This window comes from Kordia sp., from assembly GCF_022447245.1.
In the GTDB taxonomy this organism is placed as follows: Bacteria; Bacteroidota; Bacteroidia; order Flavobacteriales; family Flavobacteriaceae; genus Kordia.
In genome coordinates this window covers 173,014-230,684 of the sequence record NZ_JAKVBC010000004.1, presented here as the reverse complement: position 1 = coordinate 230,684, position 57,671 = coordinate 173,014, and the positions used below count along the sequence as shown (strand labels likewise).

General features: G+C 34.2%; 44 protein-coding genes and 1 pseudogene (2 of these 45 only partly in view). 23 read left to right on the top strand and 22 right to left on the bottom strand.

The window, feature by feature from the left end:
- The 18 genes and pseudogenes from MK119_RS05010 to MK119_RS04925 all read right to left on the bottom strand — a co-directional run.
- On the bottom strand, window positions 1-1,230 hold the 5' portion of the coding sequence (locus tag MK119_RS05010) for an ATP-binding protein (protein WP_290671469.1). 126 nt of this gene lie to the left of the window's left edge; the window shows 1,230 of its 1,356 coding nt (coding positions 1-1,230); its start codon is at window positions 1,228-1,230; the stop codon falls past the left edge of the window.
- The gene (locus MK119_RS05005) at window positions 1,220-2,146 is read right to left on the bottom strand and encodes a hypothetical protein (RefSeq protein WP_290671467.1); all 927 of its coding nucleotides are present in this window, start codon (window positions 2,144-2,146) and stop codon (window positions 1,220-1,222) included. Before MK119_RS05005 ends, MK119_RS05010 begins: the two co-directional genes overlap by 11 nt.
- 42 nt (window positions 2,147-2,188) lie before the next feature.
- Window positions 2,189-3,034 (bottom strand): hypothetical protein, encoded by an 846-nt coding sequence (locus MK119_RS05000; protein ID WP_290671466.1) that lies wholly within the window; start codon window positions 3,032-3,034, stop codon window positions 2,189-2,191.
- A 20-nt stretch (window positions 3,035-3,054) separates the two neighbouring features.
- A complete protein-coding gene (locus MK119_RS04995) occupies window positions 3,055-5,325 on the bottom strand; it encodes a hypothetical protein (RefSeq protein ID WP_290671465.1) in 2,271 nt (756 codons plus the stop codon).
- 134 nt (window positions 5,326-5,459) lie between these two features.
- Window positions 5,460-9,677 (bottom strand): annotated as a pseudogene (locus MK119_RS04990) (contractile injection system tape measure protein).
- Window positions 9,670-12,525, bottom strand: coding sequence for a hypothetical protein (locus tag MK119_RS04985; protein WP_290671464.1), 2,856 nt, complete (start codon window positions 12,523-12,525; stop codon window positions 9,670-9,672). The pseudogene MK119_RS04990 and the gene MK119_RS04985 overlap by 8 nt, the downstream one beginning before the upstream one ends.
- Complete coding sequence (locus MK119_RS04980; RefSeq protein ID WP_290671462.1) at window positions 12,522-16,757, bottom strand: hypothetical protein; 4,236 nt, start codon at window positions 16,755-16,757, stop codon at window positions 12,522-12,524. Before MK119_RS04980 ends, MK119_RS04985 begins: the two co-directional genes overlap by 4 nt.
- A 3-nt stretch (window positions 16,758-16,760) precedes the next feature.
- Complete coding sequence (locus tag MK119_RS04975) at window positions 16,761-17,189, bottom strand: GPW/gp25 family protein (protein WP_290671461.1); 429 nt, start codon at window positions 17,187-17,189, stop codon at window positions 16,761-16,763.
- Window positions 17,182-17,484, bottom strand: coding sequence for a PAAR domain-containing protein (locus MK119_RS04970; RefSeq protein WP_290671459.1), 303 nt, complete (start codon window positions 17,482-17,484; stop codon window positions 17,182-17,184). The genes MK119_RS04975 and MK119_RS04970 overlap by 8 nt, the downstream gene beginning before the upstream one ends.
- Before the next feature lie 129 nt (window positions 17,485-17,613).
- A complete protein-coding gene (gene vgrG / locus MK119_RS04965) occupies window positions 17,614-19,413 on the bottom strand; it encodes a type VI secretion system tip protein VgrG (protein ID WP_290671458.1) in 1,800 nt (599 codons plus the stop codon).
- A gap of 5 nt (window positions 19,414-19,418) precedes the next feature.
- Entirely contained in the window at window positions 19,419-20,090 is a 672-nt protein-coding gene (locus MK119_RS04960) for a hypothetical protein (RefSeq protein WP_290671457.1), read from the bottom strand.
- Between the two features lie 23 nt (window positions 20,091-20,113).
- Window positions 20,114-20,284 carry a DUF5908 family protein gene (locus MK119_RS04955; RefSeq protein ID WP_290671456.1) on the bottom strand — a complete coding sequence of 57 codons (171 nt, stop codon included), beginning with the start codon at window positions 20,282-20,284 and terminating at the stop codon, window positions 20,114-20,116.
- A gap of 19 nt (window positions 20,285-20,303) precedes the next feature.
- Window positions 20,304-20,750 (bottom strand): phage tail protein, encoded by a 447-nt coding sequence (locus tag MK119_RS04950; RefSeq protein WP_290671455.1) that lies wholly within the window; start codon window positions 20,748-20,750, stop codon window positions 20,304-20,306.
- A complete protein-coding gene (locus MK119_RS04945; protein WP_290671453.1) occupies window positions 20,743-21,204 on the bottom strand; it encodes a phage tail protein in 462 nt (153 codons plus the stop codon). Before MK119_RS04945 ends, MK119_RS04950 begins: the two co-directional genes overlap by 8 nt.
- A gap of 69 nt (window positions 21,205-21,273) precedes the next feature.
- Entirely contained in the window at window positions 21,274-22,854 is a 1,581-nt protein-coding gene (locus MK119_RS04940; protein ID WP_290671452.1) for a phage tail sheath C-terminal domain-containing protein, read from the bottom strand.
- Between the two features lie 51 nt (window positions 22,855-22,905).
- Entirely contained in the window at window positions 22,906-23,715 is an 810-nt protein-coding gene (locus MK119_RS04935; protein WP_290671450.1) for a hypothetical protein, read from the bottom strand.
- Between the two features lie 2 nt (window positions 23,716-23,717).
- Window positions 23,718-24,296, bottom strand: coding sequence for a DUF4255 domain-containing protein (locus MK119_RS04930; protein WP_290671448.1), 579 nt, complete (start codon window positions 24,294-24,296; stop codon window positions 23,718-23,720).
- 304 nt (window positions 24,297-24,600) lie between these two features.
- The gene (locus MK119_RS04925; protein ID WP_290671446.1) at window positions 24,601-27,081 is read right to left on the bottom strand and encodes an O-antigen ligase family protein; all 2,481 of its coding nucleotides are present in this window, start codon (window positions 27,079-27,081) and stop codon (window positions 24,601-24,603) included.
- Between the two features lie 263 nt (window positions 27,082-27,344).
- On the opposite strand from MK119_RS04925, the gene MK119_RS04920 reads away from it, so the two are divergent.
- From MK119_RS04920 to MK119_RS04885, 8 genes are all read left to right on the top strand, one after another.
- On the top strand, window positions 27,345-28,556 hold the full coding sequence (locus tag MK119_RS04920; RefSeq protein ID WP_290671444.1) for a cysteine desulfurase: 1,212 nt from the start codon (window positions 27,345-27,347) through the stop codon (window positions 28,554-28,556).
- 93 nt (window positions 28,557-28,649) lie between these two features.
- On the top strand, window positions 28,650-29,108 hold the full coding sequence (locus tag MK119_RS04915; protein ID WP_290671443.1) for a hypothetical protein: 459 nt from the start codon (window positions 28,650-28,652) through the stop codon (window positions 29,106-29,108).
- A 48-nt stretch (window positions 29,109-29,156) separates the two neighbouring features.
- Complete coding sequence (locus tag MK119_RS04910) at window positions 29,157-29,579, top strand: SufE family protein (protein ID WP_290671441.1); 423 nt, start codon at window positions 29,157-29,159, stop codon at window positions 29,577-29,579.
- 1 nt (window position 29,580) lies between these two features.
- Window positions 29,581-29,847, top strand: coding sequence for an iron-sulfur cluster assembly protein (locus MK119_RS04905; protein ID WP_290671439.1), 267 nt, complete (start codon window positions 29,581-29,583; stop codon window positions 29,845-29,847).
- 63 nt (window positions 29,848-29,910) lie between these two features.
- Window positions 29,911-30,426 carry a DUF2480 family protein gene (locus tag MK119_RS04900; protein WP_290671437.1) on the top strand — a complete coding sequence of 172 codons (516 nt, stop codon included), beginning with the start codon at window positions 29,911-29,913 and terminating at the stop codon, window positions 30,424-30,426.
- Window positions 30,427-30,619: 193 nt separating this feature from the next.
- Window positions 30,620-31,543: a DUF3078 domain-containing protein gene (locus MK119_RS04895; protein ID WP_290671435.1), complete on the top strand. Its 924-nt coding sequence runs from the start codon at window positions 30,620-30,622 to the stop codon at window positions 31,541-31,543.
- 112 nt (window positions 31,544-31,655) lie between these two features.
- Window positions 31,656-32,597: a DUF3078 domain-containing protein gene (locus MK119_RS04890; protein ID WP_290671433.1), complete on the top strand. Its 942-nt coding sequence runs from the start codon at window positions 31,656-31,658 to the stop codon at window positions 32,595-32,597.
- 202 nt (window positions 32,598-32,799) lie between these two features.
- Complete coding sequence (locus MK119_RS04885) at window positions 32,800-32,970, top strand: hypothetical protein (protein ID WP_290671432.1); 171 nt, start codon at window positions 32,800-32,802, stop codon at window positions 32,968-32,970.
- Between the two features lie 101 nt (window positions 32,971-33,071).
- Here MK119_RS04885 and MK119_RS04880 read toward each other — a convergent pair whose 3' ends face one another.
- The gene (locus MK119_RS04880; RefSeq protein WP_290671430.1) at window positions 33,072-35,471 is read right to left on the bottom strand and encodes a DUF5916 domain-containing protein; all 2,400 of its coding nucleotides are present in this window, start codon (window positions 35,469-35,471) and stop codon (window positions 33,072-33,074) included.
- A gap of 272 nt (window positions 35,472-35,743) precedes the next feature.
- Between MK119_RS04880 and MK119_RS04875 the strand changes: the two genes are divergently transcribed.
- Genes MK119_RS04875 through MK119_RS04865 form a run of 3 tightly spaced genes read left to right on the top strand, consistent with a single transcriptional unit; the run spans window position 35,744 to window position 39,219 of the window.
- Complete coding sequence (locus MK119_RS04875) at window positions 35,744-37,138, top strand: HAMP domain-containing sensor histidine kinase (protein ID WP_290671428.1); 1,395 nt, start codon at window positions 35,744-35,746, stop codon at window positions 37,136-37,138.
- A complete protein-coding gene (locus MK119_RS04870) occupies window positions 37,138-37,854 on the top strand; it encodes a response regulator transcription factor (protein ID WP_290671426.1) in 717 nt (238 codons plus the stop codon). Before MK119_RS04875 ends, MK119_RS04870 begins: the two co-directional genes overlap by 1 nt.
- Window positions 37,855-37,884: 30 nt before the next feature.
- Complete coding sequence (locus MK119_RS04865) at window positions 37,885-39,219, top strand: hypothetical protein (protein ID WP_290671424.1); 1,335 nt, start codon at window positions 37,885-37,887, stop codon at window positions 39,217-39,219.
- 41 nt (window positions 39,220-39,260) lie between these two features.
- On the opposite strand, the gene hflX is transcribed toward MK119_RS04865, so the two are convergent.
- Entirely contained in the window at window positions 39,261-40,472 is a 1,212-nt protein-coding gene (hflX, locus tag MK119_RS04860) for a GTPase HflX (protein ID WP_290671422.1), read from the bottom strand.
- Between the two features lie 83 nt (window positions 40,473-40,555).
- Between hflX and MK119_RS04855 the strand changes: the two genes are divergently transcribed.
- The 10 genes from MK119_RS04855 (at window position 40,556) to MK119_RS04810 (ending at window position 54,558) form a co-directional block, all read left to right on the top strand.
- On the top strand, window positions 40,556-41,518 hold the full coding sequence (locus MK119_RS04855) for an endonuclease (RefSeq protein WP_290671420.1): 963 nt from the start codon (window positions 40,556-40,558) through the stop codon (window positions 41,516-41,518).
- 91 nt (window positions 41,519-41,609) lie between these two features.
- Complete coding sequence (locus MK119_RS04850; protein WP_290671418.1) at window positions 41,610-45,881, top strand: gliding motility-associated C-terminal domain-containing protein; 4,272 nt, start codon at window positions 41,610-41,612, stop codon at window positions 45,879-45,881.
- 54 nt (window positions 45,882-45,935) lie between these two features.
- Window positions 45,936-46,853, top strand: a complete 918-nt coding sequence (locus tag MK119_RS04845; RefSeq protein ID WP_290671416.1) for a type IX secretion system membrane protein PorP/SprF — start codon at window positions 45,936-45,938, stop codon at window positions 46,851-46,853.
- 21 nt (window positions 46,854-46,874) lie between these two features.
- Window positions 46,875-48,755 carry an OmpA family protein gene (locus tag MK119_RS04840; RefSeq protein WP_290671414.1) on the top strand — a complete coding sequence of 627 codons (1,881 nt, stop codon included), beginning with the start codon at window positions 46,875-46,877 and terminating at the stop codon, window positions 48,753-48,755.
- Window positions 48,756-48,866: 111 nt separating this feature from the next.
- The gene (locus tag MK119_RS04835; RefSeq protein WP_290671412.1) at window positions 48,867-49,259 is read left to right on the top strand and encodes a hypothetical protein; all 393 of its coding nucleotides are present in this window, start codon (window positions 48,867-48,869) and stop codon (window positions 49,257-49,259) included.
- A gap of 9 nt (window positions 49,260-49,268) precedes the next feature.
- Entirely contained in the window at window positions 49,269-51,860 is a 2,592-nt protein-coding gene (locus tag MK119_RS04830; RefSeq protein ID WP_290671411.1) for a DUF4132 domain-containing protein, read from the top strand.
- A complete protein-coding gene (locus MK119_RS04825; RefSeq protein ID WP_290671409.1) occupies window positions 51,857-52,552 on the top strand; it encodes a ThiF family adenylyltransferase in 696 nt (231 codons plus the stop codon). The genes MK119_RS04830 and MK119_RS04825 overlap by 4 nt, the downstream gene beginning before the upstream one ends.
- A gap of 95 nt (window positions 52,553-52,647) precedes the next feature.
- Entirely contained in the window at window positions 52,648-52,830 is a 183-nt protein-coding gene (locus MK119_RS04820; RefSeq protein WP_290671408.1) for a hypothetical protein, read from the top strand.
- 120 nt (window positions 52,831-52,950) lie between these two features.
- Window positions 52,951-53,562, top strand: coding sequence for a hypothetical protein (locus MK119_RS04815; RefSeq protein ID WP_290671407.1), 612 nt, complete (start codon window positions 52,951-52,953; stop codon window positions 53,560-53,562).
- A 135-nt stretch (window positions 53,563-53,697) separates the two neighbouring features.
- A complete protein-coding gene (locus tag MK119_RS04810) occupies window positions 53,698-54,558 on the top strand; it encodes a hypothetical protein (RefSeq protein WP_290671406.1) in 861 nt (286 codons plus the stop codon).
- A 63-nt stretch (window positions 54,559-54,621) separates the two neighbouring features.
- Here the strand turns inward: MK119_RS04810 and MK119_RS04805 are convergent, their stop codons facing one another.
- Window positions 54,622-54,885, bottom strand: a complete 264-nt coding sequence (locus tag MK119_RS04805; protein WP_290671405.1) for a class I lanthipeptide — start codon at window positions 54,883-54,885, stop codon at window positions 54,622-54,624.
- An 18-nt stretch (window positions 54,886-54,903) separates the two neighbouring features.
- A complete protein-coding gene (locus tag MK119_RS04800) occupies window positions 54,904-55,194 on the bottom strand; it encodes a hypothetical protein (protein WP_290671404.1) in 291 nt (96 codons plus the stop codon).
- A gap of 238 nt (window positions 55,195-55,432) precedes the next feature.
- Here MK119_RS04800 and MK119_RS04795 point away from each other — a divergent pair, with 238 nt between their 5' ends.
- A complete protein-coding gene (locus MK119_RS04795) occupies window positions 55,433-56,776 on the top strand; it encodes a serine hydrolase (protein WP_290671403.1) in 1,344 nt (447 codons plus the stop codon).
- Window positions 56,777-57,149: 373 nt separating this feature from the next.
- On the top strand, window positions 57,150-57,671 hold the 5' portion of the coding sequence (locus tag MK119_RS04790) for a DUF2589 domain-containing protein (protein WP_290671402.1). The gene runs 15 nt beyond the window's last position; only the first 522 of its 537 coding nucleotides appear in the window; the start codon lies at window positions 57,150-57,152; its stop codon lies off the right edge, out of view.

Here is a 57,671-nt window from a genome sequence, read left to right as displayed (position 1 = left end):
GATAATAGCGCCACCTGCCAATTCATAATCTTCAGAGATTTTGTACAAATCAATATCATCAGCCAGTGTACAGGTGCCTGTAAATACATTTTGCCAAAGTTTAAAGCGTTCTTCTGCAGAAGGCATTTTGAAATGTATGATCGATTGAAATCTTCTGGAAAAAGCTTTGTCCATATTAGCTTTTAAATTGGAAGCCAGAATAATGAATCCAGGGAAATCTTCAATACGCTGTAACAAATATGCTGTTTGCTGATTGGCATGTCGGTCATTGGACGAATTTGCTTTGGTACGTTTTCCAAATAGAGCATCAGCTTCGTCAAAGAATAGAATCCAATTTTGATGTGCAGCAGTATCGAAGATACGCGAAAGATTTTTTTCTGTTTCCCCAATGTATTTGGAAACAATCATTGACAAATCTACACGGTATACATCCAATCCTAAGTTTTTACCTAAAAGCGACACTGTCAGTGTTTTTCCTGTTCCTGGAGGACCATAAAATAAAGCTCTATAACCAGGTTTTAAATGTTTGGACAATCCCCAATCTTCCAACAAGGTGTTTTTATGAGAAAGCCAAGTAGTCAATTCTGCCACTTGATCCATAATTTCAGGATTTAATACAACATCATCCCATGCTAAATTGGTGGTTATTTTTTGAGCAGGAAATGAAACGCTGTGTTCTAATTTTGGTTTTTCTCCTGTAATAAAATAGTGTAACCATCGATGATTTAGACTTAACACACCATTGTATTTTGGCAAATAACCTTCTACAGGCTGCATTTGTACTACTTGTTCTTGTTGAAAAATGTGCTGGTTTTCAAAAATAGAAAATACTTCCAATCGCCATTCAGGATTAAGCGCAGTCGTCAAAAACAATAAAGTTTGCCCAGTAGGTAAAAAACCGCTGTGATTTTTGTCGATTACACCTCCAAATTCTGTAAAGCCTCTGTTGTAAATTTTATTCTGACCAAAGAAAATATCCAAAGCTTCAGGAAGAATGTGCGGTGTCATGGCTAAGGCCAAAACAACACGTTCCAAATTGTTCAAATCCCATTCTCTCACTGTATTTGCAAAGGGTGAATTTACTTCGGAAAGATCGGGCATTGTTATATCGGTCCAATGAATGTCTTCGGCTTCTTCATGTTGTAAATAACTACTAATTACTTGATTGATTACATTTTGTAACCAATGAATTTCTTCATGGAGTGAAACAATATATTCGTTAGTTTCCATAGGTTCTAAATAGTATTTCTACGTCATCAAGATTGGCATTTGCCCACGAAAAATATTGTAAAGCAGTATTCGGATTTAATTGATTTGCCTGTAGCATATCTAAGATACATGCTTGCGCTGTGTTCGTTGTTACAGGTGGAGAATATGGACCGCCTAAATTATAAAAATCATATTCATAAAAATTTTCTGCCCATACAGGAACTTGCATTCGCTCGCTGATCAATTCGCTAATAAAAACGTCTAATTTTTCTTGTTGTACAATTAGTTTCTTTGCTTTAAAAAAAGAAGGTTTCTTTTTGTCTTCTCGATGATAAAATTCGATATCTCTAGCTTGAATAGTTTTCGCACTTGAATCGCCAAAAATATCGACCAATCCAAAGTTTTCGGATTCTGTAGCAATCTCTAATTCAGCTTTGTCTGAACCCGCAATTGCTAAAGTCCAACTTTCTGTAGTAGCACTTTCTGTAACAATATAAAGTTCTCTGAACGAATAGAGTGTTTGGGTCATTTTGATAATAAGTTCTTGCTTAAAATCGCCCCAATTAGCAAATTTAACAGATTCGGGAGCACTACTTTTAAAGAAGAAACTTCCAAATCCGTCAAAAGCTAATACTTGTTTGCTAAACTCAAAATCTCCTTCAATGGGATTGTGTCCAGTGTCTCTGCCAGAATACGGCTTGGTAACACCTTCGCTAAAGTTCCAATTAGCAGGATTGAGTTTTGTTCCATTATCAAGAGATACGTCAGCAACATTGACTATATTTTTTCTGAAAATGTTTCCCAAAATGATGATTTCTCCATTTTTGATTTGAAAAAAGTCACCTGGATACATATTTTGATTCAAGGGTTTTGTGGGTATAAAACCATTAGTGTTATTATAAAAACTTCTATAAAACTTTTTAAATACGCTATCCATAATTGTTGTTTTTAGGTGATTAATTTTCTAAATATAATCTTTTTAAGATGCTAAAGCTGCAGCATTTACAGCGGCCAATCCGGCTTGTAATGAACTTAATTTTATTTGTGCTTTGCTTAAGGATGCTTTGGCGTCGTTTAATTGATTTGTAGTATCATCAGAAGCAGCCAATACTTTTTCGTACATGTTACTCGTAATGTTATAAGCAGTGTATAAATAATACTTGAGCGATGTTTTGTCAGTTTTCATATCATTCTCAACACCATCAATTTCTTCTCCTGTAATGAATTCATACAGTTTTGTAGATTGTAACAATTCAAGTGACATTGCAGATTTTCCTTCAATAGTAGTGGCTTTCGAATTAAATACAGATTCTAACTCTACCAATGTTAATGCAACGGCATTATTAGCATCTGAACTCGCTTGTGTTACCATAGTCACTAACTCGTCTGAAATCAATGGATTGCTTGCTTTTTTTCTAACGACTAAGTTTGATAATTTGTCAATAACTTCCGCAGAGTAAATAAGCTTGTTAATCACGGTATTAATTTCTGTAGCTACACTTTTAATTTTGGTTTCTGAATCGGCAGATTGTTTATAGGTATTCTCAGAACTTTCATATAAATCTTTCGCATTATTAATTACAGTGTCTACTGAATTTCTATTGTCTAATGCTTGTGCTTTATTTGCTTCCGCAGTTGCCAATTCGCTAGCTAATTTTGATGCTTTATCAGTAAGCGAATCTACAATAGCTTGGTATTGTTGTACTTCATTTTCTGCGTTTAAGACTTTCTGGGTTAGGAAGTCTATTTCTTGCTTCTTTTTTTCTGTAATTCCGTACCTGTGTGCTGCACTGGTATCTGGAATTAATATAGTTTCTCTACTCATAATGTATTAACTTTTAATGATTAGTTTAATGTTGTTTGTTTTGGATATGCTACGACTTCACTGGTAGTTGCATACGGATCATTGTATGTAAATGCCGCGGTATGCTGGTAATCAGAAAGTGCATTTGTAAACTGTGTATTTACAGTCTCGTCAGCATTATTAGAAATTGAGATGATTGCAGATATATAATCGTTTTTGTTGATCAAACGATTTCCAAAATTATCAGTGGTTTCAGAAGTTAAGGTCACTTTTTTACTGTAAAATTTATATCCTCTAGCTAATAAAATTAGATCGTTAATAAATTGCCCATAATTTGCAAGAAGGACTTCCAGACTTTTAGCGATTACTTCATTTATAACACTTTCAATTAATTTAATAACCTCTTGTAAAAATTGTTCAACATCTGTATCAGATCCTGATTTTTTACTCACATAACTTTTTAACCTTGTATCTAAAGCCTTGATCTTATCATCTCCCAGTTTTCTCAAGACACTTTCGTTGAGGTCTTTTAATAGATATTGAGTTAATGTCATATCTCCGGGTTCTGCAACCGTATAACTTCCTGCAGGAATTTCTTCAGCAACGGTTAAGTTAAAGAAGAATCCTGGTTGTAAGTGATCTTCATTTGCTAAGGCTTGCTCTTTCTCTTTTTCTAAAACTTGTAGTTCAAGATTCAGCAAATCTTTTCTTTGTGCATCTGTAATGCCTTTAGAATTTGTTTTCGTTGTTTTCTTAGCAGATGCTTTAATAGACTTTATATCCTTTGACGGAGTATCTTCAACTTTATCTAGTTTTTGCTGAGCATTTAAAGCATATAGTTTTGCTTGAATGTCACTAATTTTTTCATTGTAAAGTGCTTCTAGTTGTTCTCTGTCTTTAACTTCTTCGTCAATGTATTCTAATTCGTCTGTAGTTAACAAGCCACGAACTAAATCTTGGTCATTCGGCAACAATACACAACGATATTGAATGTTTTTTAAATCTTCAGTATCACCGTTTTTAAAGTAATCTGGGTTTTCAAAGATTCCAAATTGGATCACATTTTTAACATCAGGAGCTTGAATTCCTCCAGCATTCGCAGAGCTTAGCTGATTTTTTAACACAAACTTTTTTGATGGCGCAGATAAATAATCGTCAAAAGTATTGATAGATTTTTTATATGTATTTGTAAATACAGCCATGACAAATATTACATATTCGCTTCCTAATTCTAATTTGTTTCCTTCCGAATCGAGTAATACAGGTTTGTCTACTGTACTTTCTCCTGAAATATAGATTTTCTGATAAATTCCATCTTCAGTATCTTCATTTGGTGTAATAGCCACATATCTGCCAGAGTACCCTTCAGTAACAATTGCTTCTGCATCGTTAATGTTGAATGTACTACTCTTACTTTTTTCTACAAGCATGATGTAATAATTCTCAACAGGATATCCTACAGGTCTATCTTTTCCATCAGCTTGTTTTAGATTGAATGGACTTTTATAATTCTTGAACGAAACCGTATAGCTATCATGATTCCCAACAGTAATTGGTGTGGTAACAGCAAGATTTAAATTCAATTCACTATTATTTAAGTGATATGCTTCTTTTGTAGCGTTATACGAAACACTATAATCTTCAAGAATTCCTTCTGCTTTTTTCTCATTTGTATTTGCTGTAGCTAGTTCGGCACCTTGTGAAGATAATAACGCAGTAGTATCGTCATATTGCTTTGTTACTAAAGCTAGTAAATCTTTTATAGAAGTATCTGTCGCTGTGGCTTTATCGGCTAATGTTGTTGTAGTCACTTCCGAAATAGACGCCGAAGCTTCCATACTGTGCTGTGATGCTTTTTCTGCTTCATACGCAGTATCATTCATCAATACATAGGCTTTGTTACTTTGTGCATAAATATCTGTATCAAAGTCCGCCGCATTTACAATACTAAAAATACTTCCAGTATCACTCGCTAATTTCAAAATAGCATTTGCTGCAATTTGTAGATTTGCTGCTGCCACTGCAGTATTGCTGACAGATTTATCCGTATAGTCTTTAGCATTATTAGCCGATTGTAAAACATTGGTAGATAAATCGCTGTCAATAATAGCTTGTTCGTATACTTTTTTCTGATACGCGTATTTTGCAGTAGTTACTTCTAATTCTTCTGCGGTTGTAATTCGCGCACATTGTGCGTAGTAGAGCGAAAACATGGATGCTTCCAAATTTGCTTCTACATTTTGTAATTCTAATTCTTGTGCGTCCAATGATGTAACGACACTTGAATGTAGATTGTCATTGTAAGAACTCATAAATGTTATTTTTTAGTTTGTTAATTAATGTTGTAAACCTTGGTAGGTTGTGGTTGTGTTATCTCTTTTTTCAGAGCTAGCTGCTGTCTATTTTGGGTATATTTTTTCGGTATATTTTCATGGTGTTTAAGTTTTTAAAATGGCCAAGTGACATGTAATGGTTTTTCCATCCATGGTAATTTTATGATTGAAAATGAAAAGGGTGATTTTAGCATCAAAACATCATACGGTCTTTTTTCAACAGTCAATTCCCAACGATCTTCGGTTTCTCTCAAAATACCTTCTCTTACCAACCAATTTCCGCGAAACCCATTGGTAGAAGTTTGTCCAATAGCAGGCCAATAATTGATAGCTGCTTGAATCATTCAATTTATTAAATCTTTTTGGTCTTGCGACATTTCAATACTATCTTTTATGGGCGTATTTGGTGAGAGTCCTACCAATATTTTATTTAATGTCAATAATGATTCTTCCGTTTCTGTTAGTCCGGTAACAATAAATTGCAGATAATGCACTGCATTAATTTGCGCTTCTTCAGAAACAAATGCATTATTTTTTACCGTGCCTAAACGCTCTAGTAGCATTAAAAAATATGAGTTAAGCATCACCAATCCTGCATTCATAATAGAAACACCTTCTTCAGGAAACGAGGTATTTGTTGTTTGATCCATATATGGAATTTTTATAGTTGTGTTTTCAATTTCTTGAGTTGAGTTTTTTGATGAGGCTTCATGAGAAACCAAACTATTATAAGTCACTAATAAGGCTGTCGGCAACATCGTTTTCATTGCATTAATAGCAGCATAAAAATCTTGTTTTTGAACTGCTTTTTTTCCGCAAGTTTCCCATAACAATTCATTCCAAATATTTGTGCTTGCAATCAAAGACCAGTTGGAAGTTTGCCAAGCAATCACCACTTTTTTGATGATAATTTGTTGTAAACTTTTGGTCGATATTCCTCGCATACTGACAAAAGCAATCGTTTCATACAGTTTTCGAATATTCAATAATTCTTTTTGTTGCGCACTGTATAATTTTAGCAATGCTGCAATAAAAGTTTCAAAGTGAATTGTGTGCATAAATTTGATCAACTGTACTTCTGAGATGTGCTGACTGCGAATTGTTTTTAAAATGATCAAAGGTTGCTGTGCGATCAATTCGTTGACAACACGTTCATAAGTGTACGATTGCGTGTGTAAAAACCAAGCAGGAATTTCATAATGCGTTAGCAAATGCTTGCTTAATTCCTCCATTTTTTTGGTTGTTGTATAGCTTTTAACCATTTCTGAAAGTGCAACATCTTGTTTTTGTTCTGAAATCAATTCAAAAACACGATGTCTTTCTACCAATACTGTTTTAAGGATAAGAGGAATATGTATGTTGTTGTTTTGAATGTGTTTTACAATGGTAATTTGATCCAAAGTTGTAATTTCAGAAAGTGCATCAAATGTGGTTTTTGTAAGAAATTCGACACTTATTTTTGTAGCAGTTTTTCCTTTGATAATTGCAATGACTTGTTTCCAAAAAATGATTTGTAAGGTGTTGATTATTTTCGAGTTTCCAAGTTGTTTTGCAATGCTAAATAAGGTGTGTATTGCTTTAAAAGTTTCCGATTGTGCGCTAGAAGTATCATTTGCATGGAACACAATAAATGCTTCAAATTTGATAGCTTCATTGAAAAACTGCAACTGTTTTTTCACAATTGTTGTTTCCTGAATAATACTGCGAACTTTTGCTGGCGATGTCTCTAATGCAACCATGATTATTTCAGAGAAAGTATAGGTTTTTTTCGCAATTTCAACAGTAATATTGGTCGTTGTTATATGTGTACGAACGGCTTCAAACAATGCTACCACCGAAATGCGATACGGTAATTGTAAAGTTTGAATTTCAGCAGTAATCGGTTTTGTTTTTGATACAGGTTTCACCGCTTTTTTTGCAGTTGCTTTTATCGTTGGAAATGTCTGTAGGACCATTTCTTCGTAAAGTGTTTCAAAACGGCGTTCGTTTCCACGATGTGTTTGATATTCTACCAATGTTTGCCAAAATAATTCGTGTAATATCGATTTGATTTGTGTGGTATTAAAGCTAGTTTTTGTACGCGTAATTTGTGTGTAAAAGTTAGTAATCAAACGTGTGCGAATTTGTACGCCGTTTGCAACGAGATAGGAAATAAGCGTTGCTTCGTTGGCTTTGAATTCACGTGAAGTTATTTTTTTGGCACGTATCAATTTCAAAATATTTTTGGCAACTTTTGCTTGTTGATTTGATGTTTGTACTAAACTTAAAAGTTCTTCCAACGGTGTTTGAGAAATATACTTTATGTACTGCTTTTCAATTGTAACAAACTCACGAGCCGACCATGAAAGAGTTCTGATTTTTCGTGTTTTCAAGATCAACTTAATCACTTCCTGAATGTCTGTTTTCGTAATTTGGATAGTCGTTTCTTGTCGTGTTAAGTATTGTAAAAGCTTTGCAAAGAATACGGATGCATTTGATGTTGGATGCTTCCAAAGAACTTCAAAACCTGAAACGATCAATATACTTTTGATAGCATGTAATGCACTTGCTTTTTTGGCTTTTTGGGCAATTAATGTTTCTATGATTTGCTGCACTTTTGTCAACACCGTATATATTTCTGGTTGAACAGTTTTTAAGAAACGAGCTGTTCCGTATGCAGAGACTAATGCTGAAATATGAATGCTTACTTTTGGCGTTTTTTCTAATTGCTGAACATTATTCCAAAACTTTACTGGTGAAGCCGTAATCCATTTTTGCACTGTTTTTTCTAGTTGTTGTATGCTATGTGTTGTGCTTCCTTGTTGTTCAATTTCTGCAATATAATGTGCAATAATTTGTTGCAATGCCGTTTCTGAAGTATATATTTTAGTGCGTGTAATTTCTTTTTGATACAGCGTATTTAGTTCTTTAAATAGTGGAATAAAACTCGTTGTCTTTTGTATGTTGAAGCTGTTTGATGTCACAAAATGATCTAAAATAATAAGCTTGCTTTGTCGCTGCTGTATGGCAAGTTTTTCTATGATAAAATCTAAGAATGTATTTTTTGTAACAGATGTGCTTTGATGTGCAATACAAAAGGTAATTCCGAATGTATACAAGTCCAAAATATCCACCTTTACTTGATTTGTTTGTGGAAGTTTTGCTAAAAATGAAATTTGAGTCAATACATTTTTAGATAGAGAAGGTGACAATACAATGAATAAACGTTCTACAGCAGCAGGAATCAAATCTTTCAAAATTGCTTTCCAAGTAGATGGCTTTTGATCTACATTAAGCATAATTTTTTGAAAACGAGCTGCATCTACTTTTGATAAATTGATCACCAATTCATTAAATTCATTTTTCTGTATATTATTACTTCTAGCGGAAGCTGTATTAAAATAGGTTTCAGCTTTGAGCCAGAAATTTTCTTTTAGTTTCGCGGTTTTTACTTTTGAAAAAGAAGTGTTGTATAATTCTTTAGATAATAATTTTAAAATTGCGATTAAACCATTATCTACCTGAGAATATTCGTTAGCACGTTCTATCGCTTCTTCAATCAATTCAATCATAGAATCATAAGAAATATTGAAATGACTTGCCATTTGTTCCACAGTACTTTTTACAAAAGCAACTCGGTTAAAAATGGTTCCGCGTTCTGTGAATAGGTAGTTTAAAATCCACAACCAAATATTTTTCTTAAGATCATTTGTGCTAGTTTGAACAATCGTCTCTTTTTCCTGAACCTTGATGAATTCATCCGAAAAATTAATAATCTGCTGATGATTGTTTGGTTCCAATCCTGCAATTATTTTTTTTACGGTGATATCTGGAAATTGCCAAGCAATACGCTTGCGAACATTTTGCGAAATACCAATTTCTTGAATCATTTTTATAACGCCTAAGCGATTGTTAATCAACTGCAAACGCATAATTTGAACTGCCGTTCCATAAGCTTCTTGATAATTCCACGGTAACATTCCTTGTACCAAGAAATCGCGTAATACATTGATTTGCGCAATGTCTTCATGAACAATTTCTAAGGTTTTGTCTCCATTTTTAGGATACATGATCAAGTCGTACAAAGCATTTCGCAACGCTTCTTCCAAACGTAATGGAAGTTCACTGAGCATGTTTTCATACGTAACTGAGCCCAAGTCCACTGCCAGTTTTCGAATTTTTAAGGTTTGACCTTGTGGACAAATGCTATCAAACACACGATTGATGATGCGTTTCATTTTATACGCACTCCACGCGCTAATATCCATTTGTAATTGATGCGCAAGATTTTTGGAATCGAATGCAGTATCCCATTGACAACGTGTGATGATATGTGCTCCTTGACTATGCATTTGTTGGCAGTGTGTTTTTAGAAATTTGTAGCAGTGTTGCAATTAATTTTGCAGCGTTTGTGATGATGTTTTCTTCGTCTATAGTTCCTGTTTTTGCGTTGTAAATATTTGCATTATACCAATCCACATATTGTGGAATTAAGGTTTTTAAATCGTCATGGGTTGCATACATCGGATTTGTGGTCACTTGAATAGGCAATTGACTTTCCATAAAGAAGGAAAGGCGATGTTGCCAATCAGAAGCGATGAGTTCTGGAATGTAAATTGGGAAAATCCAAAGCAATGTGTTTTCTAAAAATGCATCTGTGATATACATGGTATTTTCACCATTCCAATCAACATTAGCTGTCCATGAATATCCTGTATTTTCAATAGCTGTAAAGTCTGCATTTTTAATATCTGTACTTTCTATTTTTGTGAGTGTATATGTTGAATTTATACTCGTTAAATAGCTTTGAATATCTTGAGATTGCATGGTGTTCAATTTTATAGAAAGCGTGACAAAATCATGATAATTTAACCTCGTATCTAAGCGATAAAACGTATTTGATATTGTATGTTCTTTAATGTGTACTTGAAAACTTCCCGATTGTAATAGCAAGTTTGTTTCAATGGCAATCATACCTTTACGTTCGGTAATTAACCATAATGCCATGTCGCTTTGTTGATATAGCTTTGAAAGTTTGTCTTGCCTGGTAGTTTCGGGATCCAAATCTAAAACACCTTGTATGAAATTGACATAAAATGGTTTTAGTGTCAACAACATACCTAATTTTAGCGAGAGCATTATATAGTCTAAAGTATCTTGCTGAGAGATTGCTTCTTCATTATTAATGCGTGCTATATCAAAAACACCATTCTTTTTATAGGTTTGTGTTAAGATTTTGTGCAATTCTTTTTTAGCACGATATGCTGCTTTTGCAGTTTCAATTTTTTGCTGCGATTCGCCAAAAAGATCTGCTAATTTTAGTTGCAAGTCTGCTAAAGTTTCGGCAGAATTCGTTTTGCTTAATTGATCAATTAATTCAGGTGTAATTTCTAAAATGAAAGCATTCAATTTAGTAGCTCCGATATTGTGATATGCTTTCGCACGATTGTACGATAAAGGTGTTAAGTTCTGTAAATACAGACTTTTAATAATGACACGATCTTTTAAAACATCACCTGAATATACAGTTCCATATATGAGTGTATTTATGACCAAAGGCGATTCGCCATGTCTTGCTAACAAATGATCGAGTAAATTGTCTCTACGTTGTAAATTTACACCATCATCTTCATTAATCATCAACAAGCCATACATGTATGAATTATATGGATCGTCTTGATACGACAACCAATTATTATGTGCTAATGTAGCATCAGATTCTGAGATTGGTCCAAATTTAAAAATGTTGTTGTTTCGTAAAAGCGGCTCTATATTTGGAACACTTCCGTATAAAGATTGGTAAAAATAGGTAGGCGAAAATACTTCAAACGGAACAGGATACTTTGGGTTTGCTTTTTCTTCCGCATTCTTGATATTGTTAAAATGTTCCAGATCCGCAGGACTTCCTGTGATTGCGTTTTTGAAGGAAAATAGTTTGTCAATATTTGCCAATTGTGCAAATTGATTGCTCAACATTTGATCAAATAAACTCAAATATCCTTTTAGCTGGCGCGATTGTGCTACTTGATAAGTTGGTGTATTGTCATTGGTAGCATTTAAACCTACGGCATACGATTCTGGAAATGTATTTTGAATAGAGTAATAACTCGTAATATCTCTATATTTTCCCGATGGAAGTTTTGGCGCTATTTGTACAGCAGCGACTTCATTGATTTCTGAACTTTTTTGCTGCATGTTTGCCAATTCATCCAATAGAGAAGTATTTAACGATGCATTTAGGTCTTTTCCTTGTGAGCTTATTTGAAAACTAGTATTGCTGGCATTATTTAAAAAAGACTGGGAAAAATTGAACGTCAAGATTTCATTTGTAGCGCAAGTTGCTGTTGTAGAAGTTGTGTCGTTATATGTAAACGAAACTCCAGAAATAGTTTGTACACCTTCTATTCCTTGAATTAGTTTGGTGATTTCAAATGCTTGAATTGTATCTTTTTTGGGTTGAATACTTTCCATGGAAATCCAGCCATTATTTAAGCTTGGACCATTGAAAATTTCATTTGTTTTTTTGCCTTCTTCCTTTAGTTTATCATAACCTGTTTGTACAACATCTGGGAAAATATAATCTGTGATTGATTGCATGATTTTAGGTAAAACGGTATGCAAATCGTATCCAGATTCTAACGCAAGTTTGCCACTAATTATGTATTCTTTTTTGACAAGTATTTGTGGTTTTAAAAACAACTCGCTTACGTTTCTACAACTATTCAATACAAAAAAAGCTTCTGTTTCAGGAGAATTAATTACGGTTGGATCGTCGTAATTAGGATTCAACAATAAATACACTTCGTAAATACCGCTTACAAAAGGAAATTTTAGCGAAATAGGTGTAATGATTACATTTTTTACACTAGGAACTTGATCAATCACATATTTTATATAGTCATCAATAGTAATTGGTGACGTAGTTAAAATGTTTTGTGGTAAATAGAATTGATTATCCACAGTTAAATCACCACTTTCTTGTGTCAAAATATCTTTCATTGAAAAATTGGCACAATATCCCAATTCGGTAAACGCATAGCAGAGTTGTTCCAAAATGGTCACACCAGGATCGCTTGGATTTAAGTTGGTCCATTCGGTACTACTGTGTTTTTGGATATATGCAAAGCCTGCTGCTTTCAGTGCTTTAAAATCAAGCTCCAAAGGAAGTTGCGCATCTATTATGTAGTTTTCCTGTGTCATAAATGGTACTTGATTAAACTGTTTTTTGTGGTGTTATTTAAAGATGGAACTAGAATGGCACCATCTATTTGTGAAACTTCTTGTGTACTTGCTTGATACGTAATATTTCCAGTGCTAAAATCTTTTGTGCCTATTTGAAATGACAAACTGTTGATTTCTAAAATGCTATCGTACGTATTGATGAATGCTGCAAGTTGTGCTGTATTTAATCCGCTATCAATAGTCAATTGAGATTGCGCACTGGTAATCCAAGGAGACAGAAAAATATTGATTCCGTCATTGACTTCCTTTTCTACAGTAGTAACATCTTCGTCTTGTTGTACTTGAATATCGCCTGTGATTTTTACATAATTCAATTCAAAATTCTCTACTGCTATATTTATAAAAGAAGAAACGCGTTCAGTAATATATTTTTGAATATCTAGTTCGTAGCATTCGCTTAAAAGTGGCACAAAAGCATTTGAATCACTAGCGTCTACGACTCTTTTTACGACATAAGTACATACTTGATTTGATGATTTTTTATAGATTGATTTGGAATAGTATACTTCCTGAAATTCCAATCGGATGGTATTAAAATAATCGTCCATTGTCACCAATCGATTTTTCGTTTTTAAACGCGTACTCACGCGCGAATTCATGTGCGCATTTGTTTCTGCAGCTTTTCCGCCAAATGAAGGAAACGGTTGTATTGTAGCTCCAATTTGTGGAATGGCAGTTTGTGGTGTTGTAATTACATTCGCGGCAATTTGTGGTATTGTGGTTGAATAATCATTCTTAGCAATAATGCGTTGTAATGTAAATCCGTTAGTGTCTAAAAATGAAGTTTCTGGGAAACTGTCAGGATTGTTGGTCGTTCCAATAGCAATCCAACAGTTGTTTCCTGCTATTGTTATATGTTCTGTTGCAATATCGTCTGGAATGTTAATTGTTATAATTCCTGAGCAGGTAAAATTATTTGTACTATCTTCAATAGAAGTCAGTGTTTTCCATCCATCTGTACTCAAGTAAGCATAACTCACATCTTTTGTAGTAAGTACCTTTTCTGTATATGCACGTGCCAGTTCAAAATAAAAACTCACTTTAGCAGGCACAATCATATCTTGTAATTCTAAATATAGTTGTCCTTTAGAAGCAAATGTTGGCACTAACGGGATTGCTGTCAATGGAATGATATTTCCGTTTTCATCTCTTGCCGGTGAGCTTCCAAAAGTGGTATTTTTAGTGCAGATTTTTTCTTCTAAGCTTGTGTCATACACTTTGTAATTTTCAAAAGGCGTATTGTAAAAGCATTGAAGCGGATAGCTTTGTGCATTGTTAGAAAAATCATAACTCACAGAAGCTGTATAATTTCCTTCAAAAGCACAGACCATTGGAATAAATGGAATATTTGCAGGAGAGACTAAATCTTGTCCATCACTTGAGTTTTTTATTTTTTCAGCGATGATTTCAGCATTAAATAAGGCAATAGCTTGTACCACTTTTGCATATAATTCAGTTCCAAAACCATAGATTGGTTCAGTGAGTTTCATTTTTAAAAAACCAGCTGTTGTTTTATTTGTAAGTTGCAAAGGTTGTTGTTGCAATGTAGGATCAACGGTTACTGGATCAAGATTCATTCCTGAAAAATCAAACGTTCGTGATGAAGGAATCGTAGTTGTATTTGTTGTAGACAAAAAGAACAAATTTTCTTCTGTACTAGAAGAAACCGTTTCCCCGTTAACTATAGTGTTAAAATCTTCCCAAACACCATTTTTTAAATGTTGAAAATCTACCAAAAAGGAAGTGTTTGAAAATTGGAATGTATTGGTAGTGTCAGTCGTTAATCCTGTTTTTTTATCTGAACCTAAAAATCCTCTAATTTTTTTGAGTAGTGATTTTTTCTCTTGAATGTTAGTTGAAAGTGCTTTATTTTCAGCTTCTACTATTTTGTCAGCAACAACTTTTTTAGTAGTGTCTATTTCGTTTTTGATATTTGTTTTAGCAGTGTCTACCGTATCTTTGTCTATTTTTTTGGCAGTTTGCATGTCCGTTATCAAGGTATTTTGAATATCAGTAATTGAAGTAAGCATCTCGTTATTGAGATCTTTGATATCGGAAATAAGTGTACCTGCTTCATCAGATTTTTTGTCTAATTTTTTAGCTTGTTTATCTACCATGTCCTTGAGATCCGTTTGATTTTTTTGAATCAATGTTACGGCATCATCTACTTTGCTTTTGCGCAAAACACGTTTGAATAATTTTTCTTTCGATTTGGTGACGTCTCTGTAAAAAGCATCTTGAGAATTGGTAATACTTTTTATCAATGAAGCAAGTTCATTGGTATAAATTGTACTTCCAGAATATGCTCCATTTAGGTAGTTATTGTAAGCTTCATAATAGGGGGCAAAATCAAAATCAGGATCAAACGGATTCCATGTCAACGAAAACTCTATATCTTGCACAGGTTTGCTAAATACTTCTGCATTTCCAATCATAAAACTCTGGCTTACTTTTGGCGCTGCACCCAATAATTGAAATGGCTTTTTAGGATTGAGTTGTCCAAAATCATTATACAGTTGAAAATTTTGCAAGCCATTAACCTCAACATCAATAGACAAGGTTTTTATTTGTGGTGGATTTGCCAGTTCTTCAAATTCAGAAAAGAGCATTTTAAACAAAGGCCATTCACTGGTATATCCATCAGGATTTTTTGCAAATGTTATAATTGCAGGATCAGTTTGAAGCAATGTAATGGTCATTTTTAAATTGCGATCAATCGTCATTGGCAATGTAAAGCTTGGTGTTGTAAAATCGAGTGTTACTTGATTTCTTGGGATTTCGAACCAAGCTTTTTTAGTGCTTAAATAGAATTTTGTTTGCTCTTGAAGAATAGATGAGAATGTGGAACTCGAAAATGTAAAGTTTAAGGTAATTACTCGCGATTCTGCTTCTGTCAAATACAACATTGGCGAACCAAAAGCCATTGCCATCGTTTTGGAATCTTCGGTTTGTGGTAATTGTGTGCCAAATGTTTTCCACGTTTTTATAGTGCCATCTTCATCTTTACTCACTTCATTTACAGGCGGTAATTTTTGCAAATACAATTCAGAATTATACTTATTTACAACGGTCTGAGCTACTGTGTATGCATTTGCAATTTTAGCAGGATTTAAGGAAACTTTGTTAGTAGTTTCAAATAGAATTGGTTGTTTGTCAGCATCTACACCAGCTGTAAATATGGTGTTTTTTGCTAATTGAAATGTGGTTGTTTTTTTAGCCAAAATACTACTTGCAAATACAGTATCTGGTGTGACACTATTTGGAAATTGTTTTAAAATATCACCGTAATAAAAATTCAAATGTTTTTTTGATAGCGAATTGAATTGTTTCTGATAAATTTTTAACAAACTCGTAAATGTTCTTAGTAGAATCGTATCTGGAAAATTCCCAGGAGTTTCTTGTAGTGTTGTTAATTCAGTATCAGCATACGAGATACATTTACTATAAAAAGAAAATACTTTTTTACCTGTACTGTATAAAGCATTATACAAGTTATCTTGTGTAAGATTTTCGATGTAAAAACACGTTGCTTCTGGTGCATCTTTGCATGGAGACATTGGCAGTCCTAAAACAGTCCAATAAGGTTCTTGTCCTTTGTTTATTTTCCATACTTTTTTGTCAAAATCTTCAAAAGCATATTGATTTACGTTTTGAATACCAGGAATATTTGGTGTAGTATGTGGCGATTTTTGGTAATTGTAGAGTTGTTTTCGTAAGTCTAATAATGACCATAATATTAAACCATACGTATCTTTAACACTATTAATGATATAAGTTTTTAAGTTATATTCTAGTGTAGATTCTTGCGTATAATGTGTCCATCGTTCTATGACTTGAAAGATGTAACTCAGTTGATCAAAAAGCTGATTAAAGGCATTGGAAATAAAATCAGTTTTTGAAGTGTCTGAAATTACTTTTTTCAATTGCAAACAAGTATTGATAAATAGCGAATACGCTTTTTGAAAAGGTGTTTTGGAAATAGAAGCCACTAAAAAAACAGGATCTTTTAGTAAAAATGGCGACCAATTTCCATTGATAGTATTTGTTCGATCATAAAAATTAAACAACGAGGCAAATTCAGCTAGCAAACGTAAGTTGTCAGTTTCCGTTCTGCTATCCAACAAACTAGCACTTGGCACTAGCGATTTTTCTAGTGAAAGCATTGCTATATATTGATCGAATTGACTCATGTATTATCGTTGTAAATTGGTTCCTTCTTTTATGTAGAAAGGATACACATAATTGTGTCTAGTATTGGTTTGATTGTAGATATAATCGATAGTTACTTCTACCAAACCGTCTTGTAAATCTGCAAAAGCTACCTGTACAGCGAGTACTTTTATTCTAGGTTCGTTATTTAAAAGTGCTGTTTTGACAGCTTCTCTAATTTCACCTTGTAATGTGGGACGCATATCTCTAAAGAAAAACGTCTGCAAACCTGAGCCGAATTGTGGCGAAAATGGGCGTTCACCAAAGGTGGTTTTCATGATCAAATTGATCATTTCATTGATATTCGTTTCATACTTTGTGAGTTGTAATTGATGATTTTCTGCAGAAAATGTCACAGGAAATGACCAACCTGAACCTAGGAACTCTTTTTGTATGTTTTCTGTTCTATCCACCGATCATCACTGTAAAATCTCCCAAAACAATTGATCCGCCATGTGCGGTTGAATCTCCTATGCGTGCGGCGGGCATTCCGCCAATCATTACGGTTGCAGAACCTTGTATAATAGTATCTGGTGGTCCTACACAAACGAGCATATCACCAACGACTGCGGCAGGTAAACTACCAATGAGTACTGTTGGTATTCCTGGTCCTGTAATTGGTCCGCCAACATGTGGTATTGGCGCAGGCACTGCAGGTGTTTGCATTGGACATTCGTGAAAATCGGTTAATCTTGCTGCTGGTGGCATAGTCTGTATTTTTGGTTGTTTGTAATTAGTTGTTAGTTAGGTTTTCTAAGTACTTCTCGATACAAAATTTCACTCGAAGTGACGTTTTGTTTCCTAATGGTTCTTAGGTTAATATCCAAGACCTAATACCTAGTTAATCATCACCATTGCTCCTTTAATGGTTGTTTGCGTTCCACCTTGTAAAGAAGCAGTCATACTTCCTTCGGCAGAATATTCCATATCCGCAGTTTCTTTGATATTCATTCCTTTGATTTGAACATCACCGCCAGAAGATTCAATAGTAACACCTGTATCTCCCTTTAATGCTAAGCTTTGAGCAGCTTGTATTGTGATATCGCTATCACTTTTGATGGTAATACCACTTTCAGACATTTCAATACTGTTGTTGTTTTGATCTTGGATGGTGATTTTTTTGTCTTCATCACTGAAAACCGCAGTATTGTTGCTCGGTGTTTGAAAGGTGAGTACTTTATTTTCATCATCAAACTGAATAAAAATTCCAGATTTAGAAACAATTGCTTTTTTGGTGTTTTCTTCATCAGGATCTAAGCCATCATACGGTTGATTGTTAGATGAACTGTACATGCTTCCTAAGATTATAGGATAGCGAGGATCTTCATTTAAAAAACCAACAACAACTTCATCGCCAACTTCTGGCATAAAGAATGCTCCTGCACCAGAAGTGGAGTAGAAGTTTGTTAAGCGAGCCCATAAACCTTCTCCATTTGGATCAAATAAAGGAATATCAACTAATACGCGATATTGGCTGTCTGGATCTTCATACATTTGCTTTACAGTTGCATTGAACAATCCTTGTGCACCAGGTAATAATCCAGAAGCTGGAGGCGCCATGACATCAGGTTCTTCTGTAAACCAAATAGGAGATAAGCCTACTGAAACCTCTGTGGTCCAGTTTCCATGTCCTATAAAATGATGTACATTAGAGATGATATGATCACCATTAAAACGATCGCCCAAACCAGCAAGTGTGATGTATTTTCCTGGATCTACTAAGTTGCTTCCCTGAAATTTTACATCTCCTTGAATTTTTGAATATGCACTTTTTACCAAAGCTGCTTTTGACCAATTGGTTAAATCGTTTGCTTCCAATGGAGCTGTACTTTGCAAATCATATTCAGAAAGGCCAACTACTTCAGAAAGTGTAGAAGACGATAAATTTCCTGGGCCAGCATAACTACTAGACGCTTCTCCTGAAGCTGTTTGTTGTTGTGTATAGTCCCAAGAAGTTGCTTTAGCCGAACCTAACTGCGTGACTGCATCTAAGGAAGCACTAAACTCCAATAAGTTGTTTCCGTAGGCAATTTCCAATACAGAAGTTGTATCATTATCTGGTGGAAATACAGCTACAGTTCCATTGAGTGTTGTAACAATCATGCCATTGGTTTCTGCTCTTGCGAGTAAAAAATCCCAATCGGTAGTATAGTATTGTACTTGTTCTGGCCATTCAGTTTCGGTAGCAGTTACATCTGCGGATAATCCACCGTAATTACCAATAATAGTGCTCATAATGTCGCTATCTTTCTGTTTTGAATAGGTAAGACTTTTACGTCCAACAATCATTTTTACAGCTTCATCACGACATTCTACAACTAAAACAGAACCTTCTGCGCCATGTACACGAATGCTTTGTTTCGTTATGATCCCTTGAAAAATAGTTTCATTGGTAGAATCGTAACCAGCTTCAATAGTAATGGTATTCCCGGGGACAAATGTGCTAGAAGAACTTGCTTCAAAAGTTTCTGAAGTAGGATTTCCGTCAATTATGACCACCTTAGCTACAGAAATTCGATTAACGCCTTTCTCTACTTCAATAGATTGAATATCCATTGCGTCTGGAATAGCACTTCCATTGGTTTTAATATCGAAAGTGACTAAACCTCCGCTAGTTATATTTGTTGATGCACTCATGTAGTTTATGTAGGCTTTATAATCGGTGGAAATAATAATTGTTGTCCACCTTTTAATTGTCTGAATTTATTTAAATCGTTGTATTGAGCAACTTGAATATAATAGTATGGTGTGTTCCAAACTTTGTTTGATAACTGCGGTAAACTATCGCCTTGTACTACTTCAACTAAATGTGAAATGTCAGGAGAACTTTCATTATCTTCTTTTTTACGCTTGTCAGCAGAAACATATTTTCCGAAGCTTAATGAGATTTTGGCTCTCAGCGGACTTCCATCTGGCTTGAATAATGTGTATGTAGTATCAAAGGATTTTAATACACTGTAAAACACTAAATCGCTTCCCCATTGGATTTTTACGAAATTTGGCCTGTGAATGTCACCGTTGTATGTGTATACAATATCTTCCAACGCTTGGATTTCGGAGTTTAAATCTGTTCTCTTGCTATCAACAATACCTGTACAATCAATGACAATATCAAAACTGAGACTATCACTTGGTGTATGTTTGTATTTTTGAGATGATGTACTCGAATCTATGGGTTGTTGCTCATTGTATTCAATACTTCGACTCCATTTTATGGATTCAGGATTTATCATGAGGTTGTACGGATCGCCAGAAACAGCTTGCGTAAAATCTTCATCTTTGTATCCTGTTATTTTCATATATTCTAATGCCATAATTGTACTGTGCTCTAGGAGTTTTATCGGTTATACTTTTCTCTTTTTTGTGCTTCAGAAATCATACGCCTACAGGTTTCCAATACTTCATCTTTTAGTTTGGAAGTATCGTATTCATTCCGTTTTGAGTTCAAGTTTTCATGAACTGTTCTTATTTCAGTTTTTATAACTAATTCTCTGATTTCTATGGGCATAATTTGAAATGTATAGTTTCTATGAGCTTGATGAGACGTTGAAATAGGTATAGGCTAATTCAATTGTTTCAATCAAAATTTCACTTTCTTGCGATTTTAAATCTGAAACGGCATAACTGATAGGATACGCATTGTAAAATGTCCATTTCATCAATACGGTTCCTTCGTTATCTAGTAAATCCACAGATACATCTTGTGTTGTAATTGCAGATGCTAATCCATTATCTAGCGTGTCAGAACACCAAGTAATTAGCTTAGATCCCGTTGGAACGATAGCTCTTTTGAGTACTAGGTTTTTGCTAGCACTTACGGTTGGCAATCGATATTTAAATCGATTTTCTCCACCACCACCAACTTCTTCGACTCCAAGCTCTTTACTGATTCCAGAGACTTCTTTAAAAGCTGCATCTTCTCCTTCAAATGAAAGTGAAAAATAAAATCCAACAGGATACGCGCTATTATCCATTTGTAATGATTAGTTGTTCATGAGCAATTTCTAAAGTATCAATCGCAACTTCGTTACCATCTGATTTTAAATCGGTACTTGTAATTTTTGTTGGCCATGCATTATTAAGCTGCCATTGCATTGTTACTTTTCCAGATTCATCTAATAGTTTGATCAATACTGTTCTACGCTTGATTGTATTCATAGAAATTTCAGCATGCCAATCCCAAAATGTATTGTCATTGACAAAAACACCACGTTTCATAGTTACATTTCCATACTTTACAATGCCTGGCATTTTTTCAGTTGAGAAAAGCTTACTATTACTTTTACGATATTCAATGATTTGATTTTCTACGTCCATTCCAGAAACTTCCTGAAATGCAACTCCTTTCAATTCAGTTCCTAAGTCTACTTCGAATCGGAACTTTGGCATGGGCCACGTTGCCCCTTCTTTACTTCCATCATCTGCCATGATATTATGTTTTTAATTGTTAATTTTAGTTTTCTTTAAATGATTTGATTGTACTTCTGTTTTTTGAGATTAACTAGAAGTAGCTTGTTGTTGTTGGAATGTAAGTACAATGAATTCCGCTGGACGTACTACTGCAACTTTTATAGTTACATTCATAAATCCGTTTAAGATATCGTCTGCAGTCATTGTTGACCCTAATCCACATTCTACTGAAAACGCACTTGCAGCTGTAGCTCCCTGTAGTCCTCCTTGTTTCCATATACTCGTTAAGAAGCTTCCAATCATTGATTTTACACCTTCCCAAGTATTTTTATCATTTGGTGCAAATACATACGCTTGTGCAGCGAGTTTACATGACTGCTCTAAGAAAATCATGGTTCTTCGTACAGATAGGTAACGCCAATCTTGACTGTTTCCATCAAGGGTCCTTGCTCCCCAAATTAAAATTCCAAGTCCGTTGAAGTAACGAATAGCATTGATTGATTTCCCAGAAACGGCATCTACGTTTAAGTCTGCTTGTTGTGATTCTGAAATTTTTATTGGAAGCGATGCTGCACCAACCATAGATGTGTTTGCAGGTGCTTGCCACGGACCAACTTCATTATCAGTTACCGTAATTACACCAGCCATTCCACCACTTGGCGGCATCATATTGGCATCACTTAATATGTGATTGATAATAGTACTGTAAGTTTTACTAGCCGCAATGAGTGAATTATTGTATTGGCTTACGGTTAATGGAGTTCCAGATGGATTTTCAATATTTCCAATAATAGTTTCTACGGACTGATTAGGATTGTCAGCAGGACTTAATAATGGTTGTAATTGTTTTAAGTCACCTCCAAAAAGGTTTGTATAATCAATATCAGAAGTCTGCATAATTGTTGTTCCAACAAACGGATAGTATGCAGTTCCGTAGTTTAATCCATTAGCCCCTGTATTGTTACGGAAAGTTGTAACATCATCCATCCACATGATAGGATCAGGATTTCTTCCACCAATGATGTCAAAAATTGAAACTGTTGTTTGCATTTCTTCACTTTGCAATAACATTTCCTGCATTAAAGTTCCATTGTTTTCAACTGAAAGCAAAGTAGCTTCTGGGCAGATATACATTGTTGGTTCTTGTTCATTTTTTAAAGTGGCTAATCCGTTAGCGAGATCATTTAATTGTACATTTGGATTTACAATTTGATCACCTGGAGTCATAGGCTTTCCTGAAGCAGGTCCATAACTACCAACAGATACAATATATGCGTCTCCACCACCATTTTCGTAGAATAAACGAATACTATTGTACATGTAGTAAATTGTATTTGCATCAGGAACAATAGAGTAGTAGGTTCCATCAATTAATACATAATCACCTTTTTCTGGTTGACTTTTTTCTGCTACCAAGTAATATTGCGGACTGTACTGTTTTGCAGGATCTGCTGGCGCTGGTGGATTTGGCAGCATAAAAATTGCCTGAAAATCTGTAAAGGACGTAATTTTAGTTGGCACATTCGTATACGATTTCCCTTCGTACATGGCTTGTGGTGTATATCCAATAAATGCGGGAACAGCAGTTGCCACTGGAACAACTGAATTTCCAAACCCATTTATTTCATTGATATAAACCCCTGGAGATTTAATGTTTGATAAATTCATAAAACATGGTTATTAGTTCGTGTTAATTTTTATAAGTACTGATAAGGCATGCTAGATATATACGTATATCAAGGATGCTATTGTATGATCGTCTTGTATTTGTAAATTTTGAGGATTTGGAATTGGTAATCCTTTGATAAGGACTTCTTTTCGGTCACCAGAAATTGTTTGTTTTGTATTGACTAAGTCAAAGGTGTAGGTTACTTCATTTTTTAAAGGAATTTTGGTAGTTTTTGATATAAATAATAATGCTTTTTGACCGTTTTGGAGTGTTGTTTCCGTTGGTGATGTAAACTGAATTTCATCACTTCCTTCTATGGCCAATTCATTGTATTCTTGATTGGAGCTGTTAACGATGTAATAGTTCCATTGTGTTTCACGCGCTTGTAATTGAATTAGAAAGGATAAATTGCTCATTGTTTTTTGTAAGCGAATGAGATCTTCAAATTTGATGGAAATTGCTATTGTTTTATGTGCTGTTGTATCCGTAACAAATGTCTCTGCAAGTTGAATTTTGGTGTCAGAAGTATTGCTTACTGTTTGATCGCTTGCAAATGTAAGTACGCCCAACTCATTCATAGGAATGTTGGTGAAATTTGAAAAATTAGGATCTGTGGTGATTCCTATAAATTCAAAACTCGTGCCGCCTGAAACTTGTGTAATATAATTTAAATGTGTTTCAATAGGTTGACTAGATGAGGTGTACAATTCAAAACCATCTTTCATCAATCGCAATACAAAACCATATTTGCTCATCATTGTTATGGTTTCTTGACTTGCCTGATATTGCAAACATTCACAAATATTTGACGCATAGTATGTATGTGAAACTGTTACTTTACATAAAGATGTATAGGTCATATTCATGATTTCTCTTCTGTTTTGGTACTAATACTGGTAATCTTGGTATCAAATCCTTCAACTTCATCAGAAAGAATCGTTACCAATCTCACTTTATAAATCACAGATGGTTGGTATTTGGCGCCAAGTGCGGTCCAAAGATTTTGCATCTGCATATAATTTTCTCCTTTTTGAAATTCGTATTCTAGCTTGCCCAATTCGGGAGGAATTGCTGCATTCTTGGTAGCGTCAATCATTTCATTGATTTGAAAAAACTGAATAGAAGCATCTAAAAATTTGATGGCTTCTATATAATTGTCAAAATTTGGAGTGATGAGAGTAAATAAATTGTAACGATGTGTTTTGGAAGCTCTTAGGTAATTTCCGTTTTCGAGTTTTTGATTTCTATTGTAGAATTGTTGTGTGTTATCTTGTTCTACATGAATCAATGAAATAATGATTTTATTTTGATTTTCTGCAGGGACAACGCCGTTTTGATCAATAATCGGATTAATCTTTACAACGTCTTCGTCTAAGCCAAATTTCTTTTTGACAAATTGGTTCAATGCCTTTCCTGTAAATTGGAGTGCTTTTTCAATCATGTTGGATAAATGGTTTGGTTAGCTAGCTTGCAGCATGCTAAAATTAATAATAGAATGAGCGCATGCAGTGAAGTAGGCGTATACCATTCATGCACATTTTATAGGTGTGCGAAATTTTCCGTAGACAAATCGTAGACAGCGAGTAATACGCGTCGATACGTATTCCGCATCGCGTGCAATATGATATGTAAGTAATTTTAAATTTTGGGGCACGAAGTAATCAGCAATACTTCCTGATGTTAAGATATGGAAATATTGAAAATGAAGTATTTACTTTGATGAAAGTAAGCTAAAAAATGTTTAGTTATTCATATTTTGAAGGAGTAAGATTCATTGCTTGGTGATAATTTTTGGCTCTACTAGCTCGATAATCCTCTTTGGCTTTCTCTAGTTGTCCTAATTGTTCGTAGCAATAACCGCGACTATATTCTGCTTTTCCATCTTTGAACGCTTGTGCTTTGATGACACGTGATAATCTTTTGACGGCTTCCTCATAGTTTTTATTCACCAAATCAATGATTCCAATATTTTGAATGGAAAGAAAATCTTTAGGATTTGTTTTTAAAATTTCCTCAAAAACAACTCTTGCTTTTCCATATTGTTGTTTTGCAAAGAAATCATACGCTTCCTGATGTTTTGCTTTTACCTCTTCTTTGCTCAAATACGATTTGAATTTTAACTTTTCTAAAACTTCTTTTTTAGCATCAATCAGTTTCTGACTGTATCCGTTAAAAGTCAATGCTGTATCCAATACTTTTAACATTAATTCACTGTCTTTAGTATGCTCATACATCGTATTTGCTTTGGTTTTCCATTCACTAATATCTCTATGATTATATTCAGAATAGCGATGCATAGCACGTAACAGGCTTACAGTGTCTCTTTGTTTTGCATAAATCTTTTTGAGCATATAATAATTGGTCTTAAATGCAGGATAAATATCAAAAACTTGCTTTGAGTAATACTGCGCACTATCCAAGTTATGTTTTACATTTAAAAAGATTTCTGCTTTAAAAGCTTTCACTAATAAAGCATCAACATTGTACGATTTTGATTTGTTTAATATTTCTAAAGCCTCATCATATTTTTTAGCTTTAATAGCATAATTGGCTAAAAACACATTGTTTACGGTTCCAACATAACTCAGCTGTGGATAGTTTGTCCATTGCTTTTTTACAGTCTCATAATCGTTACGTAGTTTTTCTTCGGTAAAGAGTGTTTTTCCCTTTAAATCGGTTCGTAAGCTACGTTGCAATTGATAGGCACTCAAAATAGCATAATTAGAAGCTGTGCTTGCCAAACTGAATAACATTAACACACCAAATAGTATAGGAGTTAATTTCTTTTTGGTTGTAGTAGTTTCTGTTGTTTTTTTATTTCTAGCGAAAGCGATTATAAGACTTACCATCAAAATAAAATATAACTGAATTGGTGGTCGTTCTATTGGAAAATTTAAAAGAGCGTCAAAAGTATAAGCGCTTGCTACCAGAAAAATAGAAAGGGACATCCATTGAACTTTGGCATCTTTCTCTTTTCGTAACAATCCAATAAACCACAGTAAAGGCATAATAAACAAAGAAACATACAATAGAAAACCAATAATTCCAGTTTCTGCCAGCTTTTCTAAAAAGTCATTGTGCGCACGTCTAGGATTGGCAAAAGCACCTTTATTATTTGAGAAATTTTGGTAATGTTCTTTCTTTCCAACAGCTTTATAATTTCCATAACCAATTCCTAGTATTGGACTTTTTTTAAAGTTACGAATTGCCAATTCCCAAAGTGAAAAACGTCCAGAGCTAATACGAGATTTTAACTGTACTTTTAAGTCCACAGGCATTAAATTTTGCCCATTAGTAACATTCGTACTTACAGAGTTTTTTCCTTTATAAAAGTCAAGGTTTTTAGGATTTAGAATATCACTCAAAGAGTTCATGGAATTTTTTTCAACCCTATTTACATTCAGTACTAAAAAAACAAGTAGTATAGGTGCCATACCTAAAATAATGGTTTCTCTTTTTAAAGAGATATTCTTCTTTGTGATAATACCAAACACTAAAACCCCGATAGTTATTAAAAATATAAAACTCAACGAAAGCAAAGCCGTTCTAGAACCCACAAAAATTAATGTCGTGATTCCTACAAGCGTAACAACTCCTGATGCGTATTTCCAAAATTTTGAGAAATACAAAAATCCATATATCAATAAAGGTATTTGAACAACAATGAAAGCTGTATATATATTTATACTAGAAAACCCACTTCGAAGTCCATTTACAAATTCTAATGATCGTATGAGTTCCGAATTTCCAATAAAATAACTAATAGCACGCCAACCGTAAAAGGCGACTAAAAAAATAGAAATTTTACAAGCAAAGTGAAAAAAGGATGTCGCGTCTTTTCTAATAAAAGTATAGATGCAAAAAAGCGCAACAATAATATTTACCAAACGCGATAAGTGAACCAAGCTTTCGCTCACATTAATTGCGGTAAGCATAGATAAGCAACTAATGGCAAAAAAGCCAGCAAGCAAGCCCATATATAATTTAGCTTTCTTTTGTAATTCAAATGCTTGAAAGAATGAATTATTCTTAAAAATAAAAATCAAGGAGACAATATTCAGTAAAGATATGTATAACCATTGTGGCGCATCATAATCAATGGCATTGAAAAGTGGTACAAAGCACGAAACTAAATAGAACAGTAAAAAAACATGGGCAATAATAAGCTGATTAGACAATTGACTTTTTGAAGATGCAGTGTCGGTTTTAGGTTTGGTTTTTGGCATTGCTTGGATTTTACATCAAGAAAATACTAATTTTCACTTTGTGAATCAAATGTATATAGCTGATTACAATAGTGTAGCTAGCTAAACAAATTACGCTAAAAATCTTGAAATCTGGCGGATTGTTTTTTGAAATAATCTTAGAAACCCGATTAAATGCACAAATACCGCGTTGATTGCTGTTACAGTTACAACTGATTTCCTTGTAAAAGTGATATTAGATTCTATGAATAGTTAGTATCTTTGTAATGTTATAAAAATAGCATATGTTAGACATTCAGCAGATACGAAAAGACTTTCCAATTCTCAATAGAGAAGTAAATGGAAAACCCTTAATTTACTTTGACAATGCCGCGACTTCACAAACGCCACAACAAGTCATAGATTGCATTACGGATTACTATACTATTTATAATGCAAATATACATCGTGGTGTGCATACGCTGAGTCAAGAAGCAACAGATGCGTATGAAGAAGCACGTATCAAAATTCAAAAACACTTTAATGCGGCAAAACCGTACGAAATGATCCTTACTTCTGGAACTACTGATAGTATCAACTTAGTAGCCAATGGTTTTGCTTCATTATTAAAAAAGGGAGATGAAATTATTGTGTCAGCTTTAGAGCATCACTCCAATATTGTGCCTTGGCAAATGTTATGTGAACATACAGGAGCGAGTTTAAAAGTGATTCCGATGTTTGAAAGCGGACAGCTAGATATGGAAGCGTATACTTCTTTATTGAATGAAAACACAAAATTGGTTTTTTGTAATCATGTTTCAAACGCATTAGGAGTCATCAATCCTATTGAATTTATTATAGAGAAAGCACATGAAGTTAATGCGGTAGTTTTAATTGATGGTGCGCAAGCTTCTCCACACATCAAAGCAGATGTTCAAGCACTCAATGTTGATTTCTATGTAGCTTCTGCTCACAAAATTTGTGGACCAACAGGCGTTGGCTTATTATACGGAAAAGAATCATGGCTCAACAAGCTTCCTCCATACAGAGGTGGTGGCGAAATGATTGATCAGGTAACGTTTGAAAAAACAACCTACGCAGGTTTACCACATAAATTTGAAGCTGGAACACCAAATATTTGTGGTGTTATTGCTTTTGGTGCAGCATTAGATTATATGAACAACCTTGGTTTTGAAGCCATTGCTAGTTATGAAAACGAATTGTTGGAATATGCTACTGAGAAATTATTAGCCATCGGCGATGTTATCATTTATGGTTCAGGTGCAAAAACAGCAGTAATCTCGTTCAATATAGAAAACATTCATCCGTATGATATTGGAACTATTGTAGACAAGCTAGGAATTGCAGTGCGTACGGGACATCACTGTGCACAACCTATCATGGATTTTTACAAGATTCCTGGAACGGTAAGAGCTTCGTTTTCATTTTACAATACCAAAGAAGAAATAGACACGTTTATAGAAGCAGTCAAAAAAGCAAAAATGATGCTTTCGTAACAACCGAATATGCTTAAAAAAGAACTAAAAGGCGTCAATTTTGGCGTCTTTTTTGTATTATTATAGTATCAGAATTTAAAAAAACATCCGCTCATGAAATATCTATTTGTTCTATTCTCTATAGCTATATTAACAAAAAGTTGTAACGATTCTAATACAGAAAAAGAAACAGTTACAAATGCCCAAGATGATATTTCCATACAATTTGAAGCGTATTCACGCGGATTTTATCAAAAAATAAACATTACTAAAGAACGCTTTTCATTGACAAAAGTTAGAAATGGAGAAGTATCCATTCAGCAAGAAATGAGTGTGGAAGATTGGAATGAAATTGTGAAACTGCTCGATAAAATCGATTCAGAAAAACTAAAAAGAAATTACGTAAATCCTGATGATCTCGCTCGAGATGCCGTAATTCCTGCTAATTTAGTCATAAGCTACAAAGAAAATGTGGTCAAAAATGTAGAATTTGGACTTGGAAATGAACCAAAACCTTTAAAAGCATTGATTACAAAAATTGAAGCAATGGCAAATGCAGTTGATAAACCGTAATAGTTGTTGTATTTTTGCGTCTAAATAAATCGTGTAAACGAAGAAGAAATGACGATACAAGAAATACAGGATGAAATAGTAGACGAATTTAGCATGTTTGATGATTGGATGCAACGCTACGAATACATGATTGATCTAGGGAAATCATTACCTTTAATTGATGAGAGTCTCAAAAAAGAGGAAAACCTCATCAAAGGTTGTCAAAGTAAAGTGTGGGTTCATGGTGAAATGGAAGATGATAAATTGGTTTTTACAGCCGATAGCGATGCCATTATTACCAAAGGAATTATTGCCATTTTAATTCGCGTATTTTCAAATCAACAACCAGCAGCAATTATTGATGCAAATACTGATTTTATTGATGAAATTGGTCTTAAAGAACATTTGTCGCCAACAAGAGCAAACGGTTTGGTAAGTATGATTAAACAATTAAAGTTATACGCAATTGCGTATCAAACACATTTAAACTAACATGTCAGATATCACAATAGATACAGACGCTTTAGGCGAAAAAATAGTACGCGTATTAAAAACCATCTACGATCCAGAAATTCCAGTGGATATTTACGAACTTGGATTAATTTATGATGTTTTTGTAAATGAAAATTATGATGTAAAAATCTTAATGACCTTAACCTCACCAAATTGCCCTGTAGCAGAAACACTTCCCTTAGAAATAGAAGAAAAAGTAAAATCACTCAAAGAAGTCAACAATGCTACTGTTGAAATTACGTTTTAACCAGAATGGAGTCAAGATTTAATGAGTGAAGAAGCAAAACTAGAACTAGGTTTATTATAAGATATGGCTGACGAAATTATCAACAGAGTAGCGCAAAGTAAATTGGTCACTTTCAACTTAGAAGATTACTATCCATCAGGCGAACGTGTACTGTTTGATATTTCCGATTGGTTGATGGAAGGCTTAATTCTTCGTGAAAAAGAATTCCGTACGTATGTAGCCGAATACGATTGGTCACAGCACAAAAACCAATATGTGGCGTTGTATTGTAAAACAGACGCGATCATTCCTGCATGGGCATATATGTTGGTGAGCGTACATTTGACACCTTTTGTCGAAAAAGTTGTAATTGGCACTTTGGAGAATCTAGAAACGTCCATTTACCAAGACATCATTAACAATTTAGATATTTCAGACTATCAAGATAAACCTGTAATTATAAAAGGTTGTGCTAACAAACCTATACCAGACAACGCTTACACGATGATGGTACACAAACTACACGGTGTTGTTAAAAGCATTATGTATGGAGAAGCTTGTTCATCTGTTCCTTTGTATAAAAAGAATAAAAATACGTAAAAATCAATTAACTCACAGATTTTCATTTGTTTAAATAATTTGTGTTAGTTTTGTGAACTTAGACGCAAAATTTATATTTGCCATCGCAAAAATTAACGTGAACAGTTGTGAAATAAATTCTTACATTAGTTATAGTTAACTAACAATAGACAAAACCATTTCACATCACTGACAACCTAATAAAAATAGACAAATGAAAAAAATCGTATTTGCAATCGCATTATGTTTAGGAATGAGTTCATTGAATGCGCAAACAGCAGAAGAACTAAAGGCGCAAAAAGCAGAAAAGCAAGCTGCTGCTGATGCTTTACAAGCAGAAGCAAATGCTATTCAAGCACAAATTGATGCACTTCCTGGATGGAAAATAGGAGCTTTTGGAACAATAGGAGGAAGTATCTCAGAATTTAACAATTGGTATGCACAAGGAATTCCTAATAATTCTTCAGGAAATATTGGATTTACTGTAAACGCTTATGCAAACTTAAATCAAGAGAAATTTTTCTGGAATAACAGTGCTAATATCAACTTAGCTTGGGTAAAACTTGATAATACTGATGATCCAACGGATAGTGATAAATTTAGAGAAGCAACGGACGTATTTAACCTTAGTTCTTTATACGGACGTAAATTAAGCGAAAAGTTTGCAATTTCTGGATTGGTTGAATACAGGACAACATTATTAAGCAACTTCAATGATCCTGGATACTTAGATGTTGGTGTTGGTGCAACTTGGACGCCAATTACAAACTTAATCGTGGTAATTCATCCATTAAATTACAATATTGTATTTAGTGATAACGATACTGTATTTGAGTCTTCTTTAGGAGCAAAAATTGTTGCAGATTATACAAGAAGCTTCGGAGCTATCAACTTTAAGACAAACTTATCTATGTTCCAAAGCTACAAGAGTAGTGACTATTCAAACTGGACTTGGACAAACTCTTTCAGCTACACATTGTGGAAAATGATTGGTGTTGGTTTTGATTTCGGATTAAGACAAAACAAACAAGAAGCTGTAAACTTTAACCTTGCACAAGGAAATACAGGAACTACGTTTGATAATGTAGACAACAAATTACAATCGTACTGGACAATTGGTTTGAGTTACAACTTGTAAAAGTTATAAAAATAGTATAATGAAAGCGTTCCAATTTGGAGCGCTTTTTTATTTTTGTGTGGTATAATTTTTGATGCTGTATGATTTTTTTAATGCAAAGCACTAACCCATTATGAAGTACGTACTAACTATCTGCCTATTGCTATCTATAAGCACACTTGTTACTGCACAAGAACTACAAAAATCAACAGTTATTGAAGCCGCAATACAAAAATCGGCCGCTGTTAAAAAAAAGAATATTCCTGTACAAGATACCATTCCAAAAGGTTGGCGATGCAAAGGAAATGTGTCGTTCCTTTTCAACCAAGCAGCATTTTCCAACTGGGCAGCTGGTGGAGAAAATAGTATTTCGGGGACTTTAGGGCTAAATTATAATTTAAATTATCATCAAGAAAATTGGGATTGGGATACAAGAGTCTTAGTAGCGTATGGTTTAACGCAAACCAAAAACAGTGAATTTACTCGAAAAACGGATGATCGTTTTGAACTAAATTCTGTTATTGGTAAAAAAGGAGAAAACTATTGGTTTTATTCGGCATTCTTGAATTTTAGAACCCAAATGACCAAAGGTTTTAATTTTGGTACAGATGAAAACGGAAAAGAAATTCGTATGCAAAATACCAATGTGTTGTCTCCAGCATACCTTTCGTTTGGACCCGGAGTTTTGTGGAAAAAAAGTGATGTTTTTAAGTTCAATATTGCACCAGGAACATCTAAAATGACGATTGTAGATAAAGATTTTACCTTACCAAACGAGGGGTATTTTGGTGTTGCAGAAGGCGAAAGTATTCGGTATGAATTAGGAATGTATGCTTCAGGATATTACAAATTTTCTTTGCTTAAAAATGTAATTATGGAAAACATTCTCAATGTCTATTCCAACTATTTAGAAAAGCCTGAAAATGTAGATATTGATTATAATGTAAACCTTGTCATGACGATCAATAAATACCTTTCTACAAACATCAACTTTCAAACCATATACGACGATAATGCCTTCAACGGATTTCAAACCCGTGAAGTGTTAGGTTTAGGTGTGAATTATGGGTTTTAGTACATAGCAAGTTTAAAAACTTGTGATAATGTATGAAATATAAAACATTGTCAAGTTACTTAATTGATTTACATTGATAAAGGTGTTTAAAAAATATTTAATTACAAATGCTATGAGAATATTCTAATTGAAAATACGGTTTTTCCGTAAATCAGTACAGGCTATTTTTAGTATTTTTAGAAAATTCAAAAAACTAAAAACCATGAAAAAAGCTAGTATTAAAATGTTAACCTTGAACAAAAAATCAGTTTCTAATCTACAAGCAGATGCAGTAAGTGGTGGATTTGACCGTCGAACGCTAACGTTCTTCAATGGAATTTGTCAATGTCCAGCTCCATCAAGAGATACTGCGAGTTGGTGTAGATGTAAATAATAGTTTTAAAGGTAGAGCGAACTTCGGTTCGCTTTTTTTAGCACAACATTTGACTCAAAGAAAGTATGTATCTAAAAAGTCTAATAACCTAAGAGTCTAAATCACAGCTTCAGCAACTGATTCGCATCCAAAAAATAGGTCAACTTCAACGAAATGGTGTTGCTATTGTCTTGTTGCAAGGTGTTTTTCAAATTAGTACCATAACTCGAATTGATTTGATTGTTGAATAAATTCGCGCCTAGTTTATAATTAAAACTCAATTCGCTTGCAGGAGCAAACTGCCATCGCGTGATATAATCAATGGTAAACGAGTTAAAATTATCGTCAAAATCATTCGGGTCAATCGTAAAATTATTTCGAACTAAATCACCTTGTGTGTTTAATGAAAATTGATCATCATAATCTACCTGAATCCAATAATGACGTACACGAAGATTCATACTTAATTTGGAATAAACAGCATAACTAGCTTCAAAGGTGTTGGTTAGTTCCTTGACGCTTCGTTTCCCAAAAATCAAATCTTCATTCGCACGTGCTACAAAACCAACATTGCTTGGAATGTGAGTGATATCTTGACTAAAATATAAAGACAAATGTTGTCCTAATTGCGCGCGTAATCCATAACCGCCTATATATTCATTGGAGAAAATATCAGAGTCTAAGGTTTTAACATATACGGTGTAACCTGCAAATGAAAAATTCTTATTTCTGTTGGTTTGATATTCTACAAAATACTCCAACTGCGGAGGTTTGTTAAAGTGACGATCTTTGGTACGTGGCTCAAAAAAATCTTTTCGCGGTTCTATGTAGGCAAACGAACCAAAAACCACACTGTTATTCTTTAAAGTTGCTTCTCCTTGAAGCTTGTAATAAGCAAACTCTTTTTCAAATACACTGTAATAGTAACGTTGTGAATGATCGATTCCAATGGAATATTGATTGAACCATTTTTTCGGATTATTGTTTTGATAATTGATATTAGCACGTGCTGAAAATTGATTATTTCTATTTAAAAACCCGAAGTCATTATTATCAAATGTATCATCGTATAAATTTGCCGAAATGCCGCCTGTCCAATTGCCACTCACTTTTGATAAATAGGCAAAATACTGATGTCCGAATTCGGCTTTTTGATCAGAAAAATACTTTTGAGAAACTACTTTTTTCAGGAAGACAGAATACGTTCTGTTTTTGTTGTATCCACGAAATAGTAGGGCTGAAAAATTACTGTCATAATCTTTTCCACTTCGCCAAACCGAATTGTTTAAAAAGGTAATTGATGAGTTGTTTTTTAAAGTTTGATCGAGCACTAAAGCATTGTAATTTGTGAATGGATTTGTTTGTGCGTTTCTAAACTCGTTTGTTTCTGTATTTCGAATTGTAGCTTCACTTTTATTGGTAATTCCGTTGAGCACTCCAATAGAAAAACCTTTGGACGATTTCCCTGTAACCTTCACAAGATTGATGATGTTAGAAGTAATCGGATTGTTGACAATTTCTTCGTTTTCAGCCAATGAAATATTATCCTTATTAATCGGAACACCGCCAATTCTGCGTGTGTATAAATAACCGCCTTTGTCAAAAATCTCGGTTCCTTCAATAAAAAACTGTCTATTTTCATTGAAACGTACTTCAAATGGCGACAAGTTGAAAATTTGATTGTCAGACAACGCTTGACTAAAATCAGGAATTAGGGAAACATCCAAAGTATACGAATTGTCATGTACATACTTTACATCCAAACCACCGTTAAAACTGGTTTTGCTTGTGCCGTCAGGACTTTTTTCGTTTACTACAGAAACAAAAGGTAATAATGATAAATTCAAAGGCGGTGTAATTTTTGGTAAGCCTTCAAGTTTTCCGAATTGATTCAAATACCCGTCAACTTCAGGTTTTATGGGACTCCAATACGATTCTTCGTTCAGCTTTGTAATAACTCTTTGAAAATTGATTTTAAAATTTTCCATTGCTTCTTTGGGAAAACGAATGCTATTGAAAGGAATTTTTAATTCAGCAATCCATTTGTCACCATAACGTTTTACTGCACTATCCCAAACTACATTAAAATTTGCATAAGCATCATTCTGACTCAATTTTATATCGGTCTGTACATTGGCGGCCGTAATGGTGAAATCGTATCCTTCACGTGTTTCTCCAAAAGGATCAAACTGGACGGCAAAAATATCTGCGTTTCCTGTATCGTCTCGAGCACTCAATTGCTTACTGATTTCATCTTTGTTTTCCACATGCATAATTCCCAACACATATAAATAGCTTTCGTCATACAAAACAGCAATTTCCGTTTTTCTGACGGAAGGTTTTCCGTTGTCAGGTCGTGTTTGTGTAAAATTTCCAACTTCTGCATATTGTTTCCAATCGGATTCATCGGCAATACCATCAATAGTAATTGGAGAAGAAACTTTATGAATTTTGATAGAACGTTGTGCGTATAAAGTAATACTGAATAATAAACAGGTATAAAGAATAGTAAAATGTAGCATTTGATTGATGAGTTGGTTTGACACTACAAATGTGAAGAAGTCGTTCTGATAAACAGGTTAAGCCGGAGTTAATGAGGAGTTAAGGTACTTTTTAACCTAAGAGTAGTTTCTGTTAACATAAAAACGAAACCTCAGTAAATACAGTTATTTTTAGTGTTTTTTAGGTTAATGATCGGTTAACGATGTCGTTTTTTATGGTCGCATCTACCTGAATTAGTACTTTTGAAATGTTGAAACTGTAAAATCAGTCTACCGCCAACAACAACCTATACATGAAAAATAAAATCACTATATTAATTATTGCGTCTATGGCTACATTGATTGCTTTGTCAGGAATTCAAGCATATTTGGTAGAAAGCGCATATCAGCTTAAAAAGCGCGCATTCATACAAGAAACAGACAATGCAATTTCTGATATTGACAACCATCCAGAATTGGATTCGTTGGTAGATGTTTTGGCGGAAGATTTACGGATTAATTTAGGCGATTATAAAAACAAACGCCTTACCAAAGTTGAGGTAATTCAAAAGTTACATGCAAAAGGTGATAGTATCAACATACCTTACATGAAACGTTATAATAAAGAATTAAAAGCAATTGATTTAGGGTACAAAATTCGTTATAAACGAGAAGTGTCAAGCATTGTAATTTTTAATGGTCAAGAAGCAGATACTATTTTCCCAATTCCGTCACAAAAAGATGGTGCTATTTTAGGAGAAAACTTTGAAAATGAAGATTCACACATCATCAAAACATCCCGTACGTTTACAGAATTTAATTATGTAGTCCATGAAAATGATAGCATTTTTACCAACACATTTGATGTAGAGTTAAAAATGAGAGACATCATGAAAATTACGGATTGGAAAAGTATCGTATATCGCCGAATGGCAACCTTATTAATATGCTCGGTATTGCTCTTTCTTTTTGTTGTTGGATTGTTTTATTACTCAATAAAAACATTAATTAAACAAAAAAAAATTACTGAGATTAAAACCGATTTCATCAACAATATTACACATGAATTAAAAACACCTTTAGCTACTTTAGGTGTAGCTTCCAAAAGTTTAAAAAACAAAGAAATTCGTAATTCTGAAGAGGCTTTTGATCATACCTTAAATATTGTAGATCGACAAAATACACGCTTACAAAAATTGATCGATCAAGTATTGACAAATAGCTTGAGCGCTAATGATATTGTATTATCAAAAGATACGGTGGTAGATAATGAATATTTTGATGATTTAATAGCTGACTTTAAGCTGTCTACACAGCAACACCAACTTAACATAATCAATAATGTATACACTGAAGAAGTATTGTTACGAATTGATACGTTTCACTTTACCACAGCGCTTTTCAATATTTTAGAAAATGCGGTAAAATACGGAAATGATCAAACGGAAATTCTTATAGAAACATCCCTGAAAGGCAATGAATATAAAATTCAAATTACGGATAATGGTGTAGGAATTGCCACAGAAGATCAAGCGCAGATATTTGATAAATTTTACAGAGTAAGCCATGGAAATGTACACAATGTAAAAGGACTCGGACTTGGGTTATATTATACGAGTCAAATTGTAAATGCGCATCAGGGAAAAATTACGGTGCAAAGCGAAATAGAAAAAGGAACCACTTTTACCATATTAATACCAATTAACTAATGCAAAAAACCAAAGTTTTACTCGCAGAAGACGATTATGATTTCGGAAGTATTTTAAAACAATACTTAATGATTCACAATTTTGATGTGACTTGGGCAAAAGACGGAGAAGAAGCATTCACACTTTTTATAGCAGACGAACATCAGTATGAATATGCATTTGATATTTGCGTATTTGATGTAATGATGCCGAAGCTAGATGGTTTTTCATTGGCAGAAAAAGTGATTCAACACAATCCAGAAGTTCCCTTCATCTTTTTGACAGCTAAGAAGATGAAAGAAGATAAAATACGAGGATTAAAACTCGGAGCCGACGATTATATCGTCAAACCATTTGAAGCAGATATTTTAGTATTACGCTTACAAAATATATTGAAACGAGCGCAAAAAACAATCATTTCATCAAAAAACGAACAACAATATGCAATTGGGAAATATGTTTTTGATACCGTAAACTATCAATTGAAATTCAATGGAGAAACACAGCGAATTACTGAGAAAGAAGCGCAACTTATTCAGTATTTCTACGATCACAAAAACCAAATGATAAAACGAGAAGACGTTCTTGAAAATGTTTGGGGAAATGACGATTTCTTTTCTGGAAGAAGCATGGATGTATTCATTAGCCGACTCCGAAAATATTTTAAAAAAGATCCTGCTATTGCCATAGAAAGTACACGTGGCGTAGGATTGACGTTTAAAATCGTCACAAATTAAAAATTATACATCATCAAAAAGTTAGAAAACATGCAAAAAATATTCATAACAACCGTTTTAATACTTTCATTTTGGGTTGGAAATGCACAAATAACACCAGAGCCGCCAACGCCGCCAGCAACAAATTCAACTTCTTCATCAAGCTATAGTAGTTCTTCCAGAAGTAGTAATAGTAATGAAAATACTTCTATTTCAATCAGCCAAACAGATGAAGACTACAAATTGCGAGCGCGTTTTCCAAAAAGCAGATACGCAAAGTTGAAATTATTAATTGAAAATACGCTAGGAGTGAAGCACATGGATGTTGGAAGTGGATTTTCTAAATGGAGCAATGACGAAAAAGTGTATTATGTAAAACTAACAGAAAAAAGTTTACGTATTACAGTTGATTTAGAGGTTGCTTCACCTGATTTAGCAGAAAAATTTAAAGGATTAGGGAATGACGCGAAAGTGATCATTTCAGGGAGCAATTCAAAAGTAGAGCGTGAGCGTGTACAGCGTGAAGCAGATCGTGTACGAAGAGAAGCAGAACGTATGAAACGTGAAGTAGAACGTTTGGAAAGACAGTACGAACGTGAATTGCAACATTTAGAACAACAAAAAGAGCGCGATGAAAAACGTATAGTAAGAGAAGTAGAGCGTGAAAAAGCACGTATGGAACAAGATCGTAAACGTATAGAGCGTGATGCTAAGCGCATTGAACGTGAGGCAAAACGCGTAGAACGTGAAGCAAAACGCTTGGAAGAAAAAGCACGTCATAAAGGCGGTGTAAGTAGTTATATCAAGCGCTTGTTAGACGATCCTAAAACAAAATATACAACAACAACTTCTGGTTCAAATCTTAATTGGATTTGGCCAGAAGTGCAAGAAAGCTTGTTAGCTTCTTTGGTAAAAGATAACTTGATTAAATCTACTAACGAAGTAACATTTACCAATGAAAAAGATCAAATGTATGTTAACGGAAAAGCACTTGCTGAAGCACAATATGAGAAATACTCAGGCATGTTTCGGAAAGCAGGAATCCAATCGAATGCAGATTTTTCCTTTTACAAAAAAGATGATCACATCGTTATAATTGGTTTAAATGCTAAAATCAAAAAGGTATTTAACGATTTATATAAAGGAGGACATATTGCTTCTACAGATGAAGCTGTAAAGTTGTTGATTGATGGTGATGCAATTACACAAAATGGGCAAAAATTAGCGTCAAATTTAGTGGCGACGTACAATACAATTCTTCGAGATAATGGTATTATTCCTGCTCCAGGAAAATATATTGAAATGAAAAAAGAAGGAAGCTATCGTTTAGGATATAGCTTGGGAAGTAAAGGAATTGTAGGGACTTGGATTGAAGAAGATAGATAAATAAAAAAGAGCCTAGTTATATAGACTCTTTTTTATGGGTTTTATGTGAACTCTTCATAGTCAGGATACAAGAAATTGTTATACGGAAAACGTGTGACGTGAATTTCACGCACAACGTTATATACTTTATGTTTAAACTCGTCTAAGTTCTCTTTGTTAATCGCAGAAATAAATAACACTTCTTCTGCAGACGAATTCATCCATGTTTTTTTCCAGTCATCTAAAGTATAATGCGCTTTGGTTTTTTCGGTTACCAAATCGTCACTAGCAATAGTTTGGTGTGTATATGCATCAATTTTATTAAAAACCATGACCGTTGGTTTATCAGCACTTTTAATTTCACTTAAAATCTGATTTACCGAAGCAATGTGATCTTCAAAATTAGGATGCGAAATATCTACGACATGTAATAACAAATCAGCTTCTCTAACTTCGTCAAGTGTACTTTTAAACGAATCAACCAATTGTGTAGGTAATTTTCGAATGAATCCTACTGTATCACTTAATAAAAACGGAAGATTCCCAATCACAACTTTTCGTACTGTAGTATCGAGCGTAGCAAACAATTTGTTTTCGGCAAACACATCGCTTTTACTCACCACATTCATTAAAGTAGATTTTCCAACATTGGTATATCCTACCAAAGCTACACGAATCAATGCGCCTCTATTTCCGCGTTGTACTGCCATTTGCTTATCAATGGTCACCATCTTTTTACGCAACAAGGCAATTTTATCACGAACAATACGTCTATCGGTTTCAATCTCTGTTTCTCCTGGTCCACGCATTCCAATTCCACCTCGTTGACGTTCCAAGTGTGTCCATAAACCTGTCAATCGTGGTAGCAAATATTGATATTGCGCTAATTCTACTTGTGTACGCGCATAGCTCGTTTTCGCACGTTGTGCAAAAATATCTAAGATCAAACCTGTTCTGTCAATAATCTTGCACTTCAGCAAACGTTCTATATTTTTTTGTTGCGAAGGTGATAATTCGTCATCAAAAATCACTGAACCAATTTCGTTTGACTTTACAAACTGTTCTACTTCTTCCATTTTTCCTGTTCCGATAAATGTTTTTGGATTTGGAATATCAATCTTCTGTGTAAAGCGTTTTATGACTTCGCCGCCAGCGGTGTACGTTAAAAATTCAAGCTCGTCCATATACTCTTTCGATTTGGTTTCATCTTGATCTTTAGTGATCACTCCGATAAGTACGGCGCGTTCATACGCAATGGCTTTCTTTTCTAGCATAAATAAAATTAAAAAGCAAAGTTACACATTTCCTTTATTGATTTTAGTACTTTTATAATCAGAAACAGACTTTAGTACATTTTATGGAGAAAAAAAATACGAAACGCAAATATCATACGGTGGCATTTTATAATCTTGAGAATTTATTTGATACAGAAGATGATAAGTATGCGCTGGATAATGATTTTTTGCCAGAATCTGATCGTAATTGGACTCCAAAACGGTACGAAAAGAAAATCTACAAGTTGGGCTCGGCTATCTCAAGCTTAGGGCCAGACGAAGCTAACAATGCTCCTGTAATATTAGGAGTTGCTGAGGTAGAAAATAAAAAAGTACTGAGTGATCTGATTGAATCTAAACAACTTCAAGAATACAATTATGATTTTGTACACTACAACTCACCAGATGAACGTGGTATAGATGTCGGATTATTATATCAAACGGATTTCTTTGAAGTGCTTGAATCAGAATCTATTCCAATACTATTATATAATGAAGATGGAAATCGTGATTTTACAAGAGATACATTATATGTAAAAGGCTTATTAAATAATGAACCAATTCACATATTTGTCAACCATTGGTCTTCTCGTAGAGATGGAGCAGATGAAACTGCGCACAAACGTATCAAAGCTGCAGAAACGGTAAGAGAAAAAATAAACTACATCCAAGTAGATGAAGAAGATCCTCATATCATCATTATGGGTGATTTTAATGACGATCCAACTAGTGAAAGTATACAACAATATCTAATGGGTACGGATTTGTACAATCCGATGGAAAAACTATTGACTATGTATAAAGGTAGTCTTAATTATAAAGGTGAATGGAACCTGTTTGATCAAATAATTTTCACAACCAATTTCTTCGATTATAAAAAAAACACCCACAGTTTTGCCTCTGCAGATATTTTTGACAATCACTTTTTGACACAGTGGAAAGGGAAGTATAAAGGAAATCCTTTCAGAACCTATGCTGGTAGAAAATATTTAGGCGGATATAGTGATCATTTTCCTGTTTACATACGATTAAAATTTAATGACTAAATTTGATTTTTTTCAACTAAAGTGTTAAAGTAAAGTTAAGTTTATATTTTTTTACTATTTTTAGGGCTACTAACTATTAACCAACTTTTTTATGAAAAAAATTACCTTGTTGATCATGGTGACCTTTTTCAGTGTGTTATCATATGGGCAGACAATAGATTGTGCTGCTGGACCTGTAAACAACACAGGTTTCTGTTATGGAAACAATGATACAACGACCTTCACATACACAAGTAGTGATGGATCACCACTGGCAGTCGTCTTCAACGCCGGACAAGTAGAGAATAACTGGGATGAACTTATCATTACCGACTCTGACGGAGCAACTCAAATTTATAATGGTTATGGAGCAGGAGGAGATTTAACAGGTCTTTCTTTTGAATCTACAGGAGATACCATTACAATAGGAATTACTTCTGACGGTTCTGTAAACTGTATGACCAATAATTACACACCTTGGGATTTCACAATATCCTGTGTAGACACTACACAACCACCTTCATGTGTGGCAGTAACAGCACCAACGAATGGTGAAGTTGATGTGAATGTAGAAAGTGATATTACTTGGGGATCTGCAACAGGTGGACCACAAGGATATTTAGTTTCTATTGGTACAACTCCAGGAGGAACAGATATCGCCAATATGGTTGATGCTGGATTAGTAAATACGTATGATCCGGGAACACTCCCTTATTCTTCGGATATTTATGTTACTATTACACCTTACAATGCTAATGGGAATAGTGCAGGATGTACGGAATCTATGTTTACAACAGAAGACGATCCAAATACACCTGTAGATTGTGCTGCCGGACCTGTAAATAATACAGGTTTCTGTTATGGTAATAATGACAATACAATGTTTAACTTCGCAAGTACTGATGGTTCAAACTTAGCAGTTGTATTTAATGCAGGACAAGTAGAGAATAACTGGGATGAATTAATCATCTTTGATTCTGATGGTGTTACTGAATTGTATAATGGATATGGAAATGCTGGTGATTTGGCAGGACTTTCTTTTGAATCTTCAGGGCCAAGTATTACAATCATGATCCAGTCTGATGGAATCTTTGGATGTCAATCAGAAGGATATACTCCATGGGACTTTACAGTATCATGTGTGGATGACTCAGTGCCTCCAACATGTGTATCTTTAACTTCTCCAACGGATGGTTCTATTGATGTTAACGAAGAAGACGATATTACATGGGGAACTGCAACAGGTGCTCCAACGGGATATTTAGTTTCTATGGGAACAACACCTGGAGGAACAGATATTGCAAATGCTGTTGATGTTGGATTAGTAAATACATATGATCCAGGAACAATGCCATTCTCTACAATTATATATGTAACAATTACACCCTATAACGCAAACGGAAACGCAACAGGATGTACTGAGGAAAGCTTTACAATTAGAGACGATCCATTTGAAGTAGTTGACTGTGCTGCAGCACCAATTAATAATGTAGGTTTCTGTTATACAAGTGGTGTAACTACTCGTTTTAGTTACAGAAGTTCTGATGGCACTTCTACATTGGCAGTAAGTTTCAATGCAGGACAAGTAGAAAACAACTGGGATGAATTAAATATTTATGATTCTGACGGTACTACATTATTATATTCAGGTTATGGAAATGCTGGAGACCTAGCAGGACTTGCTTTTGAATCAACAGGTGATAGTATTATTATAGAAGTAACACCAGATGGTTCTATTAGTTGTCAAACACAAGGATATACTCCTTGGGATTTCATCGTAGGATGTATTGATCCATTGGCTCCACCATCATGTGTATCCTTAACATTCCCAACAGATGGAGCAACAGCTGTTGAAATTGATCAAAATATTACTTGGGGAAGTGCTATCGGTTCTCCTGCAGGATATATTTTAAGTGTAGGAACAACTCCAGGAGGAACAGATATTGTAAACGGAGAAGATGTAGGACTGGTAAACACGTATGCATTAGATACTGAATACTCTACAACATACTACGTAACAATTTTACCATACAACGGAAATGGATTGGCTACAGGATGTATTGAAGAAAGTTTCACTACTAGACCTGATCCAAATCAAGTATTTAACTTAGTTTGTGCTGACGGAGCAATCAATGTGAGTCACTGTTATACAAACAACGACGATAATACATTCTTATTTACTTCAGATACAGGATTCCCAGTAAGACTTTCGTTCTTAACAGGAACAATCGTAGATGATAATGATACGATCACTATTTATGATGGATCAGATGCAACTGGTCCTGTATTATTTGATGGAAACAATGCTGGAGATTTAACAGGATTAATTGTTGAATCTACAGGTGGAAATATCTTTATGGTAGTTAACAGTGGTGGATTTACAAGTTGTGCTTCTGGAAACGGAACCACTTGGGAATGGACTGCAGAATGTTTAACATGTTTCAAACCAACAGCCACGTATACAGTTGTTGAAGATTGTGCTCAAGGAGAGCAATTCTTAGTAGAAGTAGAAATCTTAGCTACAGGCGACGCAATGTCTATCACAATTACTGATGACTTTGGAAGTGCACCACAAGTAGTAACAGCAGAAGGAGTATATACTTTTGGACCATATCCAAATGCAACTCCAGTGGTATTTACAGTAGCAGATACTGATGATACAAACTGTGTGTTAACAAGTGATCCACAAACACAAGCGTTCTGTCCAGATCAAGCTTGTAGTATTATCAATGCTGGATATGACCAATCACAAACGTGTGATGTAACTTCAACAGACTTATCTGCTACATTCATGGCAAGTGCTATTACGTCTGATACAAGTACATATACTATTAGTGACTTACAATGTCCACCAGATAACTTAACGGGAGAGCCAACGTCTATTACATTAGATGATAGATATTCTTCTGCTGTAGATATAGGATTTACTTTCTATTACTTTGGAACAGCGTATACGCAACTATCAATTGGAGCGAATGGATTAATTTCATTTGACCCTGCTGATGTTGGAGCATTCTGTCCATGGAACTTTGCGCCAGGAGATTTACTTCCAACGCCAGCGGTTCCTGATAATGCAATTCACGGAGCATACCATGATATTGATCCTGGTGTAGCTGGAGATCACTATATCGAATATGCTGTAGTAGGAACAGCTCCTACACGTCAGTTTAAAGCAACATTCTTTGATGTACCACACTTTGGATGTAATGATATCATGACAACGCAACAGATTATTTTATATGAGTCTTCAAATGTTATTGATGTAATCTTAATCGAGAAGCCATTCTGTCCAACTTGGAATGATGGGGGTATTGCAATTGTTGGTATTCAAAATGCTGGAGGAACAGTAGGATATGCACCTCCAGGAAGAAATAACGGAGTTTGGGAAGTAACTGAACAAGAATTATGGAGATTTGTGCCAGACGGAAATCCAAACTACACATTCGAGTGGTTAGATCCAGATGGAAACGTAATTAGTAATGATACAGATATTACAGTATCTCCAACAGAAGATACCACTTATACGGCATCTATCACGTATGCATTAGCTGATGGTTCTTTGGTAACATTAACAGACGATGTTACGGTTACTGTACAGAAAAATCCAGAAGTTGGACCTGCAGGACCACTAGAAGTATGTGATGAAGATCTTGATAATATTGCTGAATTTGACTTAACGTCTGTTGAAGGTGATTTATTATTGCCAAACGATCCTGCTGATCCTATAACTGTTACGTATTATGAATCAATGACCGATGCAGAAGCAGGAACAGGAATGTTAGCTGATCCTACAGCATATACAAGTGGCGGAGGAACTGTATATGTCCGTCTAACGAATGATGATACAGGATGCTACGCAACTGGAAGCTTCCAGGTAGTAGTATTAGATCAAATTGATCCAGCAAGCATCGGATTAGAAGGTGAGTGTATTAATGATGAGTATACAATTACTGTATCTCCTTTAAATAATGGATATGATCCAGCAACCGTAACTTATGAGTGGTCTGGTGGTTCATCATCTGATAATGACGGTTCAACATTTATTGCAACCGACGATGGAGAATACACAGTAACAATTACAACTGCTGAAGGTTGTTCAAGTTCACAAACATTTACAGTAATCAACTCTATGTGTTCATTCCCACAAGGAATTTCGCCAAATGGAGATAACTTAAATGATACATGGGACTTACGAGCATTTAGAGTACAGGAATTAGAGATATTTAATTCTCATGGTCGTTCAGTATATCAAAAGAATCAGTATACGAACGAATGGAGAGGTCAAACAAATGATAATGATGAATTACCAGTAGGAACTTATTTTTATGTATTGAGACTTGAAAATGGAGAAGCTAAAAACGGATGGATTTATCTAAACAAGTAGGTTTCCCTAAAATTAAACATCTAAATTCTTAAAAATAATATTACATCATTTATCATGAAGAACTTATATATCGCACTATTTGCATTACTTTTTTCACTACCATCTCTTGCACAGCAAGATCCACAGTACACACAGTACATGTACAATATGGCAGTAATAAATCCTGCATATGCAGGATCTAGAGAAGGAATATCTTTAGGTGCATTATACAGAAACCAATGGACCGGATTTGACGGAGCCCCAAGAACGTTTACGTTCTTTGGGCATTCGCCTGTCGGTAAAAACGTAGGATTAGGATTGTCTTTAATTGCAGACCAAATTGGGCCTGTAAAAGAAACCAATACTTACGCTGACTTTGCATATACACTAAATTTAGGAGGCGCTCATAAATTAGCGTTTGGAATTAAAGGAGGACTTACTTTCCATGATATTGGATTGTTATCTCAAGTAAATCCAACACTTATTGATCAAGGAGATGAAGCTTTCTCTAGTGATGTAAATGAGACAACCTTTAATATCGGAGCTGGACTTTTTTACTATTCTGACAATTACTATTTAGCATTATCGGTTCCTAACTTTTTGAAAGGGAAACACCTAGACGTTAATGGTAGAGCATATGGTTCAGAAGTACAACATTATTTCCTTACTGGAGGTTATGTTTTTCAAGCAAGTCCAAATACAAAAATCAAACCATCATTCTTAGTAAAGTCTGCATTTGATGCACCTACATCATTTGACCTTAACTTGAATGCTTTGTTCTATGAAAAGTTTGAAATTGGAGCTTCGTACCGTTTGGATGACTCTTTTAGTGGAATGGTCAACTTTGCGATCAACCCGAGATTACGTATAGGTTATGCCTATGATGCTGTGACTTCAGAAATCTCTTCTGTAGCAAACGCATCGCACGAAGTATTTTTATTATTTGATTTATACTTCCCAAGAAAAGTTTCTCGTTCGCCTAGATATTTCTAACACCTAAACGCCAAAAAAACAATGAAAAAATTATTTATATTATTTCTTATTCTAGCAACATCTAATGTGTTTGCTCAGAATGATAAAACCAAAAAAGCGGATAAGCTTTATAACCGACTTGAATATGTTAAAGCGGCTGAGGAATATCAAGAAATAGCGATTGAAGAAGCTGATGCGTATGTATATGAGCAGTTAGCAAATTGTTATTACAATCTTTTCAAAGCGAAGGATGCAGAGCGCTGGTATAGCCAAACGATTTCTGAGGGAAATACAAAACCAGATGTGTACTATAAGTATGCGCAAATGTTAAAGGCTAACGGTAAGTACCAACAACATAACGAATGGATGGCGAAGTTTGCAAAAGCAAAGCCAAGAGATAAAAGAGCAATCGCTTTTAACAAAAATCCAAATTACATTCCGCAAATCTTAGCGAAAGTGACAAAGTTTGAAGTGAAGAATTCTGAAATTAACACAAAAAACTCTGATTTTGGAGCTATTTCAGCAGGAAACACCGTATACTTTACATCTACGCGTGATGGAGGAAGAAAATATGGATGGAACGATCAACCATACTTAGACATTTATATGGCTACGTACGATGGTGATGGAGAATTATCTAATGCAGTTGCTTTATCTAAAGACATCAACACTAAGTTTCACGAAGGAACAGTAAGTTTCTCTCCAGACGCTAAAACAATGTATTTTACTCGTGAGAATTACTATGACGGTAAGTTCAAGAAAAGTGAAGAAGGACAAGGAACATTAAACTTGTATACAGCAACAATGTCTGGCGGAGAATGGACAAATGTAAAACCAGTTCCATTTAACAATGATGAGTACTCTGTAGGACATCCAGCAGTAAGTGCTGATGGTAAAACATTATATTTTGCTTCTGATATGCCAGGAGGTTTAGGTCAGTCTGACTTATATAAAGTGGCTATCAATAGTGATGGATCTTTCGGAGAACCTGAAAACTTAGGAGGCGATATCAACACTGAAGGAAGAGAATTTTTCCCATACATTAGTAGTAACAATACATTGTACTTTTCATCTGATGGACATTTAGGTATTGGAGGATTAGATGTATTTGCTGCTAGAGTAAAAGATGCTGGTTTTGGAGCAGTTCGTAACTTAGGAACACCATTAAACAGTAACTCTGACGACTTCTCTTTTACATTTGATGAAGAGTCTAAAAAAGGATTTGTTGCTTCTAACCGCGAAGGTGGAAAAGGAGATGATGATATCTATGAAGTAAACTTAATCAATCCTATTTGTGATGTTGATTATGTAATTACAGTAACAGATAAAGAAACTGGAGCGATCTTAAGTGGAGCAAAAGTTGTATTAGCTGACGATCAAGGAAATAGTGTTGGTACTAAAACGAGTGATGCTGAAGGAAAAGTAGTTTTCAAAGTTGAATGTGATAAGTCTTCTCAATTAGAAGCTAGTATTGAAGGATATGTTCCTGAAAAAGTGGATGTAAACAGTGGAGATAATCCAGAAAGAGTTGTAGACATTCCATTAGCGCCAATTGAAGAAATTATTGAAGAAGAAGTGATTGTATTAAACCCAATTTTCTTCGACTTTGATAAGCATAATATCAGACAAGATGCTGCTTTTGAGTTAGATAAAGTTGTTTCTGTAATGACAAAGTATCCAAACATGGTGATTAAAGTAGAAACGCATACTGACTTTAGAGGTCCTGCTTCTTATAACCAACGCTTATCTGAAAGAAGAGCAAAATCTACAGTACAATACATCATCTCTAAAGGAATTGATGCTTCACGTTTAAGCAGTGAAGGAAAAGGAGAAAGCTCTCCATTAATTGACTGTAAAAAATGTACGGACGAAGAACACCAACAAAACCGTCGTTCTGACTTCATTATTATAAGCAAAGACTAAATACAATAACATATATTATTAAAAACCTGTAACTCCTATAGTTGCAGGTTTTTTATGTTATATACTTTCTAGTATGATGCAAAATCAGTAAGTTTATTAAAAATCATTTCTATGACCATTACTATTAAAGATCAGTCATTTACAGGTGATATTCTCAGCCAAATACAAATTGCTGTTAAAAGCGAAATTGTAACAGTAAAAGATATTATTGAGGCAAGAGTTACCTCAGAAGTAGAAGCTTATAATAACAAGCTTCCAGACTATTTTAAAGGGTTTATTCGTCCAACAGAATCAGAACAAACACTCAATGGTTACAAACTCAAAAAAAGTCGTGCTAAAATAGATGCAGAACAGCAAACATTCATCGCGCTAAATGCATTTCAACAAAATGGATACCTTGTTTTAGTAGACGATCAACAAGCAGAAAGCTTAGAGCAAGAAGTATTAGTTACAGGGGCAACAACGGTTAGTTTTGTAAAACTTACACCTTTAGTAGGAGGATAAATTTATTTTATGGGATTAACAGACAGTCTAAAAAATTTATTTGGTTCTAAAAAAGAAGAGAAACCTATAGAAAATCCTTTATATGAAGCACAGCTAAAAAAAATCTTAGAAGATGTTTTTTTAGAAGGTTACAGCTATACAATTTCATTCTCAAAGTTGAAATCATATAAAGAATTAAAGAGCAAAGAAGCAACTTTTAAGAAAGAATTTGTTCAATACTTAGCAGAAAAAAGAGTTTTCTTATTAAAAAAAAGTTCAAGTAGACCACTCTCAAATATTGAAAGTAATAAGCGGCACATATGTGGTGAATTATTAACTGCACTCTTACGTAGCAACCTTGAATATACGCCTGTAGAGTTTGCTAAATTGATGGATTTCTTTGAACATTCTTCAACTACTCAAAAAAATCGTATCCATTTTTCGGATTGGCCAATTGGGTTTGCAGCGCAGCAAATTCAAAAAAGTGTCAAAAAAAATGGACTATCTCCCGAATGGAAAGCTTACATAGAAAAATTTCTAGCTTTTCCAGCTATGAAAATCAAAAATAATTATATTGGAGCTGATTTGGACAAAGTGGAAACTAAACTCAAAAATCTACTTTTCGAGGGTCAAAACACTACAGGGAAAACGCTTCCGTATACACATATAGATGATCAATTTGGTAAAATGTTCAATCCAGAAATCATTGCCATGGAAGAAAATCTTCGCAATCATTTCTATGAACTTTGTCATCTTCTTACCAAAGCAACAAGTAGCAAACCTTCTCAACGTTTTCTTAAAAACACGAGTAATATCATAGATAAAATAAGCATTATTAAATACAAAGCTATTGTACATCCTTTGTTGGAACATGTCATACAACTAAAGCAAATAGAAACTGTTATACGAGAGACGTATGCTGGACAAATTTATGAATATCCTCATCATGAGTTTGTACAAGAAAAAAGTACCATATTTCTTAAAGGTTTGGTTTGGAGTTTAGTAAAATTTCATGACACCGTAACTTTAAACTTGATAGCGAAGCTTGCAGAACGCTGTTATAAAAAGATTCCAGGAGTTGGTCCTGCTGCAGCTGGAATTGGAAATGCATGTATCTACGTATTAGCAAATACCAAAGGGTTGGAAGGAATTAGCCATTTGTCAAGATTAAAGCTAAAATTCAAGCAAAATAATACCCGAAAACTGATTGAAAAATATATTGAAGAAGCCTCTATAAAATTGGGAATTTCTTCTTCAGAAATTGAAGAGCTTTCTATTCCTACTTTCGGATTGGAAAATGGAGCTAAGACCTATGCATTCGATGATTATACACTTGAAATTAGCATACAGGAATTAGGGAAAATAAATCAGGTTTGGAGAAAAGCTGATGGGAAAACACAAAAAACGACACCATCTTTTGTGAAAAGTTCAGTAAAACACACAACAAAACTTAAGAAAGCAAAAAATGATGTCACACAAATTAAAAAGTACCTCACCGCACAACGTGATAGAATAGATCGTGTATACTTAGAAAATCGTATTTGGACGTATGAAAATTTTAAAAAATATTATTTAAATCATGGTTTAGTTTGTTTTATCGCAAAAAGACTTTTATGGCAATTTAAAAAAGAAGATACCTTTGTTACCGCTTTATATCTTAACAATCAATGGACAACTCAAGAAGATACCGTATTAGATTGGATTATAGATGAAACAGAAGTTCGCTTATGGCATCCAATTTATGAAACAAGTGAAGGCGTGTTATTTTGGCGCACAAAACTAGAAACCATTGAACTCAAACAACCGCTAAAGCAAGCATATCGAGAGGTGTATATATTGACAGATGCAGAAATTGATACGAGAACATACAGCAATCGAATGGCAGCTCATATTCTGAAACAACATCAATTTAATGCATTGACAGGTGTTCGCGGATGGAAATATGCGTTAATTGGTGCTTTTGATGGTGGATATGATGGAGGAGTGGCAAAAATTCACGTAAAAGCACATCACATAGAAGCACAATTTTGGATCAATACTTTAAATGCAGAAGATGAGTATAATGATACGGGAATATGGAATTATGTGGCAACTGATCAAGTGCGATTTATAAAAGATCAAGAAGTTATGGATTTGCTAGATGTTCCGAAGCTAGTATTATCTGAAATTTTACGAGATGTAGATTTATTTGTAGGTGTATGTAGTGTTGGAAACGATCCGCAATGGAGAGATAATGGCGGATTACCGCAATATACTGATTACTGGACGAGCTATTCTTTTGGGAATTTGAATGAATTAGCAAAAACGAGAAAGGAAATTTTAGAAAAACTCTTGCCGCGATTAATAATCAGTAAAGTTGCTACAATTGATGGGAAGTTTTTACGTGTAAAAGGAACAAAACGCACCTACAAAATTCACATAGGAAGTTCCAATATTTTAATGGAACCAAACGATCAATATTTATGTATTGTTCCTGAGAGAGGGAAAGATAAAAATACAAACAATATCTTTTTGCCTTTTGAAGGCGATCGTGGATTATCATTAGTATTGAGTAAAGCATTTTTATTGGCTGCAGATGATAAAATTACCGACAAAACCATTCTAAGTCAAATAAAAAAATGATAGAAGCGGAAGCAAATTGTAGTAACAAAGCATCACAAGAACTGAAACAAAAATTACAACAAACACATATTGCTGTAGTTGGTTGTGGCGGTTTGGGTTGCGGAACATTACTATCTTTAGCATTGCTTGGTGTTGGAAGACTGACACTTATTGATGATGATCGAGTAGAGGAAAAAAATTTACAACGTCAAATTTTATATGATTTGAACTCGGTTGGAAAGTACAAATGCAATGTTGCAAAAGAACAATTGCAAGCACGTACTAAAGAAGTGAAAATAAATACTTTTAAAGAACGTTTAACCTCCAAAAACAGTAATCAATTACTAAAAGAGGCTGATATCGTTTTAGACTGTACCGATAATTATACCGCTCGTTTAGTCATAGATGCTTTCTGTAGCAAATACAATGTTCCTATGGTATATACAGGTGTAAAAGCTTCTGAAGGTCATATTTCGGTGTTCAATTACAAAGGTGGAAAATCGATGGCAAATACGTTTACAAATGATCAAACCATCTTTCAAACAGAAGATTGCAATGATTCAAGAGTGATGCCGCAAATTGTAACGATGGCTTCCAGTTTTCAAGTAAATGAAGTTGTCAAAATTCTCCAAGAAGCTTCCAATGTTCTCCAAGGAAAGTTGCAAGTCTTTAATCTTTCCAAAAATGTATTTCGTGTGTTTGAGCTTAAGTAAAAAAGTAATATCACACTAAAAAATAATCACGTAGTAACACGCTATATCAAATCAGTTGTACTTTCTACATTTGGAATAACCAACCACTCCATATTATGAAAGTCACTAATATTCATCCAATAACTCAAACTGGAGTTACTGCTAGCGAACACTACATAGATGGGCGCCCTTGTTTTAGCCCAGATGGAAATACTGTATTGTTTGAACGTGCAGGGAAAGAAATTCCTAGACAAGAATTTTGGACAGTAGACATTAATACAAAGACGGAAAACATATAATATAAAAGTGATGATTACAATTGCTCAAGAGCTTCCTGGTCATTGAACACAGAGCAAAACACAAATCAAATAACTTTTACAGGCGTTTTTCCAAAAAGTAGTTTACCACACAATAGAATCATGCTGCTCACTGAAAATGGCGCAGACAATAGCGCACAACAACTTACAGTTTCAGGTTATGAAAACGCAGAACTTGCATATCCAACATGGTATGCAAATGGACTCACATTGTTAGTTACAAACTATACAAACAATCAACCAAAGCTTTTAAAAGTTAATATCAATTCGTTACAGTCGCAAGAACTCACCTATCAAGGATATTGGTCAGGAATGGGTACAGTAAACCTTGTAAATGATGAAATTATCGCATACGGTGGGCAATCAGAGTCTAGCGGCATATATAATCAAAATAATAATAAAATATGCATGCAAATAGGTGATAATACACCTTTTGTATTTTCAGATCTTGCAGAAGGTGCAATAGGGCGCGCACCATGGTTTTGCAATGACGGTCAGTTAATGGCTTTTGAAGCAATGTCTGGTCAAGGAAAACTTCAAATCTTTATAAAAAGTGTTGATTTATCAAATCGAAATACTCCTATAATTCCAGTAGGTAATGGAAATTTTGCTGCGCAACATGCAAAATTTTCACCAGATGGCTCACAATTAGTTTGGGTGCAAAATGACAATCAAGGAAGATCTAGAATATATTTGGGAACTATTGACTATTAAAATTTAACAGTAAAATGTCAAAATCGAGTATTTCTACCGTATTATTTTAAAGCTATAAACTTTACATTTGAAAAACATGTTTTGATGTGATTCCCCAACAATGCACTATGATGCTTTAGAAATTTACATATAGTAATGACTACACATGAAAATATACTTATTGGGAGCGATACTTCTTCATCGTTAGCAGCAATCTTAAAAAGCTTGCAAACTATGGATCAGTATAGTTTTATTACAGCAACACGTGTGTCAGACATTGTACAGCTTTCAAAATCTATTCAGCCTACATTGTTAATTCTAAGTTTTAGAGACAACCAAAATGTAATTAACTCCTTGCTCTCATATCATCGTGATTTTTCCATTCCTTTAGTGTGTTTACGAACTAGAAATGAACATCGAAAATTGCAGTTACGTGACAATTTAGTAGTGTTTACACAATTGTTTGAATATGGAATGCAATCCAACAATCTTATTACCAACATTCTGGGAATTTTAAACTTAATTAAAAAGACACAAGCCGTTTCTATATCAAAAACATTTGTTCCCAAAGGAAAATTAACAGAAGACCAAAGCAAAGACTTAACACGCTATACACTTGAACTTGATCAAAAAAAAGCCTTATTGGACAAAATTAAAGAACGTATTAAACAATTATATAGCAATGTAGATGCGTCTACTAAAACACAATTAATGTCTATTGTCAATACGATCAAAATGACACGAAACGATCAAAAACATTGGGAAGACTTTAAGCATTATTTCGAAAATGTAAATCCTAACTTTCTTAAAAAACTAAGCGCTAAATTTCCTTGCCTTACTGAAAAAGACTTAAAATATTGTTGCTATCTAAAAATGAATATGTCTAACGAAGACATTCGCCTTATACTAGGAATCAATCAGGAAAGTGTACGTACACATAAATACCGATTAAAGAAAAAAATGGTGTTAGAAAAAGATCAAGACTTACGCAATTACATACAAACTTTTGTGAATTAGTAAAACGAAAAGAAGCTGCCTATAACAGCAGCTTCCAAACTATAGTTTTATGTAAATGATTGTCTAGAATGTACAACCTAAAGCAGATTGACATCCGTCTACTAATGATTGACAACCAGGACCATCAATTGTTCTAATCGTTCCACACTGAATAATATTCAGTGTTGGACAATTAAATCTTGTAGGACAAAAACGTGTTGGACAAAATAAGGTCACTGGGCAAGCCAATGTAACAATAGTTCCACCATTTACTTGGCTTTTTTCTAAATTTGATACTACATTCTTATTCAGTGTCAACTTCTTTAAACTCTTTTTATTTTTTTTCATAATTAAAAATTTAATGGTTTAAAAAGGACACGCAATCGTATCTGTAGGACACGCTATAGAGTCAGTTGGACATGCTATAGAATCAGTAGGACATGCAATTGTATCAATAGGACATGCTAAAGTATCAATAGGACAAACCAATGTACGTGGACAATTAATAGTTAAAATAGGACAATTCCAACGTGTTTCAATAGGACAAACAACTACGGTAAAAATTCCTGTACCTCCATTGGCTTGTTGTCCTTCTAATTTTGATACTACTTTCTTATTTAGTGTCAATTTTTTTAAACTTCGTTTGTTTTTTTTCATGGTTTCTTGTTTTTAAAAAATTATATTTCATAACGTTACGTAACAGTATCACAAAGATTAGGCTAATTGCAAGATCGTAAAACAGCTTTCTGAATACTTTTTTTGAGTGTTTTTCCTATTTTTATATCAGGAAAAACACTATTTAAACTACTGCAATAATTTTCATTTTAATATATTTGAAAGTGTAATTAAATATTCGCTAATGTTAATCCTAGCGCAATAGAAAACCAACAATAAGATGAAAAAGACCTTGAAAATTTTAGCGGTTATACTAGTGTTAATTGTAATAGTAGTTGCGTTTAACTATTCCAAATTGAATATCATTTCGGGATATTCGGCAAAAAGTATGAGTTCTTCTGTTTTTGTTGCTGGAAGAGCGCCCGCATTTACTGATAGTACGGATAATGGTTTTACTCCAATAAATATTGCAAGAGATTTTGTTGACCTACAAAAGAAATATGCTTCGGCTTCAGTGTACGGTCTTATGGAACGAAAAGCCATTTATCGAAAAGGTTTGGGAAGTGTTCTTATTGATGATGAATATGACATTACCAAAGAAACACCTGTGCCACTTCGTACAAATATTGCACGCATGATGCCTTATCCGTATGGAAACATGCCACAAAAAGACACTACGTTTTCGAATATAGATTATACTAAAATTGAAAATGCAGTAAAGTACGCTTTTTCCAATGTGGAAGGTGAGGATATTAAAAAGACACGAGCTGTACTGGTTTTGTATAAAGATCAAATTATCTCTGAAAAATATGCAAATGGTTTTAATAAAGACTCTAAATTTTTAGGTTGGTCTATGACAAAAAGCTTGGTAAGTACCATGTATGGAATTCTACAATATGAAGGAAAATTGAATGTTTGGGACAAAGCACCAATAGATGCTTGGAAATCGGATGAGCGTAATAATATAACCTTGCACAACTTATTACAGATGAATAGTGGCTTAGAATGGGAAGAGGATTACAGTAAAATTTCTGATGTGACAAAAATGCTCTTCCTTGAAAAAGATATGACTACCTCGCAGATAGATAAACCATTAGTTGGAAAACCAAACGAAACTTGGAACTACTCTTCTGGAACTTCAAATTTACTTTCTGGAATCTTGCGCAAGCAATTTGATACTCATCAAGAATACTTAGACTTTCCGTATGTAAACTTTATTGATAAAATAGGAATGCATTCTATGCTAATTGAAGCAGATATGGAAGGAAACTATGTTGGTTCTTCCTATGCATGGGCAACACCGCGCGATTGGGCAAAATTTGGATTGTTATACTTGCATAGAGGCGAGTGGAATGGCGCACGTATTTTTGATGATTCTTGGGTAGATTATATTACAAAATCAACACCAACTTCAAATGGACGTTACGGAGGGCATTTTTGGCTCAACGCTGGCGGATTTCACCCAGATGTTCCAAAAGATATGTATTCTGCAAATGGATACCAAGGACAACGTGTGTATGTTATTCCTTCAAAAGATTTAGTTATAGTGCGTTTCGGTTTGGTAGGAAAAGATGGCATGGACTTCAATAAGTTTATAAGCGAAATTTGTAATTCAGTCCAATAAAAGAACATGCTGTAACTACGGCAACCATTCATATAATAAAGAGATATAATCTACATTTTTCTGTACATTGTATCTCTTTTTTGTGTAAAAAACTCAAATTCTTCATAAATACAGAATCATTTTACACAATTTCTAAACAAAGCACAATATTGCAACATATTACTGATATTATGTGTTTGTACAATATTAATATTGTAAAATGTTTGAAATTAAAAACATTTGTTGTATATTTGCAATGTAATTCTTTCGGAAGAATATCATGTTAAGCTTAAAAAATTGTAGGAAATTGTTCGCGACTATTTTTTTACAACCTAAGGAGAAAGCCGAAAAGCCTTTTACAAAGAGTAGGTAAAAAATTTTAAAAATTACAATTATGCCAGTTAGTCCAAATGAAATTGCTAACATTAATTTTAGTGCAATGCTAGGGAAACCTCTAACAGCAGTTATTGATGCACAAGCAGCAGCAGCTTTATCAACAGTAGATTTTATCAACGAAGTAGGTCTTGATGAATCTGGAAATGTGAAAAATGTAACATTCGCATATTCTAAATTAGTGGATGGATCACCAACATCGGTAACATTAACAACTCCTTTGTTAACCATTGTTCCAATTCCATTTTTAAGAGTTGCTGATACAACGATTGATTTTAATGCTAAAATCTCTAGTGTTACAAAAGTTGAAACTGTAGCTAGTCACAAATTAGATTTAAGTGCTGAATTAAGTTTACGTTGGGCTTGGGGACGTTTCAAGTTCAAAGGAAGCTATTCGTACCAAAAGAAAAGCACGTACTCAGATGAGTCTAAACGTTCATACAGTATGAATATTAGAATCAATGCTGTACAAGACGAAGTTCCAGCAGGAATGAGTCGTGTATTAGATATGCTTGAAGAATCT

Excerpts from the sequence above, each read along its gene's own strand:
- MK119_RS05005 (WP_290671467.1), bottom strand. The coding sequence starts at position 2,146 with ATGGATAGCGTATTTAAAAAGTTTTATAGAAGTTTTTATAATAACACT.
- MK119_RS05000 (WP_290671466.1), bottom strand. The coding sequence starts at position 3,034 with ATGAGTAGAGAAACTATATTAATTCCAGATACCAGTGCAGCACACAGG.
- MK119_RS04995 (WP_290671465.1), bottom strand. The coding sequence starts at position 5,325 with ATGAGTTCTTACAATGACAATCTACATTCAAGTGTCGTTACATCATTG.
- MK119_RS04985 (WP_290671464.1), bottom strand. The coding sequence starts at position 12,525 with ATGACACAGGAAAACTACATAATAGATGCGCAACTTCCTTTGGAGCTT.
- MK119_RS04980 (WP_290671462.1), bottom strand. The coding sequence starts at position 16,757 with ATGAGTCAATTCGATCAATATATAGCAATGCTTTCACTAGAAAAATCG.
- MK119_RS04970 (WP_290671459.1), bottom strand. The coding sequence starts at position 17,484 with ATGCCACCAGCAGCAAGATTAACCGATTTTCACGAATGTCCAATGCAA.
- vgrG (WP_290671458.1), bottom strand. The coding sequence starts at position 19,413 with ATGAGTGCATCAACAAATATAACTAGCGGAGGTTTAGTCACTTTCGAT.
- MK119_RS04960 (WP_290671457.1), bottom strand. The coding sequence starts at position 20,090 with ATGGCATTAGAATATATGAAAATAACAGGATACAAAGATGAAGATTTT.
- MK119_RS04955 (WP_290671456.1), bottom strand. The coding sequence starts at position 20,284 with ATGCCCATAGAAATCAGAGAATTAGTTATAAAAACTGAAATAAGAACA.
- MK119_RS04950 (WP_290671455.1), bottom strand. The coding sequence starts at position 20,750 with ATGGATAATAGCGCGTATCCTGTTGGATTTTATTTTTCACTTTCATTT.
- MK119_RS04945 (WP_290671453.1), bottom strand. The coding sequence starts at position 21,204 with ATGGCAGATGATGGAAGTAAAGAAGGGGCAACGTGGCCCATGCCAAAG.
- MK119_RS04940 (WP_290671452.1), bottom strand. The coding sequence starts at position 22,854 with ATGAATTTATCAAACATTAAATCTCCAGGGGTTTATATCAATGAAATA.
- MK119_RS04935 (WP_290671450.1), bottom strand. The coding sequence starts at position 23,715 with ATGACCTATACATCTTTATGTAAAGTAACAGTTTCACATACATACTAT.
- MK119_RS04930 (WP_290671448.1), bottom strand. The coding sequence starts at position 24,296 with ATGATTGAAAAAGCACTCCAATTTACAGGAAAGGCATTGAACCAATTT.
- MK119_RS04925 (WP_290671446.1), bottom strand. The coding sequence starts at position 27,081 with ATGCCAAAAACCAAACCTAAAACCGACACTGCATCTTCAAAAAGTCAA.
- MK119_RS04920 (WP_290671444.1), top strand. The coding sequence starts at position 27,345 with ATGTTAGACATTCAGCAGATACGAAAAGACTTTCCAATTCTCAATAGA.
- MK119_RS04915 (WP_290671443.1), top strand. The coding sequence starts at position 28,650 with ATGAAATATCTATTTGTTCTATTCTCTATAGCTATATTAACAAAAAGT.
- MK119_RS04910 (WP_290671441.1), top strand. The coding sequence starts at position 29,157 with ATGACGATACAAGAAATACAGGATGAAATAGTAGACGAATTTAGCATG.
- MK119_RS04905 (WP_290671439.1), top strand. The coding sequence starts at position 29,581 with ATGTCAGATATCACAATAGATACAGACGCTTTAGGCGAAAAAATAGTA.
- MK119_RS04900 (WP_290671437.1), top strand. The coding sequence starts at position 29,911 with ATGGCTGACGAAATTATCAACAGAGTAGCGCAAAGTAAATTGGTCACT.
- MK119_RS04895 (WP_290671435.1), top strand. The coding sequence starts at position 30,620 with ATGAAAAAAATCGTATTTGCAATCGCATTATGTTTAGGAATGAGTTCA.
- MK119_RS04890 (WP_290671433.1), top strand. The coding sequence starts at position 31,656 with ATGAAGTACGTACTAACTATCTGCCTATTGCTATCTATAAGCACACTT.
- MK119_RS04885 (WP_290671432.1), top strand. The coding sequence starts at position 32,800 with ATGAAAAAAGCTAGTATTAAAATGTTAACCTTGAACAAAAAATCAGTT.
- MK119_RS04880 (WP_290671430.1), bottom strand. The coding sequence starts at position 35,471 with ATGCTACATTTTACTATTCTTTATACCTGTTTATTATTCAGTATTACT.
- MK119_RS04875 (WP_290671428.1), top strand. The coding sequence starts at position 35,744 with ATGAAAAATAAAATCACTATATTAATTATTGCGTCTATGGCTACATTG.
- MK119_RS04870 (WP_290671426.1), top strand. The coding sequence starts at position 37,138 with ATGCAAAAAACCAAAGTTTTACTCGCAGAAGACGATTATGATTTCGGA.
- MK119_RS04865 (WP_290671424.1), top strand. The coding sequence starts at position 37,885 with ATGCAAAAAATATTCATAACAACCGTTTTAATACTTTCATTTTGGGTT.
- hflX (WP_290671422.1), bottom strand. The coding sequence starts at position 40,472 with ATGCTAGAAAAGAAAGCCATTGCGTATGAACGCGCCGTACTTATCGGA.
- MK119_RS04855 (WP_290671420.1), top strand. The coding sequence starts at position 40,556 with ATGGAGAAAAAAAATACGAAACGCAAATATCATACGGTGGCATTTTAT.
- MK119_RS04850 (WP_290671418.1), top strand. The coding sequence starts at position 41,610 with ATGAAAAAAATTACCTTGTTGATCATGGTGACCTTTTTCAGTGTGTTA.
- MK119_RS04845 (WP_290671416.1), top strand. The coding sequence starts at position 45,936 with ATGAAGAACTTATATATCGCACTATTTGCATTACTTTTTTCACTACCA.
- MK119_RS04840 (WP_290671414.1), top strand. The coding sequence starts at position 46,875 with ATGAAAAAATTATTTATATTATTTCTTATTCTAGCAACATCTAATGTG.
- MK119_RS04835 (WP_290671412.1), top strand. The coding sequence starts at position 48,867 with ATGACCATTACTATTAAAGATCAGTCATTTACAGGTGATATTCTCAGC.
- MK119_RS04830 (WP_290671411.1), top strand. The coding sequence starts at position 49,269 with ATGGGATTAACAGACAGTCTAAAAAATTTATTTGGTTCTAAAAAAGAA.
- MK119_RS04825 (WP_290671409.1), top strand. The coding sequence starts at position 51,857 with ATGATAGAAGCGGAAGCAAATTGTAGTAACAAAGCATCACAAGAACTG.
- MK119_RS04820 (WP_290671408.1), top strand. The coding sequence starts at position 52,648 with ATGAAAGTCACTAATATTCATCCAATAACTCAAACTGGAGTTACTGCT.
- MK119_RS04815 (WP_290671407.1), top strand. The coding sequence starts at position 52,951 with ATGCTGCTCACTGAAAATGGCGCAGACAATAGCGCACAACAACTTACA.
- MK119_RS04810 (WP_290671406.1), top strand. The coding sequence starts at position 53,698 with ATGACTACACATGAAAATATACTTATTGGGAGCGATACTTCTTCATCG.
- MK119_RS04805 (WP_290671405.1), bottom strand. The coding sequence starts at position 54,885 with ATGAAAAAAAATAAAAAGAGTTTAAAGAAGTTGACACTGAATAAGAAT.
- MK119_RS04800 (WP_290671404.1), bottom strand. The coding sequence starts at position 55,194 with ATGAAAAAAAACAAACGAAGTTTAAAAAAATTGACACTAAATAAGAAA.
- MK119_RS04795 (WP_290671403.1), top strand. The coding sequence starts at position 55,433 with ATGAAAAAGACCTTGAAAATTTTAGCGGTTATACTAGTGTTAATTGTA.